This window comes from Streptomyces sp. NPDC025638, assembly GCF_055558775.1.
In genome coordinates this window covers 56,303-113,092 of the sequence record NZ_JBVHLX010000003.1, presented here as the reverse complement: position 1 = coordinate 113,092, position 56,790 = coordinate 56,303, and the positions used below count along the sequence as shown (strand labels likewise).

General features: G+C 70.9%; 52 protein-coding genes, 3 pseudogenes and 1 riboswitch (2 of these 56 only partly in view). Of the genes and pseudogenes, 38 read left to right on the top strand and 17 right to left on the bottom strand.

What is annotated here, in order from left to right:
• From ACZ4EG_RS08510 to ACZ4EG_RS08475, 8 genes are all read left to right on the top strand, one after another.
• Positions 1-182, top strand: partial view of an STM4012 family radical SAM protein gene (locus ACZ4EG_RS08510; protein ID WP_453546595.1) — the final stretch only. The gene continues 1,162 nt to the left of window position 1, outside the view; 182 of the gene's 1,344 nt are visible here — the last part of the coding sequence; the start codon falls outside the window, past its left edge; its stop codon occupies positions 180-182.
• Positions 183-192: 10 nt separating this feature from the next.
• Complete coding sequence (locus ACZ4EG_RS08505; protein ID WP_467790059.1) at positions 193-1,080, top strand: STM4011 family radical SAM protein; 888 nt, start codon at positions 193-195, stop codon at positions 1,078-1,080.
• Between the two features lie 65 nt (positions 1,081-1,145).
• Positions 1,146-1,296, top strand: a riboswitch (cobalamin riboswitch).
• Between the two features lie 35 nt (positions 1,297-1,331).
• Positions 1,332-1,553 carry a CbtB domain-containing protein gene (locus ACZ4EG_RS08500; protein WP_031170427.1) on the top strand — a complete coding sequence of 74 codons (222 nt, stop codon included), beginning with the start codon at positions 1,332-1,334 and terminating at the stop codon, positions 1,551-1,553.
• Between the two features lie 21 nt (positions 1,554-1,574).
• Positions 1,575-2,327, top strand: a complete 753-nt coding sequence (locus tag ACZ4EG_RS08495; protein WP_467790058.1) for a CbtA family protein — start codon at positions 1,575-1,577, stop codon at positions 2,325-2,327.
• A 197-nt stretch (positions 2,328-2,524) separates the two neighbouring features.
• Entirely contained in the window at positions 2,525-2,764 is a 240-nt protein-coding gene (locus ACZ4EG_RS08490) for a hypothetical protein (protein ID WP_467790057.1), read from the top strand.
• Positions 2,765-2,934: 170 nt separating this feature from the next.
• Positions 2,935-4,998 (top strand): galactose-binding domain-containing protein, encoded by a 2,064-nt coding sequence (locus ACZ4EG_RS08485; protein ID WP_467790056.1) that lies wholly within the window; start codon positions 2,935-2,937, stop codon positions 4,996-4,998.
• A gap of 315 nt (positions 4,999-5,313) precedes the next feature.
• The gene (locus tag ACZ4EG_RS08480) at positions 5,314-7,128 is read left to right on the top strand and encodes an ABC transporter ATP-binding protein (RefSeq protein ID WP_453546606.1); all 1,815 of its coding nucleotides are present in this window, start codon (positions 5,314-5,316) and stop codon (positions 7,126-7,128) included.
• Between the two features lie 86 nt (positions 7,129-7,214).
• The gene (locus ACZ4EG_RS08475) at positions 7,215-7,688 is read left to right on the top strand and encodes a carboxymuconolactone decarboxylase family protein (RefSeq protein ID WP_453546608.1); all 474 of its coding nucleotides are present in this window, start codon (positions 7,215-7,217) and stop codon (positions 7,686-7,688) included.
• Between the two features lie 84 nt (positions 7,689-7,772).
• Here ACZ4EG_RS08475 and ACZ4EG_RS08470 read toward each other — a convergent pair whose 3' ends face one another.
• Positions 7,773-8,393 carry a TetR/AcrR family transcriptional regulator gene (locus ACZ4EG_RS08470; RefSeq protein WP_467790055.1) on the bottom strand — a complete coding sequence of 207 codons (621 nt, stop codon included), beginning with the start codon at positions 8,391-8,393 and terminating at the stop codon, positions 7,773-7,775.
• 304 nt (positions 8,394-8,697) lie between these two features.
• On the opposite strand from ACZ4EG_RS08470, the gene ACZ4EG_RS08465 reads away from it, so the two are divergent.
• The 4 genes from ACZ4EG_RS08465 to ACZ4EG_RS08450 all read left to right on the top strand — a co-directional run bounded on the left by ACZ4EG_RS08465 (position 8,698) and on the right by ACZ4EG_RS08450 (position 12,660).
• Positions 8,698-10,779 carry an MMPL family transporter gene (locus ACZ4EG_RS08465; protein WP_467790054.1) on the top strand — a complete coding sequence of 694 codons (2,082 nt, stop codon included), beginning with the start codon at positions 8,698-8,700 and terminating at the stop codon, positions 10,777-10,779.
• A gap of 72 nt (positions 10,780-10,851) precedes the next feature.
• On the top strand, positions 10,852-11,583 hold the full coding sequence (locus ACZ4EG_RS08460) for an LmeA family phospholipid-binding protein (protein WP_467790053.1): 732 nt from the start codon (positions 10,852-10,854) through the stop codon (positions 11,581-11,583).
• A 143-nt stretch (positions 11,584-11,726) separates the two neighbouring features.
• Complete coding sequence (locus ACZ4EG_RS08455; protein WP_467790052.1) at positions 11,727-12,215, top strand: ATP-binding protein; 489 nt, start codon at positions 11,727-11,729, stop codon at positions 12,213-12,215.
• Position 12,216: 1 nt separating this feature from the next.
• A complete protein-coding gene (locus ACZ4EG_RS08450; protein WP_467790051.1) occupies positions 12,217-12,660 on the top strand; it encodes a Fur family transcriptional regulator in 444 nt (147 codons plus the stop codon).
• Positions 12,661-12,697: 37 nt separating this feature from the next.
• Here the strand turns inward: ACZ4EG_RS08450 and ACZ4EG_RS08445 are convergent, their stop codons facing one another.
• Genes ACZ4EG_RS08445 through ACZ4EG_RS08435 form a run of 3 tightly spaced genes read right to left on the bottom strand, consistent with a single transcriptional unit; the run spans position 12,698 to position 16,724 of the window.
• Positions 12,698-14,575: a GMC family oxidoreductase gene (locus ACZ4EG_RS08445; protein WP_467790050.1), complete on the bottom strand. Its 1,878-nt coding sequence runs from the start codon at positions 14,573-14,575 to the stop codon at positions 12,698-12,700.
• Complete coding sequence (locus ACZ4EG_RS08440) at positions 14,572-16,041, bottom strand: hypothetical protein (protein WP_467790049.1); 1,470 nt, start codon at positions 16,039-16,041, stop codon at positions 14,572-14,574. The genes ACZ4EG_RS08445 and ACZ4EG_RS08440 overlap by 4 nt, the downstream gene beginning before the upstream one ends.
• Positions 16,038-16,724, bottom strand: coding sequence for a FadR/GntR family transcriptional regulator (locus tag ACZ4EG_RS08435; protein ID WP_467790048.1), 687 nt, complete (start codon positions 16,722-16,724; stop codon positions 16,038-16,040). Before ACZ4EG_RS08435 ends, ACZ4EG_RS08440 begins: the two co-directional genes overlap by 4 nt.
• 249 nt (positions 16,725-16,973) lie before the next feature.
• On the opposite strand from ACZ4EG_RS08435, the gene ACZ4EG_RS08430 reads away from it, so the two are divergent.
• From ACZ4EG_RS08430 to ACZ4EG_RS08400, 7 genes are all read left to right on the top strand, one after another.
• Complete coding sequence (locus ACZ4EG_RS08430) at positions 16,974-18,155, top strand: ROK family transcriptional regulator (protein ID WP_467790047.1); 1,182 nt, start codon at positions 16,974-16,976, stop codon at positions 18,153-18,155.
• 124 nt (positions 18,156-18,279) lie between these two features.
• A complete protein-coding gene (locus tag ACZ4EG_RS08425) occupies positions 18,280-19,797 on the top strand; it encodes a sugar ABC transporter ATP-binding protein (RefSeq protein ID WP_467790046.1) in 1,518 nt (505 codons plus the stop codon).
• Positions 19,794-20,813: an ABC transporter permease gene (locus ACZ4EG_RS08420; RefSeq protein ID WP_467790045.1), complete on the top strand. Its 1,020-nt coding sequence runs from the start codon at positions 19,794-19,796 to the stop codon at positions 20,811-20,813. Before ACZ4EG_RS08425 ends, ACZ4EG_RS08420 begins: the two co-directional genes overlap by 4 nt.
• Before the next feature lie 17 nt (positions 20,814-20,830).
• Entirely contained in the window at positions 20,831-21,895 is a 1,065-nt protein-coding gene (locus tag ACZ4EG_RS08415) for a substrate-binding domain-containing protein (protein ID WP_467790044.1), read from the top strand.
• Positions 21,896-22,533: 638 nt separating this feature from the next.
• The gene (locus ACZ4EG_RS08410) at positions 22,534-23,682 is read left to right on the top strand and encodes a Gfo/Idh/MocA family protein (RefSeq protein ID WP_467790413.1); all 1,149 of its coding nucleotides are present in this window, start codon (positions 22,534-22,536) and stop codon (positions 23,680-23,682) included.
• 11 nt (positions 23,683-23,693) lie between these two features.
• The gene (locus ACZ4EG_RS08405; protein WP_467790043.1) at positions 23,694-24,692 is read left to right on the top strand and encodes a sugar phosphate isomerase/epimerase family protein; all 999 of its coding nucleotides are present in this window, start codon (positions 23,694-23,696) and stop codon (positions 24,690-24,692) included.
• Positions 24,693-24,774: 82 nt separating this feature from the next.
• Positions 24,775-25,464, top strand: a complete 690-nt coding sequence (locus tag ACZ4EG_RS08400; protein WP_467790042.1) for an EboA domain-containing protein — start codon at positions 24,775-24,777, stop codon at positions 25,462-25,464.
• A 26-nt stretch (positions 25,465-25,490) separates the two neighbouring features.
• On the opposite strand, the gene ACZ4EG_RS08395 is transcribed toward ACZ4EG_RS08400, so the two are convergent.
• Together ACZ4EG_RS08395 and ACZ4EG_RS08390 are read right to left on the bottom strand one after the other, a co-directional pair.
• Entirely contained in the window at positions 25,491-26,423 is a 933-nt protein-coding gene (locus tag ACZ4EG_RS08395; RefSeq protein WP_467790041.1) for an SGNH/GDSL hydrolase family protein, read from the bottom strand.
• Positions 26,424-26,714: 291 nt separating this feature from the next.
• Positions 26,715-27,182 (bottom strand): winged helix-turn-helix transcriptional regulator, encoded by a 468-nt coding sequence (locus ACZ4EG_RS08390; RefSeq protein WP_453546641.1) that lies wholly within the window; start codon positions 27,180-27,182, stop codon positions 26,715-26,717.
• Between the two features lie 93 nt (positions 27,183-27,275).
• Between ACZ4EG_RS08390 and ACZ4EG_RS08385 the strand changes: the two genes are divergently transcribed.
• The gene (locus tag ACZ4EG_RS08385; RefSeq protein ID WP_467790040.1) at positions 27,276-27,785 is read left to right on the top strand and encodes a PaaI family thioesterase; all 510 of its coding nucleotides are present in this window, start codon (positions 27,276-27,278) and stop codon (positions 27,783-27,785) included.
• 22 nt (positions 27,786-27,807) lie between these two features.
• Here the strand turns inward: ACZ4EG_RS08385 and ACZ4EG_RS08380 are convergent, their stop codons facing one another.
• The 5 genes from ACZ4EG_RS08380 to ACZ4EG_RS08360 all read right to left on the bottom strand — a co-directional run bounded on the left by ACZ4EG_RS08380 (position 27,808) and on the right by ACZ4EG_RS08360 (position 31,927).
• A complete protein-coding gene (locus tag ACZ4EG_RS08380) occupies positions 27,808-28,107 on the bottom strand; it encodes a hypothetical protein (protein WP_363297807.1) in 300 nt (99 codons plus the stop codon).
• Positions 28,104-28,718, bottom strand: coding sequence for a nucleotide-binding protein (locus ACZ4EG_RS08375; protein WP_467790412.1), 615 nt, complete (start codon positions 28,716-28,718; stop codon positions 28,104-28,106). The genes ACZ4EG_RS08380 and ACZ4EG_RS08375 overlap by 4 nt, the downstream gene beginning before the upstream one ends.
• Before the next feature lie 159 nt (positions 28,719-28,877).
• Positions 28,878-29,144 (bottom strand): SHOCT domain-containing protein, encoded by a 267-nt coding sequence (locus tag ACZ4EG_RS08370; RefSeq protein WP_467790039.1) that lies wholly within the window; start codon positions 29,142-29,144, stop codon positions 28,878-28,880.
• A 126-nt stretch (positions 29,145-29,270) separates the two neighbouring features.
• The gene (locus ACZ4EG_RS08365; protein WP_467790038.1) at positions 29,271-30,551 is read right to left on the bottom strand and encodes an MFS transporter; all 1,281 of its coding nucleotides are present in this window, start codon (positions 30,549-30,551) and stop codon (positions 29,271-29,273) included.
• Positions 30,548-31,927, bottom strand: a complete 1,380-nt coding sequence (locus ACZ4EG_RS08360) for an MBL fold metallo-hydrolase (RefSeq protein WP_467790037.1) — start codon at positions 31,925-31,927, stop codon at positions 30,548-30,550. The genes ACZ4EG_RS08365 and ACZ4EG_RS08360 overlap by 4 nt, the downstream gene beginning before the upstream one ends.
• An 88-nt stretch (positions 31,928-32,015) precedes the next feature.
• Here ACZ4EG_RS08360 and ACZ4EG_RS08355 point away from each other — a divergent pair, with 88 nt between their 5' ends.
• The 7 genes from ACZ4EG_RS08355 to ACZ4EG_RS08325 all read left to right on the top strand — a co-directional run bounded on the left by ACZ4EG_RS08355 (position 32,016) and on the right by ACZ4EG_RS08325 (position 39,384).
• Positions 32,016-32,693, top strand: a complete 678-nt coding sequence (locus ACZ4EG_RS08355) for an ArsR/SmtB family transcription factor (protein WP_467790036.1) — start codon at positions 32,016-32,018, stop codon at positions 32,691-32,693.
• A complete protein-coding gene (locus ACZ4EG_RS08350; protein WP_467790035.1) occupies positions 32,690-33,946 on the top strand; it encodes an MFS transporter in 1,257 nt (418 codons plus the stop codon). Before ACZ4EG_RS08355 ends, ACZ4EG_RS08350 begins: the two co-directional genes overlap by 4 nt.
• Positions 33,943-34,254, top strand: coding sequence for a sulfurtransferase TusA family protein (locus ACZ4EG_RS08345; RefSeq protein WP_467790034.1), 312 nt, complete (start codon positions 33,943-33,945; stop codon positions 34,252-34,254). Before ACZ4EG_RS08350 ends, ACZ4EG_RS08345 begins: the two co-directional genes overlap by 4 nt.
• Positions 34,255-34,348: 94 nt before the next feature.
• Positions 34,349-35,524: a PP2C family protein-serine/threonine phosphatase gene (locus tag ACZ4EG_RS08340; RefSeq protein WP_467790411.1), complete on the top strand. Its 1,176-nt coding sequence runs from the start codon at positions 34,349-34,351 to the stop codon at positions 35,522-35,524.
• 78 nt (positions 35,525-35,602) lie between these two features.
• Positions 35,603-38,059, top strand: a complete 2,457-nt coding sequence (locus ACZ4EG_RS08335; RefSeq protein ID WP_467790033.1) for a tetratricopeptide repeat protein — start codon at positions 35,603-35,605, stop codon at positions 38,057-38,059.
• On the top strand, positions 38,052-39,149 hold the full coding sequence (amcB, locus tag ACZ4EG_RS08330; protein ID WP_467790032.1) for a cyclophane-forming radical SAM peptide maturase AmcB: 1,098 nt from the start codon (positions 38,052-38,054) through the stop codon (positions 39,147-39,149). The genes ACZ4EG_RS08335 and amcB overlap by 8 nt, the downstream gene beginning before the upstream one ends.
• Positions 39,133-39,384: a hypothetical protein gene (locus tag ACZ4EG_RS08325; RefSeq protein WP_453546665.1), complete on the top strand. Its 252-nt coding sequence runs from the start codon at positions 39,133-39,135 to the stop codon at positions 39,382-39,384. The genes amcB and ACZ4EG_RS08325 overlap by 17 nt, the downstream gene beginning before the upstream one ends.
• A 35-nt stretch (positions 39,385-39,419) precedes the next feature.
• Here ACZ4EG_RS08325 and gap read toward each other — a convergent pair whose 3' ends face one another.
• On the bottom strand, positions 39,420-40,418 hold the full coding sequence (gene gap / locus ACZ4EG_RS08320; protein ID WP_453546667.1) for a type I glyceraldehyde-3-phosphate dehydrogenase: 999 nt from the start codon (positions 40,416-40,418) through the stop codon (positions 39,420-39,422).
• A gap of 137 nt (positions 40,419-40,555) precedes the next feature.
• Positions 40,556-41,512, bottom strand: a complete 957-nt coding sequence (locus ACZ4EG_RS08315) for a GlxA family transcriptional regulator (RefSeq protein WP_453546669.1) — start codon at positions 41,510-41,512, stop codon at positions 40,556-40,558.
• An 84-nt stretch (positions 41,513-41,596) separates the two neighbouring features.
• Here ACZ4EG_RS08315 and ACZ4EG_RS08310 point away from each other — a divergent pair, with 84 nt between their 5' ends.
• Positions 41,597-42,454: a DMT family transporter gene (locus ACZ4EG_RS08310; protein WP_467790031.1), complete on the top strand. Its 858-nt coding sequence runs from the start codon at positions 41,597-41,599 to the stop codon at positions 42,452-42,454.
• Between the two features lie 78 nt (positions 42,455-42,532).
• Here the strand turns inward: ACZ4EG_RS08310 and ACZ4EG_RS08305 are convergent, their stop codons facing one another.
• The 3 genes from ACZ4EG_RS08305 to ACZ4EG_RS08295 form a co-directional block, all read right to left on the bottom strand.
• Positions 42,533-43,426 (bottom strand): phosphorothioated DNA-binding restriction endonuclease, encoded by an 894-nt coding sequence (locus ACZ4EG_RS08305; RefSeq protein ID WP_467790030.1) that lies wholly within the window; start codon positions 43,424-43,426, stop codon positions 42,533-42,535.
• Positions 43,427-43,502: 76 nt separating this feature from the next.
• On the bottom strand, positions 43,503-43,757 hold the full coding sequence (locus tag ACZ4EG_RS08300) for a hypothetical protein (protein ID WP_467790029.1): 255 nt from the start codon (positions 43,755-43,757) through the stop codon (positions 43,503-43,505).
• Between the two features lie 99 nt (positions 43,758-43,856).
• Entirely contained in the window at positions 43,857-45,194 is a 1,338-nt protein-coding gene (locus tag ACZ4EG_RS08295; protein WP_467790028.1) for a lanthionine synthetase LanC family protein, read from the bottom strand.
• Positions 45,195-45,381: 187 nt separating this feature from the next.
• Between ACZ4EG_RS08295 and ACZ4EG_RS08290 the strand changes: the two genes are divergently transcribed.
• From ACZ4EG_RS08290 to ACZ4EG_RS08255, 8 genes and pseudogenes are all read left to right on the top strand, one after another.
• Positions 45,382-46,074, top strand: coding sequence for a DJ-1/PfpI family protein (locus ACZ4EG_RS08290; RefSeq protein WP_467790027.1), 693 nt, complete (start codon positions 45,382-45,384; stop codon positions 46,072-46,074).
• 41 nt (positions 46,075-46,115) lie between these two features.
• Positions 46,116-46,439, top strand: a complete 324-nt coding sequence (locus tag ACZ4EG_RS08285; protein ID WP_453546853.1) for a hypothetical protein — start codon at positions 46,116-46,118, stop codon at positions 46,437-46,439.
• Between the two features lie 104 nt (positions 46,440-46,543).
• Entirely contained in the window at positions 46,544-47,746 is a 1,203-nt protein-coding gene (locus tag ACZ4EG_RS08280) for an MFS transporter (protein ID WP_467790410.1), read from the top strand.
• A 68-nt stretch (positions 47,747-47,814) separates the two neighbouring features.
• Positions 47,815-48,783 (top strand): cyclase family protein, encoded by a 969-nt coding sequence (locus tag ACZ4EG_RS08275; protein WP_467790409.1) that lies wholly within the window; start codon positions 47,815-47,817, stop codon positions 48,781-48,783.
• 190 nt (positions 48,784-48,973) lie between these two features.
• Entirely contained in the window at positions 48,974-51,826 is a 2,853-nt protein-coding gene (locus ACZ4EG_RS08270; protein WP_467790026.1) for a SpoIIE family protein phosphatase, read from the top strand.
• Positions 51,827-51,956: 130 nt separating this feature from the next.
• Entirely contained in the window at positions 51,957-53,522 is a 1,566-nt protein-coding gene (locus ACZ4EG_RS08265; protein ID WP_467790025.1) for a sugar ABC transporter ATP-binding protein, read from the top strand.
• Positions 53,519-54,403: pseudogene (locus tag ACZ4EG_RS08260) on the top strand (ABC transporter permease); the annotation flags it as partial. The gene ACZ4EG_RS08265 and the pseudogene ACZ4EG_RS08260, both read left to right, overlap by 4 nt.
• An 8-nt stretch (positions 54,404-54,411) precedes the next feature.
• A pseudogene (locus ACZ4EG_RS08255) lies at positions 54,412-54,840 on the top strand (type 1 periplasmic-binding domain-containing protein); the annotation flags it as partial.
• A gap of 142 nt (positions 54,841-54,982) precedes the next feature.
• Here ACZ4EG_RS08255 and ACZ4EG_RS08250 read toward each other — a convergent pair.
• Positions 54,983-55,159: pseudogene (locus tag ACZ4EG_RS08250) on the bottom strand (thioesterase, FlK family); the annotation flags it as partial.
• 149 nt (positions 55,160-55,308) lie between these two features.
• On the opposite strand from ACZ4EG_RS08250, the gene ACZ4EG_RS08245 reads away from it, so the two are divergent.
• Both ACZ4EG_RS08245 and ACZ4EG_RS08240 read left to right on the top strand, forming a co-directional pair.
• Positions 55,309-55,941, top strand: a complete 633-nt coding sequence (locus ACZ4EG_RS08245; RefSeq protein ID WP_467790024.1) for a DUF1345 domain-containing protein — start codon at positions 55,309-55,311, stop codon at positions 55,939-55,941.
• 119 nt (positions 55,942-56,060) lie between these two features.
• Positions 56,061-56,790 carry the 5' portion of a Dyp-type peroxidase gene (locus ACZ4EG_RS08240; protein ID WP_467790023.1) on the top strand. Its footprint extends 227 nt past the window's final position, so 730 of the gene's 957 nt are visible here — the first part of the coding sequence; the start codon lies at positions 56,061-56,063; the stop codon falls past the right edge of the window.

The following is a 56,790-nucleotide window of genomic DNA, read 5'->3' as shown; positions in this document are numbered from 1 at the left end:
GCACCACCCCCGCCGACCACTTCGGCCCCGAACTCGCCCGCTTCGCCGACCGGGGCTGGCTGACCGACGACCGCGCCGCCCTCAGGCTCACCCCCGAGGGGCTCGCCCACTCCGACGCGATCGGCCCCGACCTGTTCTCCCCGGCGGTCCGGGCCGCCATGGCCGCCTACGAGAGGAAGTGACCGGCCCGCCATGGACCTCACCCTCCTCTACCGTGGCCCCCTCGCCTCCTGCGACTACGACTGCCCCTACTGCCCCTTCGCCAAGCGGCGCGACACCGGCGCCCAACTGCGCGCGGACCGCGCCTCCTTGGAGCGCTTCGCCGCCTGGGCCCGGCAGCAGACCGGCGACCGCCTGTCCATCCTGTTCACTCCGTGGGGAGAGGGCCTGGTCCGCTCCTGGTACCGGCGCACCCTCGCCGACCTGTCCCACCTGCCGCACATCCGGCGCGTGGCGATCCAGACCAACCTCAGCTGCCGTACCGACTGGCTCGCCGAGGCCGACCGCGACACGCTGGCCCTGTGGTGCACCTACCACCCCGGACAGACGCCGTACGACCGCTTCCTCACCAAATGCCGCGAACTGACCGAGCGCGGCATCCGCTTCAGCGTCGGCATCGTCGGCCTGCCCGACCATCTCGACACGGCCCGGCGCCTGCGCGCCGACCTGCCCGAGCACGTCTACCTGTGGGTCAACGCCGCCGAGGGGCACACCTACACCGACGCGGAGGCCGACCGGTGGACGGCCCTGGACCCGCTCTTCCCGTACAGCCGGCACCCGCACACCAGCGCGGGACTGCCCTGCCGCACCGGCGACTCCGTGATCTCCGTCGACGGCGAAGGCACCGTCCGCCGCTGCCACTTCGTGCCCACCCCGCTCGGCAACCTCTACGACGGCTCCTACCGCACCGCCCTGCGCCCCCGCGCCTGCCCACTCGCCGTCTGCGACTGCCACATCGGCTATGTGCACCTGGAGACACTGCCGCTGTACGACGTCTTCGCGGGCGGCGTCCTGGAGCGCGTCCCGGCCACGCTCCCCGCGACCCCGATCCTCCACCTGTCAAACCTGACGGGGAGTTGATCCACGCCCGCACCGTCGGACCGCCCGCCGGGAGAGGAAGATCACGCCTGGTGGGTGCGGTCTTGGCCATGCTCCCGACACGCGGTACCGTCGGTTCGATATCGACGACGGCGAGACGGAAGCCGGTGGGAATCCGGCACGGTCGCGCCACTGTATGCGAAGGGCCCCTGGGGCGTTTCGTGAGTCAGACCCGTGGCCGTCGTCCAGTGCACCACCGAGATGGGACGCGAACTCCCAGAGGAGGCCCTGCCATGGCGCAGACCGTCGCCCAGCCGACAGCCACCACCCCCGTCGTTCCCGCCACGCTGCCGCTGAAGGCGATAGCACCCTGGGCGGTCTTCTTCGGCATCCTGATGCTGGTCCTGCTGTACTTCGTCGGCGCCGAGCAGGGCGCCACCTCCGTGTTCAACGGCACGGACGTCCACGAGTGGGTGCACGACGCCCGCCATCTGCTCGGCTTCCCCTGCCACTGACGCGAGGGGCGCCGCACAACCATGAACTCCACAACCGTAAGAAACCTCCTCGTGCGGGGCATGCTCGCCGGCCTGGCCGCCGGCGTGCTCGCCCTCGTCGTCGCCTACTTCCTCGGTGAGCCGAGTGTCGACAACGCGATCAGCTTCGAGGAGGCGCACTCGCACGAGCACGAGATGGAGGTCGTCTCCCGCTCCCTGCAGTCCACCGCCGGACTCGCCACCGGCGTCCTGGTCTACGGGGTCGCCTTCGGCGGCATCGCGGCGCTCGCGTTCTGCTTCGCGCTCGGCCGTGTCGGCCGGTTCAGCCCCCGGGCGACCGCGCTGTTGCTGTCCGGCTGCGCACTGCTCGCCGTGTACGTCGTGCCGTTCCTCAAGTACCCCGCCAATCCGCCCTCCGTGGGCGACCCCGACACCATCAGCAAGCGCACCACCCTGTACTTCCTGATGACGGCGCTCAGCGTCCTCCTCGCGATCGCCGCCACCATCCTGGGCAAGCGGTTCGCGCCCTCGCTGGGCACCTGGTACGCGACGGTCGCCGCGATGGCGGCCTTCACCGTCGCCATCGGGCTCGCGTTCGCGTTCCTGCCCGTCATCAACGAGGTACCGAAGGACTTCCCGGCGACCCTGCTGTGGCGGTTCCGGCTCTCCGCGCTGGCCATTCAGACGGTGCTGTGGGTCGGATTCGGCCTCGTCTTCGGCGAGTTGGCCGAGCGGATGCTCAATCCCAAGCCCGCGACAGCCGCGACCCCGCGGACGGTTCCAGCCGCGCACTGATCCCTTCAGGACACAAGAGGGCCCTTCGGCACCATCCGGGGGCCCTCTCGCGACGTCGTGCGGCACGGAGCTGGTAGAAGCGGATCCCGCCTGCCTGCGCCGGCTCAGCGGTCCGGCTGAGGGCGGACGGTCAGGATTACGACGGGGACTTTTCCGTCGCCCCCGGCTGGAAGGCGGGCGGCTTCGCGGCTTGGGGTGTGACCGGGCCCCGTGAGGTCGTCTGCCCCTGCGGCAGTCCCAGGGAGCTGCTGCTGACCATCGCCTCCGCCGAGTGGGGAGGCGTCCGCAGCAGTTGGACCCCGCTCGAAGACCGCCCGCGGGTGGGTACGTACGGCCTGAACGTACCCACCCGGGTGAGCGTCGGCAGAGGTGGCCACCTCGACGTCTTCGTCTGCTCGGCCGATCCCACCCATGGCCACGAGCCCAGCCTCCAGTAGGGAGTTGGGGGCCGCCGTTCGGCAGGTCGACCGTTCACGGCTATTGACTCCGCGTGCAACAGTGGCGATCCTCGTCGGCATATCTTGCGCGGGTCATGTCAAGTTGGGTGGGTCTGCTGGCCACGGCCCGGCTCGTCGGCCGCGCTTCCCCCGACCGAGGGACGTGGTGTGTGACCGTGACCGGACGCCCGTACCGCAGACGCAAAGACGTCACCGTGGTCTCGCTGCTCCTCCTCGTACTGGCCGCAGTCCTTGGCCCCACCCCGAGTTCGGCGGCGGGCAACGACTGGTGGGTTCCGACCGCACGACCCACGCCGGACTCCCAGATCAATGTCACCGGCGAGCCGTTCACCGGCACCGACGCCACGGGCGACGTGCGCGGGTTCGTCGACGCCCACGACCACCTGTTCGCCAACGAGGCCTTCGGCGGGCGGCTCATCTGCGGCAAGACGTTCTCCGAGGCCGGGATCGCCGACGCGCTCAAGGACTGTCCCGAGCACTACCCCGACGGCTCCCTCGCGATCTTCGACTTCATCACCAAGGGCGGTGACGGCAGACACGACCCGGTCGGCTGGCCCACGTTCAAGGACTGGCCGGCGCACGACTCGCTGACGCACCAGCAGAACTACTACGCCTGGGTGGAACGGGCCTGGCGCGGCGGCCAGCGGGTGCTCGTCAACGACCTCGTCACCAACGGTGTCATCTGCTCGGTCTACTTCTTCAAGGACCGCAGCTGCGACGAGATGACGTCGATCCGACTGCAGGCGAGGATGACGTACGACCTGCAGGCCTACATCGACAAGATGTACGGCGGCCCGGGCAAGGGCTGGTTCAGGATCGTCACCGACAGCGCGCAGGCCCGCGACGTCATCAAGCAGGGCAAGCTGGCGGTCATCCTGGGAGTGGAGACCTCCGAACCCTTCGGCTGCAAGCAGATCCTGGACATCGCGCAGTGCAGCAAGGCGGACGTCGACTCCGGCCTGGACGAGCTGTACTCGCTGGGCGTGCGCAGCATGTTCCTGTGCCACAAGTTCGACAACGCGCTGTGCGGTGTCCGCTTCGACTCCGGCAGCCTCGGAACGGCTATCAACGTCGGGCAGTTCCTGTCCACCGGCACCTTCTGGAAGACCGAGAAGTGCACCGGCCCCCAGCACGACAACCCCATCGGCTCGGCCGCGGCGCCCGGGGCCGAGGCGAAACTCCCGGCGGGCGTGAGTGTCCCCTCGTACGCCTCGGACGCGCAGTGCAACGTCCGCGGGCTCACCGACCTCGGTGAGTACGCCGTACGCGGCATGATGAAACGCAAGATGATGCTGGAGATCGACCACATGAGCGTCAAGGCCGTCGGCCGCGCGCTCGACATCTTCGAGTCGGAGGCGTACCCCGGCGTCATCTCCTCGCACAGCTGGATGGACCTGAACTGGACCGAACGGGTCTACGGCCTCGGCGGATTCATCGCCCAGTACATGCACGGCTCGGAGGGCTTCGTGGCCGAGGCGAACCGTACGAAGGCGTTGCGGGACAAGTACGACGTCGGCTACGGCTACGGCACCGACATGAACGGCGTCGGCGGCTGGCCGGGGCCCCGCGGCGCGGATGCCACCGACAAGGTCGTGTACCCCTTCCGCAGTGTCGACGGCGGATCCGTCATCGACCGGCAGACCACCGGCCGGCGCACCTGGGACCTGAACACGGACGGAGCCGCGCACTACGGACTCGTCCCGGACTGGATCGAGGACATCCGGCTCGTCGGCGGCCAGGACGTGGTGAAGGACCTCTTCCGCGGTGCCCAGTCCTACCTCGACACCTGGGGAGCCACCGAGCGGCACCAGGCCGGGGTCAATCTGGCCAAGGGGGCCGAGGCCACGGCCAGTTCGACGGAGTGGAACCCGTTCACGAGCTATGCGCCGAGCCGGGCCGTGGACGGGTCCCGGGACACCCGCTGGGCCAGCGACTGGAGCGACGACCAGTGGCTGCGTATCGACCTGGGCTCCACCAACCGGGTCGGACGCGTCACGCTCGACTGGGAGCGCGCGTACGGGAAGTCGTACCGTATCGAGCTCTCCACCGACGGCGCGCACTGGCAGACCGCCTGGTCCACCACCTCCGGCGACGGCGGCCTGGACACCGCGCTGTTCACTGGCACACCCGCCCGCTACGTCCGCGTCCAGGGCGTGGAACGCGGGACCGGCTGGGGCTACTCGCTCCACGAGGTCGGCGTCTACAGTTCCTGACCGCGGCGTGCCCGGTCTGCCTGCCCGCAGTGGGCAGGCAGACCGGGCACGCCTGTGACGGACCATGTCCGATCTGCGTGGAAAACGCTTGGACTGTGCGGGCCCCGTTGCGGGACACTGCGATTCCTGGCCCGCCCCGTACTGATACTTCGGCGTTTCCACGAATTTGCGTGGGGGCGCCCTCGTCGTGCCCACAAGTCGAAGGACGACCGACCGAGGGCACTTCAGGAACGACCGCTCCGCACGGCTGCCGAGGCAAGGCAGCTCACGGAAGCAGCACGTGGCAGGCCGCCCTACGACACCTACAGGGTTGGGATGGGATCGCCCGAATCACGTGAGGCTCCGCCGCGCAAGGGCTCGGTGCTGCTCGCACTGCGTTACTACGGAAGGGAGTTGGCCCGGCTCCGGCGATGGACGGTGCCCGCCATGCTGCTGCCCGCGCTGGGCAACATCGGCATCAACTACCTGGCGCCACTGGTCGTTGCCAAGCTCGTCGGACGCATCGCCGACGACAGCGACATCGCGATGGGCTCGACACTGACCTACGTCCTCGTCTTCGCCGGAGTGCTGCTGCTCTCGGAGACGCTGTGGCGTATCGGCCTGCACTGCCTCAACCGCTGTGACGCGCTGGGCATCGAGCACATGTACGTCATCGGTATGGACGAGCTGTTCGCCAAGGACGCCGCGTTCTTCCATGACAACTTCGCCGGCTCGCTGACCAAGCGGGTCCTGAGTTTTGCCTCCCGCTTCGAGGAGTTCGTCGACACACTGACGTTCCAGATCGTGGGCAGCCTCGTGCCACTGCTGTTCGGATCGGTGGTGCTGTGGCGTTACGAGCCGATGCTGGTCGTCGGCCTTCTGGTGATGATCGCGCTGACGGGGGCGTGCGTCGTACCCCTGATCCGGCGCCGCCAGGCGCTCGTCGACCAGCGCGAGGCGGCGATCGCCCGGGTGTCTGGCCATGTCGCCGACAGCCTGATGAACATGGACACGGTCCGGGCCTTCGCCGCGGAAGAACGCGAGGCCGCCGAACACCGCTCCCGTGTCGCCGAGTCGAGGCGGCTCACACTGCGGTCATGGGACTACGGCAACCTGCGCATCGACACGCTGGTCGCACCGATGTCCGTGCTGACCAATGCGCTGGGTCTGCTGCTCGCGATCGCGTTCGGCGGAGGCAGCCACGGCGTGGAGGCGGTCGTCGTCGCCTTCACGTACTACACCAACGCGACACGCATCATGTTCGAGTTCAACCAGATCTACCGCCGACTGGAGAGCTCGATGACGGAGGCCGCGCAGTTCACCGAACTGCTGCTGGTGCCGCCGACCGTGCTCGACTCGGCGACGCCGGAGCCGCTGCTGCGCGAGGCCGCCGACGTCCGCTTCGAGAAGGTGACCTTCGCCCATGGCGGCGCGCAGCCCCTCTTCGACGGGCTCGACCTGGACGTGCCGAGCGGGGCGAAGATCGGACTCGTCGGCCGGTCGGGTGGGGGCAAGACCACGCTCACCCGGCTGTTGCTGCGGATGACCGACATCGACGGCGGCCGCATCCTGATCGGCGGTCAGGACATCGGCAGACTGCGCCAGGCCGACCTGCGCAGCCTGATCGCGTATGTACCGCAGGACCCGGCGATGTTCCACCGGACCCTGCGGGACAACATCGCGTTCGCTCGGCCGGACGCCACCGACGCCGAGATCCGGCGCGCGGCGGAGGCGGCGCACGTCACGGAGTTCGCCGATGCGCTGCCCGACGGCTTCGAGACCATGGTGGGGGAGCGCGGCGTCAAACTGTCCGGCGGGCAGCGCCAACGGGTCGCCCTGGCCAGGGCGATTCTGCGGGACGCGCCGATCCTGCTGCTCGACGAGGCGACCAGCGCCCTGGACTCCGAGAGCGAGATCCTGATCCAGGAGGCGCTGTGGCGGCTCATGGACGGGCGGACGGCGCTCGTGGTGGCACACCGCCTGAGCACGGTCGCCACCATGGACCGGCTGATCGTCCTGGACCGCGGACGGATCGTCGAGCAGGGCACACACCAGGAACTGCTCGCGACGGACGGCACCTACGCGAAGCTGTGGCAGCACCAGTCGGGGGGCTTCCTCGACGACAGTCCGGCACGGGCCGGCCTGCACTGAACACACGTCACGGACGCTCGTGTCACATCGTGCCGAGGAGGTCCGTCAAGGAGGTGTACCCACCGGCAACGGCATAGGAGATCACGATGGACGCTCGCCTGAATGTGTTCGGCAACCCGGTCGCGGCAAAGTTCCTGAGGCACATCAATGCGGCCGGAAAGGTGGTCGGCGACTCGACACTGCCGGCCGCGACCCAGGAACTGGTGAAGATCCGCGCCAGCCAGATCAACGGCTGCGGCTTCTGCACCGACATGCACACCAAGGACGCCGCCCACGCCGGGGAGACCTCGACGCGCCTCAACCTGATCGCCGCCTGGCGCGAGGCGAAGGTGTTCACCGAGGCGGAGCGTGCTGCCCTGGAGCTTACGGAGCAGGGCACCCGCATCGCGGACGCGGCCGGTGGCGTCACGGCCGAGGCCTGGGCCGACGCCGCCAAGCACTACGACGAGGACCAGCTCGCCGCCCTGGTGTCCCTCATCGCCGTCATCAACACCTACAACCGTGTGAACGTCATCGTCCAGCAGCCGGCCGGCGACTACCAGCCCGGCCAGTTCGGATAACTCGGACAAGGCCAGTTCGGATAACTCGGATATCGAGTTGTACCCGCCCCGGGCCGCTCCCACCGGCCCGGGGCGCCCTTTGACCTACGGGGCGGGGGTGCCCAGCTCGCGCAGGATGTCGAAGGCGCGCAGCAGTGGTGCCGGGCCCGAGTCCTCGATGCCCGACGCGCGGCGCGCACGGCGGGTCCGTAGTACCGCGCGCACCGCCGACAGGGCCCCGCACGCGATCACGGCTGCCCTGAGGTCGGCGTCGGGCGTGTCCGGCGGCAGGCGGCGCAGCACCAGAGTGGTCAGGCGCTCTTCGAAGTCCGAGAAGGCCTGTACGAGCCGTGTCGTGACGACGTTCTCGATGTCCTCCAGCGGGTGGCTGAGGGCGGTCAGCGTGGACGCGGCGAACGGCTTCGCGGCCGCCAGCAGGGCGTTGCACACCGCGTCCAGTGGATCCTCGCCGGCCGGCCGCTCGGCCAACGCGTTCTCGACGTAGGCGAACAGTTCGACGCCGTCCGGCAGCAGCAGCGCTTCCTTGCTGTCGAAGTAGCGGAAGAACGTCCGCACGGAGACGTTCGCGTACGCGGCGATGTCCGCGACGGTGGTGCCTTCGAAGCCGCGCTCCCTGAACAGGCGCGCACCGCCTTCGAGCAGCAGGCGCCGCGTCTCCTCCTTCTTGCGTTCGCGCAGTCCCGCGGGGGCGTTCTCACTCGGCATGTCAGGAAGCCTCCGACATGGTGTCCCGGCTGTCAATTGACACTCGTGTCATGAACGGTCCGGTGGAGTGCGCACGGGGTCGACGACGTAGAAGTGTCCACGATGCCAATTGTCATGCATGCCACTTTGTCTCTAGAGTTCGTGTCACTCGTGACACTTTCATTGGGAGACCACTGTGGCCCGACCCCAGCAACCGTCCCTGGATGCGGCTGAACCGGACGCCGACCGGCACCGGCAGAGCACCGCGGTTCCCGCTGCCCGATCCGGGCTCGGTCGTCTCGGGGCTCTCTGTGCCCGGCGCCCGGTGACGGTGATCGCCCTCTGGCTGCTCGTCCTGGCCGCCGCCCTCGCCGGACGCCATATCGCCTCGCCCACCTTCAGTGACCAGGTCAGCCTGCCCGGCACCGCCTCCCACACCGGTGCCGACCTGCTCGCCACCTCGATGCCCGGAGCCGGCCGGCCCAACGGCAAAGTGGTCTTCCACACCGACTCCGGCACCGTGGCCGGGCAGCGGTCCGCACTGGACCGGACGCTGGCAGACCTGCGCGACCTCCCGCACGTCACCTCGGTCTCCGCACCGGTGACCAGCAGCGACGGACGCACCGCCTACACCACGGTCTCCTTCGACCAGCAGCTCAAGGACCTCGGCCACGCCTACACCGCCCAACTGGACACCGCCACCGAGCCGGCCCGTGCGGCGGGGCTCGGTGTCGCGTACGGCGGTGACCTCGAACAGGTCGTCCGAACCCCCGCCAACGACAAGCTGAGCGAGATCGTCGGCATAGTCACTGCTCTTGCGATCCTGCTGCTCGCCTTCGGCAGCGTCCTCGCCGCGCTGTTGCCACTGGCGACCGCGCTGATCAGCGTCGGTGTGGGTCTGGGCATCGTCGGCATCGTCGCCGCCACCCTGTCCTTCGCGACGTCCGCCACCACACTGGCCACCATGATCGGACTGGGCGTGGGCATCGACTACGCCCTGTTCCTGACCACCCGCTTCCGACAGGACCTCATCGACGGCCACGGCCCGGTCGAGGCCGCCGCCCGCACCGCACGCACCAGCGGACGAGCCGTCCTCGTGGCGGCCGTGACCGTCGTCGTCGCGATGCTCAGCCTCTACGCGTGCGGGCTGAGCTTCATCGGCAAACTCGGCCTGGCGGCCACCATCGCCGTGCTCGTCACCGCTGCCGCCGCCCTCACCCTGGTGCCGGCGGCACTGGGCCTGGTCGGCCGGCACATCGACCGGGTGCGCCTGCGTCGCCGCCCGGTCGCCGAGAGCGCGGGCGAACGCGACGGCTGGCACCGCTACGCGGAACTGGTCGCCCGGCGGCCCTGGACGTTCCTGGCCGTCGGCCTCGCCGTGCTCACCGTTTGCGCGGCACCGCTGGTGTCGATGCGCCTCGGACACGTCGACGCCGGCGCGGACCGGCCGGGCAGCAGCACCCGTACCGCGTACGACTGGATCGCGCACGCGCCCGGTCGGGGCTTCGGGCCGGGTGCGAACGGCCAGGTCGTCACCGTCGTCGACCTTCGCCACGCGGGTACGTCGGCCGACCGCGTCGCCGACGACGTCACACGGGCCCTGAAGGACACGCAGGGAGTGGCGTCGTTCACCTCCGTCCAGCCGAGCGGCGACGGCAGGCTCCTCGTCACCACCCTCACCCCGACCACGGGTCCCCAGGACGCCGCCACCGGCCACCTGCTCGACACCCTGTCCGGACAGACACTGCCGAAAGCCCTCGACGGTACCGGCGCCCACGCCTATCTGACCGGCACCGTGGCGGGCCAGGCCGACTTCCGCGGCACTGTCGGCGAACGGCTGCCGATCGTCATCGGCATCGTCCTGGTCCTCGCCTTCCTGCTGCTCATGGCGGTCTTCCGCAGCGTGGTCATCCCGCTCAAGGCCGTCGTCCTGAACCTGTTCACGACCGCCGCGTCCTACGGCGTCCTGGTCGCCGTCTTCCAGTGGGGCTGGGGCGACCGTCTGCTGGGCCTGTCCGAGCCGGTGCCCATCGAGTCGTACGTGCCGATGATGATGTTCGCCATCGTCTTCGGGCTCTCCATGGACTACGAGATCTTCCTGCTCTCCCGGATCGCCGAGACCTGGCAGCGCACGCAGGACAACCGGCTCGCGGTCGGCGAGGGGCTGTCCGCTACGGCGCGTGTGATCTCCAGCGCGGCCTTCATCATGACGGCGGTGTTCCTGTCCTTCACCGCCTCGCCGACCGTGGTTGTGAAGATGCTCGCCCTGGGGCTGGCGATCAGCGTCATCCTCGATGCGACCGTGGTCCGCCTGATCCTGGTGCCGTCCGCCATGTTCCTGATGGGGCGGGCCAATTGGTGGATGCCCCGCCGCCTCGACCGCGTCCTCCCACGCCTGCAAGCCTGACCTTGCGGCTGTCGCCGCGGCACTGCCCGCCCGACGTCCCGACCCTCCCCGACCGATCCGGAGTACGTGACCTTGAACCGTCGTAGGAAGACCATCACCGCTCTCGCGGGCGCCGCGGCCGTGGCCGTAGCCGTCTGCGCCACAAATCTGGTCGTCGAGCACCGGGCCGAACAACGGGTCGCCGAGGTGGCATCGTGCCGTCTGAAGGCCCGAGGGCCGGTGCACGCCGACCTCACCACCCCGCTCGCCGGGCTTCGCGCCCTCGGCGGTGACGTCGGTGACGTCGACGTGCGCGCCGAAGGGGTGCGGCGCCGGAACGTCGTGATGGACGTCGCCGTCTCTCTGAAGGACGTCACGACGGACGGCGCCAGCGACGGCGGCACCGCCAACGCCACCATCGGCTACGACCAACTCGGCCGCCAGATGGGCTCGTTGGGCGACGGACTGACACCGGGCGGCCGGGACGGCGACCTCACGCTCAGTGGAAGCGTCGGCAGCCTGGGCCTGCCCGTCACCGTCGTGGCGAAGCTGTCGACACGGACGAACGCGGTCACCATCACCCCCACGACCGTGACGGTCCTCGGGCGCAGCGTCCCGGTCGACGATCTGACCGCCCTGCCGGCCGCCGCCCGCCTGAAGGACGAGCTGAAGCCACGCACCGTCGCCGTCACCGGACTGCCCCGGGGCGTCGCCCTGACATCGGCGCACGCCGGGGAAGACGGCCTGGTCCTGGACTTCTCGATAGCACGCCAGGCCGCTCCGCACACGGGCAACCGCTCCGGGAGCGGCTGCGCGGCGGCGTGACCCACCCGGCTGCGGGTCGGCCAGGTCGGCCGGGAGATCGTTTGAATGAGTCAGGATTAATGATGTTATCCGAACACTTGACCGACTCCAGAAAAGAGATACGTTCTAAGTAGTGCTATGTCCGTTTCTCGAAGGCGCCCCTCATGTACCGCGCAGTTTCCCCCGACCCCCTGGCGGCGGGGGTGGAATCGTTCGTGGCCGGACCCTGGGCGCTGCCCTGGTCCTCGACGGCTTGCCCCCGGGCGCGGTCGGCCATACGTGAGGTGCTCCCTCGATGGGGCCTCGCCGGACTCGTCCCCACCACCGAGCTGCTGGTCAGCGAGCTGGTGTGCAATGCGCTGCGGCATGCCGTCGGCCCGCTGAGCCTCACGCTAGAGCGCGTGTCAGCGGTGCGCTGCGTGGTCACCGACGGTTCTTCGACGCTTCCCCGCCCGACCGACGCCGACGTCGAGGACGAGAGCGGCCGCGGACTGGCGCTCGTGGACACGCTGGCCGCATGCTGGGGCTGCGAGCCGGGGCCGGTGGGCAAGAGCGTGTGGTTCGAGCTCTCCGCGGACGCGGACCCACCTCGGGTGGGCGGAGGAGACGCCCTGGACTGCCCGCAGGCGGCTGGGGCTGTAAGGGCGGGCTGACATGACGGCCGCGGCGGAGGCGGAGGAGCCGATGGCGCTGGCCGCGGCACGACTGCGGTCGGCAGGGATGCGGGTGACCGCTCCGCGGATGGCGATGCTCATGGCCGTTGACGAGTCGTCCGGCCACCTCGACGCCGAGACCCTGCGCGAGCGCGCCCAGCGGGTCACGGGCCGGTTGTCCCTGCAAGCCACCTACAACGTGCTGCGCGCCCTCACGGACGCCGGTCTGGTCCGCTGCACTCAGATCGCCGGTCACCCCGCGCGTTACGAGACCGAACGCCACGACAATCACCACCACTTCGTGTGCCGCCACTGCGGCCACATCCGCGACGTGGAGTGCGCCAAAGGCGCGGCCCCTTGCATGGTCCCGCAACTGCCGGAGGAGTACGACACACAAGAGGCCGCGGTGACGTTCTGGGGCCTGTGCCCCGGCTGCCGGGACTAGACACCAGCATCGCCGTCCACACCCCTCGGTGAGCTTCTCAGGCGTCTCGTCGCTGGGATGTGGACCGCCCCCGCTCCAGATACGCCCCGGTGATCGCCAGGGCCGCCGCCATGATGCTCAGTTGTGGATTCACCTCGGGGCAGCCGGGGAGTACGGCCGCGTCCGTGATCAACACCCCTTGGATGCCGCGCAGTTGTCCGCTCGCGTTCGCCGGGAAGCGCTGTGGGTCCGCTCCCGCTGCCACCGTGCCTGTGGGGTGGTAGGCCGAGAGGTGGAGCCGGCGGGCGCTTGTGTTGGTGAGGACGGTGTCCAGTTCTGGGAGGGTGCGTACCCGGGGCGTCGTGGGGATGCCGGTGAGTACCTCCTCGGCGCCCGCGGCGAACAGGAGCTCGCCCATGGCCCGTACCGCTCGCAGCAGACGGCCGGCGTCGCGGTCGTCGAGGTCGTAGCGGAGCAGGGTGCGGTCGTGGCCGAGGACACGGCCCGACGGCCGGTCGGCGATCATCGCGCCCAGGGTGGCGAGCCGGTCGGCGCTCTCCAGTTCGCGGCGCAGTTCGGCGCCCAGTCCGGGCAGCACGAACGAGCCCATGCCGGGCGGGGTGGCGGTGGCCTCGATGAGGACCCCCGCGCCGTGATGCTCCTCCACGCCGACGCTCTGCAGCACGCCCTCCCAGGCGGTGACCGGTTCGGCGAAGCGCCCGGCGACGCTCGTGGCCGGGTGCACGCTCAGGTTGCGGCCGAGCCGGGGGTGTCCGCCGAGACCTGAACGGCGCAGGAGCGGCGGTGACTGCAGCGCGCCCGCGGCGACGACGACCAACGGGGCGAGGATCTCGAAGGCGTCATCGTCGCGGCGTACGCGCACGCCTGCCGCACGCGGCCCCCCGGGCCGGTCCCGGTCGACGAGGATGCGCTCCACCCGCGCACCGGTCACGATGCGGGCACCGGCGGCGCAGGCGTCGGGCAGCACGGACAGCTGCACGCTCTGCTTGGCACCGGTCGGACAGCCCACGACACACTGGCAAGACCCCTTGCACCCGGGCGCGTTGCGACGCAGGGGCGCGGCACGCCAGCCGAGCGTATGTGCCCCGGTGAGTGCGATGCGGCCGTTGTTGCCGAGGACGTCCACAGGTTGAGTGGCCACGCGCAGAGAACGCTCGACCTCGTCGAGGCGGCCGCCGAAGTCATCGGCGAGAGCGAAGCCGAAGTCCTTGCTCCAGCGGGCGAGGACATGGTCCGGAGTGCGGTAGCAGGTACCGGAGTTGACGACAGTCGTACCACCGACCGCTCGGCCGACCGGCAGTAGTAGCGGAGGGCGGCCTACAGCGATGGTCGCGCCGCCGTCCCGGTAGAGCTCCGTGAACCGCTCCAGAGGCGTGCGCTGTCCGAACCACTCGGTGGAGTAGTGCTCGCCCTCTTCCAGGACGACGACATCGAGCCCGGCCCGGGCCAGGGTCCGCGCGGCCATGGCTCCGCCCGCGCCCGAACCGATCACGACGGCGTCGGCGGTGGAGCGCGTGGGCCATGCGTGTGCGGACGTGCAGTCGAGCGGGGGGTCCCGGCGGGTGAGGCCAGGGGTGGTGGGGCCGGAGGTGGTGAGGCCGTCGTGGAGCATCCGCTCCGTGCCGGCCGCCAGGAGGACGGGCACCTTGAGCACATCGAGGAGCGGGCGGAGCGAGGGCCGTGCGTCGAGTCCCCGGAGTACGGACTCGCGCTCGTGAGGCGTGAGCCCAGCCAGTCCGCGCCCGGTCCGTGCCAGCGCGTAGACGTCCAGGCCGCGCACAGCCGCCCGCAGACCGGCCCGGGCAGGAAGCGGCATCGAGGCGAGGACCGTCTCCAGCCTCGCGGGGACGCGTGCGGTCCAGTCCGTAGTGCCCTCGTCGGCGATCAGGGCGGCCACCAGGCCGTCGAGGCTCATCGGGTGCCCACCTCCGCGTGGGCCGTGCCGTCGAGCGTCCACTCGGCCTCGGTGCGCCAGCCGCCGAGCCACCACCGCTCCAACAGGATCTGTGCGTCGGCGCACTCGCTGTTGCGGCAGACCGCGTGGGTGCCGTCCGGGTCGGTGTACTCCAGCGCGAGCGTACGGTCCTCGGGCTGGGTGACGTCGACGCGGATCCGGCGCAGGCCGGCGCGGCCGGTGGTGGTCCAGGTGGGCAGGCCGATGGCGGTACGGAACCGTCCCAGACCCGCCCAGCCGAGCGCGGGGCGCTCCGGGCGGCGCGGCCAGGTGCGGTCGCCTCGGCGCAGGCGGAGGAAGACCAGGGGCGGCAGCCGGCGCAGGCCGGGGCGCATGGAGACGGCGGCCACGATCTCCAGGACGTCCCCGCCACCGAGGTCCGCGTGCAACCAGGCCCAGCGGCGGGCATTGCCGTGACCGTAGATCCGAGCGGAGGCGCCCGGGGCCGAGGAGAGCTTCAGTGTCGTGTCGTCATGGGTGAACGTCCCGTCGTACGAGGCCCGGGCGGCGGGGAGGATCTGCGCGGCGGGGAGTAGTTGCCGGCGCCAGGACCATCGAGGGAAGGTGAACAGCGGTGCGTCCATGGGGTGTTCGGCGAGGTCCCAGCGCAGGGTGCCGTCCTCCGTCGAGCCGGTCAGACGTCCGGGCGCCGCCGCAACCCCGTCCGTGCTGAATCCCGCATCGTCGGCCGTCCACGGGGCGGGACCGAAGCGGGCGTGCCGCACGGGCCCGTCCTTGGGGAACACCGCGGCCCAGCCGTGCGCGTACGGCTCGGACCCGTCGGCTGGCGCGGTGAGTTCGTGGTGGAGCCACAGCCCGCTGCCGGTCGTCGGGTCGGTGACGGTGGTGTACCAGACCTCGGTACGGCCCGGCTCGCCCTTCCAGCGGGGCGCGAGGAACGCGCCGGGATCCTCCCGTCGTGGGAAGCGGAAACTCGCGAGGAACGGAACGAGCTGCGTGGCCAGGGGAAATCGGAGCGTCCCGGTGCCGACCCGCGCGCCGTCCTCGTACAGCGTGTACGGCAGTACGGTCATCGAGGCCACGGGCCTGCGCGGCGTCACGGACTTCCAGCCGTCGAGTGTCAGTCGGCGGCCTTCGGCGGTGAACGCGATGCGGTAGCGGATACGGCGCCGAGCCAGCGGTGATATCTCCAACTCACCCTCGGCGCCCGCGTCGTCGGCCCAGCCGGCGATCCGTACGCGGCCGGTGGCGCGGGCCTCGGTCGTCCCCGTCAGCCGCATGACACGACCCGCCGAGACCTTCAGGTCCAGGCGGACGCGGCGGGTGCGGTCCTCGGCGTCGAGTCGCAGCATGCCGAGCATCGTCTCGGTGAAGACGGTGCCGCGCGCGGGGGTGTTGCCACTCGTGTCCGTGTCCGTAACCGTGGCCGTGTCCGTATCCGTGTCCGAGGGGACGTCCGTGCTCATGCGAGGCCTTCCAACATGATGCGCTCGGTCGCGGTCAGGTACTCCTCGGCCGCCCGCCGTGCGCCCGCGTCGTCACCGGCGTCGATCGCGTCGACCACCGGCTCCAGACGCGCGTGGGCGACCGCGGCGTCCGTGAACGGGCCGATGAGTGCGGCGCGTACCGGCAGATAGGCATTGAAGAGGGTGTTCGTCAGCAGGACGTAGACCCGGTTGCCGGTGGCGCGGGCCAGGGCCCGGTGCACCTCGATGTCCGCGAGCTGTACGGCGTCGGCGTCCTTCGCCTCCCGGACCGTCGCCAACAGCGCGCGCAATTCTGCGCGTTGCCGGACGGTCGCGCGGGCGGCGGCGCGCTCGGCGATCAACGCGCCGATGCTGCGCCGTACTTCGAAGATCTCCCCGATCCAGTCGGAGCTGTGCCGCACGAGCATCGGCAGCAGATCCGCTCCGCCGAGGCGCAGATAGTCCCGCACGCGGGTGCCGACGCCGTGCCGGGTCTCCAGCAGTCCTGCCTGCACGAGGCGGCCGAAGGCGTGCTTGAGGGTGGTGCGGGTGACGCCGTAGCCGTCCGCGAGCGTCCGTTCCGGTGGCAGATAGCTTCCGGCCGGATGCTGCCCGTCGAGGATCTCCTCGCGCAGCCGGTTCTCCAGGACGTCGACGATGGTTTCGCGGGGCAGTGCCTCCACGCCGTCCTCCCAAGTGGCTCAGTGGATGAGCCACTGAACCAATCCGGGGCGGTGAAGTCAATGGCGTTACCGCGGTGTTGACGTATCCGCAATGACGGTCGTGGTCGTCGGCAAGCTTTGTCCTGCGAGTGGAAGAAGTCGACAGGAATCCATGCACAAGTTGTTCCCAGGTTCGGCAGCCACTGCTACGTTCCCTTCGGAAGCCCGATACTGGTGGCCGAATCCTGGCGGGAGGGGCTTGTGAGACGCATGACGGCACGACCGGCGAACGCGCACCAGTCCCGTCTGCTGAGGCTGCTGCGTGACGGCGGACCCAACTCCCGTGCTCAGCTGGGCGACCGGGTCGAGCTGTCCCGGTCCAAGCTGGCCGTGGAGGTGGACCGACTGCTGGAGACGGGCCTGGTGGTGGCGGACGGGCTGGCCGCCTCGCGTGGCGGTCGCCGCTCCCACAATGTCCGGCTCAACCCCGACCTCAGGTTCCTCGGTGTCGACATCGGTGCGACATCGGTCGACGTCGCCGTCACCAATGCCGAACTGGAGATCCTCGGCCATCTGAACCAGTCGATGGACGTCCGCGAGGGGCCCGTCGCGGTCTTCGAGCAAGTGCTTGACATGGCAGGGAAGTTGAGGGCCACCGGAATCGCCGGGGGCTTCGACGGCGCCGGCATCGGTGTCCCCGGCCCCGTCCGCTTCCCCGAGGGCGTGCCGGTCGCCCCGCCGATCATGCCGGGCTGGGACGGCTTTCCCGTGCGGGAGGCGCTCAGCCAGGAACTCGGCTGTCCGGTCATGGTCGACAACGACGTGAATCTCATGGCGATGGGGGAGCAGCACGCCGGGGTCGCCCGCACCGTGGCCGACTTCCTCTGCGTCAAGATCGGTACCGGCATCGGCTGCGGCATCGTCGTCGGCGGCCATGTCCACCGCGGTACGACCGGCAGCGCGGGCGACATCGGCCACATCCAGGCCGTGCCCGACGGCCGCCCGTGCGCCTGTGGCAACCGGGGCTGCCTGGAAGCCCACTTCAGCGGCGCCGCCCTGGCCCGTGACGCGGTGGAGGCGGCCCGACAGGGCCTGTCCGCCGAACTCGCGGCCCGGCTGGAGACGAACGCCACCCTCACCGCCCTCGACGTCGCGGCCGCGGCCGCCGCGGGTGACGCCACCGCGCTCGACCTGATCCGTGACGGCGGCACCCGCGTCGGCCAGGTCATCGCCGGACTCGTCTCCTTCTTCAACCCCGGTCTGGTGGTGATCGGCGGTGGGGTGACCGGCCTCGGCCACAACCTGCTCGCCGCGATCCGCACCCAGGTCTACCGTCAGTCACTGCCCCTGGCGACCGGCAACCTGCCCATCGTCCTGGGGGAGTTGGGCCCCACCGCCGGTGTGATCGGCGGGGCCCGGCTGATCAGCGACCACCTCTTCTCACCCGCGTAGCGAACACCGTCCACTCGTCCGCGCCCACCTCATCGCGCCCACTGACTCGTGTAGATCGCACCAGCCGGGGTGCAGGCCCACCACGCCCTGAGACCGGCCCGCGTGTTCGCCGAGGGGAACCCACATGGCACCAGAACCACCCCTGCTCAGCATGTCCCGAATCACCAAGTCGTTCCCCGGCGTCCGCGCCCTGGACGGCGTCGACCTCGACGTCCAGGCCGGTGAAGTGCACTGTCTGCTAGGCCAGAACGGCGCCGGGAAGTCCACCCTGATCAAGGTCCTGGCCGGCGCCCACCAGCCGGACGGCGGCACCATCCGCTGGCGCGGTGAGTCCGTCACGCTGCGCTCGCCGATCGCCGCGATGCGCCTCGGCATCGCCACCATCTACCAGGAACTCGACCTGGTCGAGCACCTGACCGTGGCGGAGAACGTCCATCTCGGTCATGAGCCGACGGCGGCCGGGTTCGTGGTGCGGGGGAAGGCGGCCAGGGCCTCGACGCGTCGGCTGCTCACGCGACTTGGGCACCCGGAGATGGATCCGGGCCGCCTGGTGGGGGAGTTGTCGGCGGCCCAGCAGCAGATCGTTTCCATGGCCCGGGCCCTGTCCCACGACGTGCGCCTCATCGTGATGGACGAGCCGTCCGCCGCGCTCGACCCCGACGAGGTCGACAACCTCTTCCGCATCGTCGGCGACCTGACCGGCGACGGCGTCGCCGTCGTCTACATCTCGCACCGCCTGGAGGAGATCCGCCGCATCGGCGACCGGGTGACCGTGCTCAAGGACGGGCGGGCAGTCGCGGGGGGACTGCCCGCCAGGACGACCCCGACCCGTGACGTCGTCGCGCTGATGACCGGCCGCAACGTCGAGTACGTCTTCCCCGAGCGGCCCCCCGCGGCGTCCGTCGCGGCTCCGGCCCTCCAGGTGCGGGGGCTGGCCCGCGACGGCGAGTTCGCTCCGCTCGACCTCGATGTGCGGCCCGGCGAGATCGTCGGCTTCGCCGGACTGGTCGGCTCCGGACGCTCCGAGATCCTGGAGACGATCTACGGGGCACGCAGGCCCACGGCGGGCCAAGTGCTCGTGGACGAGAGGCCGTTGAAGCCCGGCAGCGTCCGCGCCGCGGTGCGCGCCGGACTCGGTCTCGCCCCCGAGGAGCGCAAGGCGCAAGCCCTGCTGATGCTGGAGTCCGTCACCCGGAACGTCTCGGTCTCCACCCTCTCCCGCTTCTCGCGGGCCGGCTGGGTCGACCGGGGCGCGGAGCGGGGCGCCGCGCGGGCCGCGACCCGGGAGCTGTCGCTGCGGCCCGACAACCCGGACGTTCCCGTACGCACCCTCTCCGGCGGCAACCAGCAAAAGGCCGTCCTCGCCCGCTGGTTGCTGCGCGGCTGCCGTGTGCTGCTGCTCGACGAACCCACCCGTGGCGTCGACGTCGGCGCCCGCGCCGAACTCTATGCGGTGGTCCGCCGCCTCGCCGACGAAGGTCTCGCCGTTCTCCTCGTCTCCAGCGAGGTGCCCGAGGTCCTCGGCCTCGCCGACCGCGTCCTGGTGCTCCGCGAGGGCCGGGTCGTACACACGGCGCCCGCCCAGGCGCTCGACGAACACCGTGTCCTCGACCTCGTCATGGAAGGAAGCCCGGCGTCATGACGCAGCCCGTCTCCCCGCCCCGGGACGCCGCCGACAAGATCCCGTCCACCGGCCAACTCCCCTCCTGGCGCGGGCTGCTGGCCCGCGCCGACCTCCGTACGCTCTCGCTGCTCGGCGTGCTCGCGGTACTCGTCGTCATCGGCGGCGTCACCAAGCCCGACGAGTTCCTCGACACCCGCAACCTCCAACTCGTGCTCACCCAGGCATCGGTGATCGGCGTCGTCACCGTCGGCATGACCTTCGTCATCACGTCCGGCGGCATCGACCTGTCCGTCGGCGCCATCGTCGCGCTCGCCTCCGTGTGGGCGACCACGGTCGCCACGCAGGAGTACGGCTTCGCGGGGATCCTCTTCACCGCGGTGGCCGTCGGACTCGGCTGCGGCCTGGTCAACGGTCTGCTCATCGCCTACGGCGGGATGGTCCCCTTCATCGCCACCCTCGCCATGCTCGCCTCGGCGCGCGGACTCGCCCTGCAGATCACCGACGGCCGCACCCAGATAGTCACCGTCGACGGCGTCCTCAAGCTCGGTGAACGCGACTCCTACGTGCTGGGCGTCCCGCCCCTCGTCCTGGTATTCGCGATCGTGACGATCGTCGGCTGGCTGCTGCTCAACCGCACCACCTTCGGCCGCCGCACCGTCGCCGTCGGCGGAAACGCCGAGGCCGCCCGGCTCGCCGGCATCGACGTCCGGCGCCAGCGCCTGTACCTCTACCTCCTGTCCGGGCTGTGCTGCGGCATCGCCGCCTTCCTGCTGATCGTCCTGTCCGGCTCGGGCCAGAACACCAACGGCAATCTCTACGAACTCGACGCCATCGCGGCCGCGATCATCGGCGGCACCCTGCTCAGCGGGGGGCGCGGCACCATCACCGGCTCCGTGCTCGGTGTCCTGATCTTCACCACGATCACCAACCTCTTCGCCCTGAACAACCTCCAGAGCGACGTCCAGCAGATCGCCAAGGGCGCGATCATCGTCGCCGCCGTCCTGGTCCAGCGCCGCACCGCGAGCACGACCTGAGGAAAGGGTTCACTGCCATGCCAGAGCACACGAGCCGCGTCACCGACCGCCTCACCAGTCGCAGAGGTCTTCTCTTCGGGACCGCCGCGGTGTCCGCCGGCACCTTCCTGACGGCTTGCACCAGCAACGAGACCAAGAACGAGAACGCCGCCGCAGACAGCCGGCCGGCCGCCGACGACAAGCCCGGCAAGCACGTCACCATCGGCTTCGCCGGACCGCAGGCCGACCACGGCTGGCTCAACGCCATCAACGACAACGCCAAGAGCCGGGCGAAGAAGTATTCCGACGTCTCCCTGGAGATCACCGAGGGCTCCAACGACACCGCCCAGCAGATCGGACAGATCGAGACCCTCATCAACAAGAAGGTCGACGTCCTGGTCGTGCTGCCGGCCGACGGCAAGGCCCTCACCCAGGTCGGGCTGAAGGCGATGCGCGCCGGTATCCCGGTGGTCAACCTCGACCGGATCTTCAACTCGGCGCAGGCCTACCGCTGCTGGATCGGCGGCGACAACTACGGCATGGGCCTCAACGCCGGTCACTACATAGGCGAGAAGCTCAAGGGCAAGTCGAACGCCCGCGTGATCGAACTGGCGGGCCTGGACAACCTGGAGCTGACCAAGCAGCGCACCCAGGGCTTCGACGCCGCCCTGAAGAACTATCCCAACATCCGCAAGGTGGCCCGCCAGGCGGCCGAGTTCACGGTCGAGTCCGGACAGGCCAAGATGGCCCAACTCCTGCAAGCTCAGCCGAAGTTCGACGCGCTGTGGAACCACGACGACGATCAGGGCGTGGGTGCGCTGCGCGCCATCGAGCAGGCCGGGCGGGACAACTTCGTGATGGTCGGCGGCGCGGGGGCGCTGTCCGCTTTCCAGGCCATCAAGCAGGACAACGGCGTACTGAAGGCCACCGTCCTCTACCCGCCGACCATGGCCGCCTCCGCCATCGACCTCGCCCGCGCCCTCGGCCAGGGCAAGGGTGTCGGCGGCCTCGCCGAGTTCGAGATCCCCGCGTCGATCACGCTCTACTCGGCCGTCGTCGACAAGGACAACGTCGACCAGTACATGACCACCGGCTTCCGATGACGCGCCCCGCCCGCACCCCCCAGCTCCACGACGAAGAGGAGGACGAGCGCATGGAACAACCACACCGGTCACCGAAACCGGAACCGGAGACGGACACCGCGCCGTCGGCGACCGGCCAGCCAACGGGGTCCGGGACCGGGCCCTCGGCTCGGGCCGGGGGGCCGGTGACGGCCGGAGGGGCGAGGGGGATGGCCGAGGTTCCCTCCGTGGCCGGTGGCGTGGTGGCTGGGGACGGGACGGAGCCCACGAGGGAGCCGGTAATGCCGGTTGTTGCTGGAGTGGCGGGAGCCCCAGAGGAGTCGGAGGTCAAAGCGGCGGCGACTCGGCAGCCGACAGACGTCGGGGCCGGGCCTTCGGCTCGGGCCGGAGGGAGTGGGGCGATGCCCGGGGCGCCGTCCGTGGCGGGTGGGGTTGTGGCTGCGGGCGCGACTGAGCCGCGCAAGGCCTCGGCAACGCCGGTTGCCAGTGCCGCCGCTGCGGCAAAACCGGAGGCGGCCGAGCCGCCCAGAGCCCCGGCAACGTCGGCTGCTGCGGGCTCCGTTGTCGGAGGAGTGGGCGCGGCAAGCCAGACCCCGGCGGTCGTCGGCGGTACCCGGTCGGCCGGTGCAGGCGTCGTCGCGCCCCCGTTGCGCGTCGGCATGGTCGGTTACGCCTTCATGGGCGCCGCCCATGCGCAGGGGTGGCGCACCGCCGGTCGTGTCTTCGATCTGCCCCGGCAGCCGGTTCTCGCGGTGATCTGCGGTCGCGACGGTGCGGCAGCGCGGGCGGCTGCCGACCGGCAGGGATGGGCGGCGGTCGAGACCGACTGGCGTGCGCTGGTCGCCCGGGACGACGTCGATCTCGTCGACATCTGCACCCCCGGCGACAGCCACGCCGAGATCGCGATCGCCGCGCTGGCCGCGGGCAAGCACGTCCTGTGCGAAAAGCCCCTCGCGAACACCGTCGAGGAGGCCGAGACCATGAACAGGGCGGCCGAAGAGGCGTACAGGCGCGGGCAAGTGGCGATGGTGGGCTTCAACTACCGCCGTGTGCCCGCGACCGCGCTCGCCAGGCGGATGGTCGCCGACGGCCGGCTCGGCGCCCTGCGTCATGTGCGGGTGTCGTACCTCCAGGACTGGCTGGTGGACCCGGACTTCCCGCTGACCTGGCGGCTGCGCAGGGAACTGGCCGGCTCCGGCTCGCTCGGCGACCTCGGTGCGCACATCGTCGACCTCGCCCAGTACCTGGCCGGGGACCGGCTGGCCGGAGTTTCCGCCCTGACGCACACCTTCGTGCACGAGCGCCCACTGCCCGGCGGGCCCACCAGCGGCCTGAGCGCGGTGTCGGCGCGGGCCACCGGCACGGTCACCGTGGACGACGCCGCCCTCTTCACGGGCCGCTTCGCCTCCGGTGCCGTCGCCTCCTTCGAGGCCACCCGCTGTGCCACCGGCCGCAAGAACGCCCTGCGCATCGAACTCAACGGTGAACACGGCTCGTTGGCCTTCGACCTGGAGAGGCTCAACGAACTCTGGTTCCACGACGCCACCGCACCCGGTACCGAAGCCGGATTCCGCCGCATCCTCGTCACCGAGCCCGACCACCCCTACCTGGACGCCTGGTGGCCCCCGGGCCACGGCCTCGGCTACGAACACACCTTCGTCCATCAGGTCCGCGACCTCGTCCACGCCATTGCCGACGGCCGCGGCCCCGAGCCCTCCTTCGCGGACGGGCTGCAGGTGCAGCGCGTCCTCGCGGCGGTCGAGGAGAGCGCCGAGAAGAACTCCGTCTACACCCCGATCTCGAACTGAGGAGCCCCGCCATGCCGCGCCCGTTCACCCTCTTCACCGGTCAGTGGGCCGACCTGCCTCTGGAAGAGGTCTGCCGACTCGCCCGCGACTTCGGCTACGACGGTCTCGAACTCGCCTGTTGGGGCGACCACTTCGAGGTCGACAAGGCTCTCACCGACCCCGGGTATGTGAAGTCGCGCCACCAACTCCTGGACCAGTACGGCCTGAAGTGCTGGGCTATCTCCAACCACCTCGTCGGGCAGGCCGTCTGCGACGCCATCATCGACGAGCGCCACCAGGCGATCCTGCCGGACGAGGTGTGGGTCGACGGTGACCCGGAGGGGGTGCGGCAGCGCGCGGCGAACCGCATCAAGGACACCGCCCGCGCCGCGGCAGCCTTCGGCGTCGACACCGTCATCGGCTTCACCGGCTCCGCGATCTGGCACCTGGTCGCGATGTTCCCGCCCGCCCCCGAGGCGATGATCGAGCGAGGCTACGAGGACTTCGCCGAGCGCTGGAACCCCGTCCTCGACGTCTTCGACGCGGAGGGCGTACGGTTCGCGCACGAGGTCCACCCCAGCGAGATCGCGTACGACTACTGGACCACACACCGCGCCCTGGAGGCCGTCGACCACCGCCCGGCTTTCGGGCTGAACTTCGACCCCTCCCACTTCGTGTGGCAGGACCTCGACCCGGTCGGCTTCCTGTGGGACTTCCGGGACCGCGTCTACCACGTGGACTGCAAGGAGGCCCGCAAGCGCCTCGACGGCCGCAACGGCCGCCTGGGCTCCCATCTGCCCTGGGGCGACCCGCGCCGGGGCTGGGACTTCGTCTCCGCCGGACACGGCGACGTGCCCTGGGAGGACGTCTTCCGGATGCTGCGGTCCATCGACTACCGCGGTCCGATCTCCGTGGAGTGGGAGGACGCCGGCATGGACCGGCTCCAGGGCGCCCCCGAGGCCCTCTCCCGCCTCAAGGCCTACGACTTCGAGCCGCCGTCGGCCTTCTTCGACGCGGCCTTCTCCAACTGACCTTCGTCTCACCGGCCCCTGACCGGAGGCATTCGGGCACGGGAACGACCGCACGCCGTGCACTGCCAGAAGGGAGCCCCCGATGAACCGATCGCCCGGTGGTGCACGGGAAGGACCGGACGTCTCCCTCAGCGACCTCCGTGACGACCTCGACACCCACCTCGATCCGGCCGCCCGCGCCTGGTTCCACCACGCCCTGGACGAGGCCGCCGCCCACCCTGGCACGCACGGCCCCATCTCCGTATGGGAACTGCGCCTGGCGGAAGCGGGCCGGCGCTGCGGCAGCCGGTACGCCGACGCCGTCCGCGTCCTGATCCTCCACACGGCCCGCGCCGACACGGCCGCCCTCACCCGCGTCTACCGGCAGGGCACCGCCGACGAACGCCGCGCCGTCCTGCTCGCCCTGCCCCACCTCGTGCCCGGACCCGACGCCGTTGCGATCGTCGAGGACGCCCTGCGCACCGACGACACCCGGCTCCTCGTCGCCGCCCTCGGCCCCTACGCGGCCCGCCACCTCGACGCCCACGGCTGGCGGCAGGCCGTACTGAAGTGCCTGTTCACCGGGGTCCCCGTCGACACCGTGGCCGGCCTCGACGAGCGGGCCCGCGGGGATGCCGAACTCGCCCGGATGCTCGCCGACTTCGCCGCCGAGCGCACCGCCGCCGACCGCCCCGTGCCCCGCGATCTGCACCGTGTCCTGGCCCTGGCCGCCACCCGGGCCGCCCTCGACGACCTGCCCGGCATCGGGCAACTCCTGGACGACGAGGGCTAGAAGCTCCACCACCTGGACCACCACGGTCAGGGGCCGACCGCTCGGAGCACGGCGGCTGCCATGCCGCGCTCGCCGCGTTCGTTGGGGTGGACGGCGGCTGCCGGGCTGCTCGGTCTGAGGGGTTCGATCCAGCGAGTGGCCGCCGTGGAACAGGCGTCGTGGCCGATGGACGGGGTGAACGTGTCGACGTAGGTCGCCCCGGCGGCTTCGGCGCGTTCCCGGAGCATGGCGTTGAGCTGCCGTTCCGTCTCGCGAAGGAAGGCCACGTCGCCGGGCGCGAGGGGCATGTCCGAGCCGCAGCCGGTGCCCTTGGCGGGCAGGATCGCCGGGTAGCCGACGAGGTAGACGCGGGCCTTGGGCGCCCGGTGCTTGACGTCGTTCAGGGCGCGGGCCAGTTGGTCACCCGCGGTGCGGATCTTCCGGGTGACTTCGGCGCCGTCGCCGGGGGCGTATCGCTCCTTGCAGCGTGCCTGGCCGTTGATGTTCGTGACTTTGGCCGCCGCTTTGTAGTGCGCCCCGGTGGTGACGCACTTGGCCACCATGATGCTGAAGCCGATGTCGTTTCCGCCGATCCCTAGGGTGACCAGGGCGGTCGCGGCCGTCAGCGCGGAGAACTGCGCGGGGTTGGTGCCGTCGTTCGTGGACTGGGGCGTGGTGAGGTTGCCGATCGTGGCGGCGCTACAGCTGGCGTCGTGGAAGTCGGCCGCCCTGATGCCGAGTTGCTTCGCCACGAGTGCGGGGTAGTTGCGGGAGGAGCGTTCGCAGCCGGCGGGCTTTCCCGTCTGGTCGGGAATCCGGGGGCCGGAGGTGAAGGAGTCACCGAGCGCGACGTACGACCCTTTGGACGGACGCCCGCCGTCGCCGCCCCCGTTGGTCGGGCTCCGTCCGATGCCGACGGCCGTGACCAGTACGCCGCATGCCAGGGCCCCGGCCAGGCCGGTTCGTGCCAACGGTCCCATGGTGGTGTCCTGTCTTCGTCGACCGGCCCCACGAATGGCTCGTACGGCTCGTATGCGAGGGGCGGGGGGGGGGGTGCCTCATGCGCGTCGTACGAGTCCGGTGTCGTGGGCGACGATCACGGCCTGGACCTGGTCACGAGCAGTGCCATCCGGGTCACCTGCCCCGGACGCGTGGCGTACTCCAGAATATCGCGTCGGCGTCTGCGCCGAGACTTGAGCCGTGCCCGTCCGGGCCCGTGCGGACGGCGGCGCCCCTGCGGGCGTACTCCTCGCGTATGCGGGTGTACGTCGTCAGGCCAGGCGCCGGGCGCCGGGTCCCGGGCGTGCGGTGACGTCCTTCGGGGTCAGGGCGGCATGGTCGTCGGTGCACTCGACGACCACCCGCACCGGTGCCCCGCATTCGGTGTGCCGCAGGTCCAGCACGGGGCCCTGGGGATCGGGGGCGTATGTCTCGCCCCATTGGCGCAGGGCGACGAGGACCGGCCAGAGGTCCCACCCCTTGCGGGTCAGCCGGTACTCGTTGCGGGAGCGGCTGCCCGGCTCCTGGTAGGGAACGGCGCTGAGGATGCCGGCCGCGGTCAGCTTCCTGAGCCGGTCGCTCAGGACCGCTTCCGACAGACCGATGTGGCGCCGGAAGTCGTCGAACCGTCGTACGCCGTTGGCGGCGTCGCGCACGATCAGCAGTGTCCACTTCTCCCCGACCACGTCGAGCGTCCGCTGGACGGTGCAGTTCTCGGTACTGACCTCAAGCCACTCCATCCAGCCATGGTAGAGGTCTGACTTCGGCATTGACAGTCAGGTGACCGGACAGCTAGCTTCGATCGACGAAGTCAGCTGGGAGGCGCCGAAGACATGGGACGTATACGGACGTACGAGTGGGAAGACCCCGCGGTCACGGCGACCGCCGTCGGGCGCACGTCCGGCCTGGACTTCCTGCGTGAGATGCAGACGGGCCGTCTTCCCGGGCCGCCCATCCTGGCCACCGTGGACTTCACGCTGGACGAGGTGGACGAGGGCCGGGTGGTCTTCTCCCTGTTGCCGGGCGAGGAGCACTACAACCCGATCGGCAGCGTGCACGGCGGCGTTTACGCCACCCTCCTCGACTCGGCGGCGGGCTGCGCCGTCCACTCGACGCTTCCGCCGGGCATGGGCTACACCTCGCTCGACCTGACGGTGAAGTTCCTGAGGCGGATCACGGTGGACACGGGCCGGGTGCGGGCCATCGGCACGGTGGTGAACCGGAGCCGTCGGACGGCGCTCGCCGAGGCAAGGCTGGTCGACGCAGAGGACCGCCTGCTGGCCCACGCCACCAGCAGCTGCATGCTGCTCCCGGTGCCTTCCGCGGAGGCCGACGCCGGGTGATCGTGGGCCTTTGAGCCCGAGCTCAGCGGGATCGCCAGAGCCGGGCGATCCCGGCGACCAGCGACGACGCCTCCACGGTCGCCGTCGTACCGGCTGCCACGCACCAACTCGTCACGGGCCGCAGCACGGACTCGCCGGCGTGCGCGAGCGCGGACACCGGTGTCCCCACCCAACGGCTCAGATCGCCCGGCAATTTGGGGTCGAGTTCGATGGTCACCCTGACGTAACGGGTGTGCAGGTGGGTGACTTTGGCGGGTCGGGATGCGGCTGGGTAGGGTCCGCGCTGCAGCGCGGCTCGGTAGGTGTCCTTGCGCTGATTCACACCTTGTCCTGACGCTTGATGAGCTCGTCCGCGAGTTCCATGTAGGCCGAGCCCTTGACCTGGATCGGGCTGCCGAACGACTGGGCGTACAGGTCGAGCCGCGGAATGTGGGTGGACAACACGTCGAAGCCACGCTCGGTGAGTGCCTCGCGGGCGTCGGCGTCGGGACCGGTACGGGTGGCGTCCGGACGGTTGGTGCGGTTCAGCAGGACGGCGGCGCGGGCCGGCTGGGCGCGCAAGGACTGCATGTCGCCCATCTCGCCGCCGATGGGTGCCATGCGATCCAGCTCGATGGGGGCCGGGGTCACCGGCACGATCCACTCACTCGCGTACCTCATGATGCTCCGGGTGATGTGGGCGTGGTCCTCCATCTGCGGGGCGTCGAACACCACGGCCCGCCGGTTGCCGAGGAAGTCGTTCACGCGCCGGTGCACATCACCCACCGGAAGGGCGATCACCGGAAACGGAAACCCGCCCGCCAGTTCGCTCCAGCGCAGCGCGGACGAGGCGGGGTCACTGTCCACCAGCAGTGGTGGCATGCCAGACTCGTGCAGCGCGTGGGCCAGCCAGACCGCGCTGGTCGTCTTTCCCACACCCGGTTTCAGGTTCACAAAGGCATAGCTGAACAACACAAGGGTGGACGCTAACGGCCACGGGCGGCGGGCCGCTGTCGGCGCGAGGCACAGCGACGCCCCGTTCACTCTGGGGCGCCGGTGACTCGGTCGAATGGACTACCGGTCAGCGGCGGCCGACGGCCACGCGGCCCCCGGTCACTCGGGCCGCGGCCGGTGAGCCGCCAGTTGCTTGCGCATCTCGGCGTAGGTTTCGGAGTCGATCTCGCCGGCGGCGAAGCGGTGGTCGAGGACCTCTTCCGGTGTCTCCCGCGGTGCCGGCCCTCGGTCCGTGTCGTCCCGGCGGGACATGGGGTGCTGGGTGAGGCGGGCAACCGCCCACACCACCAGACCGATCAGTGCGATCCACAGCAGCGGCATGAAGGCCATCCAGGCCCAGCCACTACCGCCGTCCCAGTACATCACTGCAGGTCACCTCCTTCGGGAGGCTTCTTCTGATCTCTACTGTCCGGCCACCCCGGGGACACTGCCAAGGGCCGTTCGGCCCCGCCCCCGGACCTCTCGGCACCTCTGCGCCCGCCGGGGGCCGGATCAGTGCATCGCGGGCTTGTGTTCGCTGATCCAGCGGGCGGCGAGCAGCCCGGAGCCGGCGGTGAGGACAGCGGCGGCGATGACGGTCGCGTTGAGCCCGAAGGCGTCCGCGAGGAGGCCGGCCACCAGGGCGCCGACGGCATAGCCGATGTCGCGCCAGAAGCGGTAGGTCCCGAGTGCGTTGGCGCGCCAGGCGGGGTGGGCATGGTCGGAGACCGCGGCGATCAGGGCCGGGTAGACCATGGCGGTGCCAAGACCGAGGACGGCGGCGGACAGGACACCGGCCAGCAGCGGGCGGTCGAGCAGTGCCAGGGCGAGGACGAATCCGCCGGCCTGGACGAGCATGCCCGTGACGATGAGGGGCTTGCGGCCGATGCGGTCGGCGAGGTGGCCGGTGGGGATCTGGCCGATGCCCCACAGGATGGGGTAGAGGCCCTTGATCAGACCGATGGCGGCGAAGCCGAGGCCGTGTTCGGTGAAGAGCAGGGGGAAGACGCCCCAGGTCAGACCGTCGTTCAGATTGTTGACCAGGCCGGCCTGGCTGGCGCCGCGCAGGGAGCGGTTGCGCCAGGAGGTGCGGGCGAAGACGGCGGCCAGTGTGGTGTCCTCACCCGTCGGCAGGGGCTTGGCGTGCTGGGCGAGTTCGAGAGCGACGTGCGCGGCGGTGTCACGGACGATCACGGACAGACCGAGCCCGGCGGCGACGAAGACGACGCCGATGAGTTCGGGGGCGGGGCGCAGGCCATAGGCGGTGGCGAGGTAGCCGGTGAGCAGTGCGGTGACCCCGACGGCGGTGTAGCCGGCGGCCTCGTTGACGCCGGTGGCCAGTCCGCGCCGTGCGGGGCCGACGAGGTCGATCTTCATGTTGACGGTCATCGACCAGGTCAGACCCTGGTTGACACCGAGCAGGACATTCGCGGCGACGATCCAGCCCCAGGACGGTGCCCAGGCAAGCGCGAACGGCACGGGCACCCCGATCAGCCAGCCGGTGACCAGGAGCTGTTTGCGGCGGAAGCGGGCGGTCAGCGCCCCGGCGGCGAGGTTGGTCAGCGCCTTGGTGACACCGAAGGCGATGATGAAGGAGAAGACGGCCAGGTCGCTGGTCAGCTGGAAGACATCGGCGCCGATCAGCGGGACCGTGGTGCGTTCCAGGCCGACCAGGCCGCCGACACAGACGTTGACGACGACGAGCAGGGTGAACTGCGGCCAGTTCTCCCGCAGGCCCAGCCGTATCGGCGGGTCGGGAGTGGTAGTGGTGGCCGGGTGGTGGGGCGTACTCACGACTGAACGCCCTCCGTGCCCTCGGTGAGCCGCTGACCATGGGCGGCGGCGTAGTCGGCGGGCCCGCCGTCGAGGACCGCCACATCGGAGTGGCCCGCGCGTTCCAGCAGACTGGCTGCGGTCATGGCCCGCTCGCCGTGGCCGCAGGCCACGACCGCGCCCTCGGGGGCGTCGACGGCGCGGGTGCCGAGGCTCGCGAGCTCGATGTGCACGGCGCCCGGGACATGCCCGGCCGAGAACTCGGAGCTCTGACGGACATCGACATAGGGCCGGTCCGCGGTGCGGTCGGCCGTGATGAACGCGGTGGTGGCCTGCGGGTTGCCGGCCGCGAGCCAGGCCCGCATGCCTCCGGCCAGGCGTCCGGACAGCCGCTCGTAGCCGATCTTGTACGCCTGCCAGACGATCTCGGCGGGCTCCTGGTCCTCGGCGGTGACGAACGCGATCGGGGCGGCCTCGGACAGCAGCCAGCCCAGCCAGGTGGCGAACTGGTCGCGCAGCGGGATCGAGAGCGCACCGGGGATGTGTCCGGCGGCGAAGTCCGCGGCCGGGCGGACGTCGACCACCTGACCGCCCTGGGCGAGCAGGCCGGCCACCTGCCCGGCGGTCAGGTCGGGCAGCGCCGGAGTGCCGGTCAGGATGCCCGGGCCCTTGCGGTTGGCCTCGGCGAGCCGGTCGAAGTACGCCGGATAGCTGCCCAGGCCGCCCAGCAGCCGTCGTACGAAGGTGTCCTCGTCCGGGGCGGTCAGGAGCGGGTTGCTCTGCTTCTGCGCGCCGATGGTGGAGGTGCGCTCGCTGCCCGGCGGCGCCGAGCAGAAGGAGCCGGCTCCGTGGGTGGGCCACACCCGGGTCTCGTCGGGCAGTGCGGCCAGCCGCCGCAGTGAGCGGTACTGGGCGCGGGCCAGTTCCTCGGTGCGGTCGGCTCCGAGGAGGTCGGTGCGGGCGGCGGAGTTCACGATCATCGAGCCGCCGGTGAACACCCCCAGCTCGTGGTCGCCGTCCAGCAGCAGGAACGACAGGTGCTCGTCGGTGTGGCCGGGCGTGGCCAGGGCGCGCAGGGTCAGCCCGCCGAGGTCCGTCTCGTCGCCGTCGGCCAGCGGCGTGTGGGGGAAGACCCGCCGGCCGGCGGCCGACGCCAGCACGCGCGCGCCGTCGTCGTGCGCCAGCTGGACGGCGCCGGAGAGGAAGTCCGCGTGCAGATGTGTGTCGGCCGTGAACGCGACGGTCAGGCCGCGCCGGTCCGCGGCCTTCCGCAGGGTGCGCAGGTCACGGGCGGCGTCCACGGCCAGGGCGCGCCCGTCGCCGAGGTCGACGAGGTAGGCGCTGTTGCCGAGTCCGGCGTCGACCAGGGCTATCAGGTGGTCGTCGGCAAACCCCATCAGGTCCTCCAAGGTTCGGATGCGAGGCGGCGTGTGGTCACAGCACCCTCCTTCATCTACACTATTCCATGGATTTATGGAGGATGACATGGCGGGAAGCAACTCGACCGGCACGAAGGCGCAGCTGTACGACGCGTTCGCAGCCAGCGGCAAGGCGCTGGCCAGCGGAAAGCGCCTGGAACTGCTTGACCTGCTCGCCCAGGGCGAGCGTACGGTCGACGCACTCGCCAAGGCGGCGGGACTGAACCTGACGACGGCCTCGGCACATCTGCAGACGCTCAAGCAGGCCGGGTTCGTCGTCACCCGCCGCGAGGGCGTCCGCATCCACTACCGGCTCGCGGGCGACGACGTCGCCCAACTGTTCGCGCTGCTGCGCAAGGTCGCCGAACGCCACCAGGCCACCGTGTCCGGCGCCCGGGACGCCTACCTCGGCGAGGACGGCGCGGCGGAGGTCACCCACGAAGAGCTGCGCGCCCGCGCGGCCGCCGGAGACGTACTGGTGCTGGACGTGCGGCCGAAGGAGGAGTACCGGGCGGGGCACATCCCCGGCGCACACTCCATTCCGGTCGACGAACTGGCCGACCGGATCAACGAGTTGCCCGAGGACACCGACATCGTCGTGTACTGCCGGGGCGAGTACTGCGTACTCGCCTACGACGCGGTACGGCTGCTGACCGACCGCGGCCGGCGGGCGATCCGCCTGAACGACGGCATGCTGGAGTGGCGTCTGGCCGAACTGCCCGTCGAGGCGACGGACTTGGCATGACGAGTACGCAATCGGCCGGCCCCTCCTCCATATCGGACGTCGTTCCGGCCCAGCGGCGCATCCTGCGCGTGCTGGTCGCCACTCAGGTCCTCAGCGGTGCCGGGCTCGCCGCCGGTGTCACCGTCGGTGCCCTGCTCGCGCAGGACATGCTCGGGACCACCAGCCTCGCCGGGCTGCCCAGTGCCCTGTTCACCGCCGGTTCCGCGCTCGCCGCCGTCGCCGTCGGCCGTATCTCCCAGGCCCGCGGCCGCCGCCCCGGCCTGGCCACCGGATACCTCACCGGAGCCATCGGCAGCGGCGGCGTCATCACCGCCGCCGTCCTCGACAATTCCGTTCTGCTGTTCCTCGCGCTGTTCGTCTACGGCGCCGGCACCGCCACCAACCTCCAGGCCCGCTACGCCGGAGCGGACCTCGCCGACCCCGCCCACCGCGCCCGCGCCGTCTCCTCCGTCCTGGTCGCGACCACGCTCGGGGGCGTCGTCGGCCCCAACCTCGCCTCACCCACCGGCGACCTTGCACACGTCCTCGGCATACCCCGCCTGGCCGGACCCTTCCTTCTCGCCGGCGCCGCCTATGCGCTGGCAGCCCTCGTCCTGGCCGTGTGGCTGCGCCCCGACCCGCTCCTGCTCGCCCGCACCCTCGACCAGCAACGGGCCACGGCGACCGACGACACACAACGAGCCGCGTCGACGGCCGAACGGCGCCGCCCCGGAGTCGTACTGGGCGCACTGATCATGGTCCTGAGCCAGGTGGTGATGGTCGCGATCATGACGATGACGCCCGTCCATATGCGCGACCACGGACACGGCACCGCCGCCTCCGGACTCGTCATCGCCATCCACGTCGGTGCGATGTACCTCCCCTCACCGCTCACCGGCCGGCTCGTCGACCGCTACGGCCGCATCCCGGTCGCCGCCGGATCCGGCATCACGCTCCTCGCCGCCGGCATCCTTGCCGCCGCCGCGCCCGGCGACTCCGTCGCGCTGCTGGCCCTCGCGCTGGCCCTGCTCGGACTCGGCTGGAACCTCGGCCTGATCTCCGGCACCGCGATCATCACCGACGCCGTGCCGCTCGCCGCCCGCGCCAGGACGCAGGGCCTGGTCGATGTCTCGATCGCCATCGCCGGCACCACCGGCGGCCTCGCCTCCGGCATCATCGTCGACGCCGCGAGCTACCCCGTCCTCGCACTCACCGGCGGCATCCTCGCACTGGCCGTCCTGCCCGCCATCGCGGCCTCCGCGAGCAGCCGATGACCCTCCACCCCGTCCCCGCCCCCGCACCCGCACCCGCACCCGACCTCACCGTCGACGGCACCGGCCTGCTCTGCGTCACCCTGCTGCTCAAGCTCCGCGCCGCCATCGACGACGTACGGCCCGGCACCGTCGTACACGTCATCGCCACCGACCCGGCCGCTCCCCTCGACCTGCCCGCCTGGTGCCATATGACCGGCCACGACCACCTCGGCCCCGTTCCGGGCGACCGCCCGGTGTACGCCCTCCGGCCGGCCGCCGACGCACGCCTCACCCGCCCCGACGCCCCCTGGCACACAGCCGACCACTGACCTGTGCCGAGCCGCGCGATGCCGGCCGACAGCACCCCGCGGGCGGCCCTGCCCGGGACGGTGCAATCTGGAAGATGTGGATGTGCGGCAAGGCATGGCCGGCCTGCGGCAGCCGTGGCAGTCGAGCCATGCGCTGCTGGTGATCCCGACCGCGCTCATCCTGGTGATCACGATGGTGGACCAGCTGGTCCCGGCCGACATCCATCTCGGCCCGCTCCTGGTCATCGCCCCCGCGATCACCGTTTCCTTCGCGGGGCCCTGGGTGACCGGGCTGATCGGGTTCCTGGCCGTGACGGCGCAGGCGTACATCGGCTGGCACTTCGGCGTGCTGTTCTCACGCAACGTCCTGGTGCAGATCCTTGCCCTGGCGGTGCTGTCGGCGCTGACGGTGTTCTACTGCGTCGTACGTGAGCGACGACTGCGCCAGCTGGCACAGGTGCGCGCGGTCGCCGAGGCCGCGCAGCACGTCCTGCTGTGGCCGCTGCCCGAGCGGATCGGTCCGCTGACGATCGCCTGCCTGTACCTGGCCGCCGAGGACGAGGCCCAGATCGGCGGTGATCTGTACGCCGCGACCTCGACCGACATCGGCGTGCGGGTCGTGATCGGTGACGTACGGGGCAAAGGCCTGTCCGCCATCGGCGAGGCCGCCCTCATCATCGGGGCCTTCCGTGAGGCCGCCCACGAGCACACCTCCCTGCCCGAGCTGGCCGCCGCGCTGGAGCGGAGCGTGGCCCGGAATCTGCCCGACCTCGTGCCCGAGGAGGAGACGGGGGAGCGGTTCGCCACCGTGCTGCTGGTGGAGATGCCGAACGAGGGCCGTCTCACGCGGATCCTCAGCTGCGGTCACCCTCCGCCCCTGCTGCTGAGTCCCGCCGGGACCGTCACCGTTCCGGTGCACCCGGCGCCCCCGCTGGGCATCGGCGCGCCGACACCCACCGAGTACACCCTCGACGTGTTCTCCTTCGAGCCCGAGGACACCCTCCTGCTCTACACCGACGGTGTCATCGAGGCCCGCGATCCCGGCGGCGTCTTCTACCCGCTCGCGGAACGGGCCGCGCAGTGGGCCGGCAGCGCTCCCGAAGAGCTCCTGCACCACGTCCGCCGCGACCTCCTCGCCCACGTCGGCGGACGCCTGGAGGACGACGCCGCGATCATCGCGCTCTGCCGCACGCCCGAAGCCCACCGCCACCGACGGGGCACCCACATGGGCAGGTCCGCTCACGGCACCGGAAACGCCGTGCCCCTTCAGACGCACACCCTGCCGGACTGAGGCGTCAACCGGCAACACGCGTTGGTCACTTGGAGACATCGGGTACACCCGCAAGGCGATGGACTCCATGATGGAGCCATGCGGGACGATGTGGATCCGGTCGTGGGCGACCGAGCCGATCCGGGGAGCCGACGCGCCGGCGGCGTGACCGTCGGAGCGGACCTGGTCGACTTCCGCGGCGGCCGCTTCCACGGAGACGTCGTCGCGAAGAAGGTGGAGCACCACCACCACCACACGGCACCGGTCACCGACGCTCTGCAGTCGCTCCCCGCGGCCGCCCGGGGATTCGTCGGGCGCCACGACGAATTGCACGCGCTGCTCCAGAGCCTGGACCCCGCGGCTTCGAGCCACGGCACCGTGGTCATCTCCGCAGTCGCCGGACTCGGTGGCGTCGGCAAGACGGCACTTGCCGTACGGGCCGCGCACATCGCGAAGGACCGGGGACTGTTCCCGGCGGGAGTTGTCTTCCTCGACCTCCATGGATACGACGAGACTCCCGTCACGCCGGGAGAGGCGCTGGAGCAACTGCTCACGGCCTTCGGCGTCCCGGGCGAGCACATGCCCGCAAGCGCCGACGCACGTGCCGGTCTGTACCGTTCCGTCCTGACGGAGATCGCAGAGGACCGGGGCGCCCTGCTGATCGTCGCGGACAACGCCTCGCGCCCGTCGCAGGTACGGCCCCTGCTGCCCGGGCATCCGCGGCACCGGGTCCTGGTCACCTCCCGCGACACCCTCTCCCAGCTCGGCGCCCAACTGCTCCATCTCGGCGTGCTGCCCGCACAGGTCGCGGTGGAGGCCCTGAACACGGCTCTGCGGACGGCAGATCCCCATGACTCCCGTGTCGACCGGGAGGAGAACGAGGCACAGCGGTTGAGCGCCTTGTGCGGACACCTGCCCCTCGCGCTGCACATCGCCGCCGCCCTCCTCGTCAACGACCCGGGCAAACCGGTGGCCGAACTCGCGGACGAACTCGCCGACGCGGCGACCCGCATCGACCAGCTCGATGACGGAGAACGGGCCATCAGGGCGGCCTTCGACATGTCGTACCGGCGACTGGACGACGGATCCGCGCGCCTGTTCCGGCTGCTCGCCCTGGCCCCGGGCCCCGAGGTCGGCATGGAAGCCCTCACGGCACTCGGCGGCCGCACACCCGCACCGCGTGCCCTCGACACCCTGGTCAGAGCCCACTTGATCGAACCCGGCCTCAGCCGCGGCCGCTGGCGCATGCACGACCTCGTACGTGTCTACGGAATGGCGAAGACACAGGAGAACGCCGAGTTCAAAGACGAGGGGCAGGCAGCACGTGCGCGGCTGCTCGGCCAGTACCACGAGCGAGTCCTCGACAGCCACGCCTACCTCAAACCGATGTCCGGGCACACTCGGGACGGAGGCTTCCGCGACCGGGAACAGGCACTGCGGTGGCTCGACACGGAACGCATCGGACTCGTCGCCGCCGCCCAGTGGGCCGCCGATCCCGCACATGCCGAGCCCGGAGTGCGCTTCGCTCTGAGCCTGTGCCACTACCTGGGCTGGCGAAATCACTTCGCCGACGCCGCAGTTGTGTACCGGCACGTGCTGGACGGCGCACGCCTGCTGCAAGATCCGTACTACGAGGGAATGGCCCACGACAACCTCGGCATCGCCCTGCGTCACCTGCGGCTCCTCGATGAGGCCATAGCGGCGCACCGGCGCGCCCTGGAGCTGTTCGCGGACCTGGACTCCCCTCTCGGACAGGGCAGAGCCTGGTACAACCTGGGCAGCGCGCTGCAAGAAGCCCACCACCATGACCAGGCGCTGGAGGCGTTCGAGGAAGCCGACGGGCTCTTGAACGAGTCGGGAGCGCAGTACACCGCGGCCCTGGCCCAGAACGGGCGGGCCACCGTCCACCTCAAGACCGGGCATTTCAACAAGGCACTTGACTGTCTGAACCCTGCCCGCGATCTGTTCCGGTCCATCGGGGACCTGTACCTCGAAGCCGTCACCACCAACAACCTCGGGCGTGCCCGGAGGGGACTCGGGCATCTGGACGAGTCACGTCTGGACCATGCCCGCGCCATGGAACTCTTCCAGGCCGTGGGCCACGACCAACGCGCGGCCATCGCCCGGAACGACCACGCACTCACCCTCCGCGCCATGGGCCGGCTGCAACAGGCTCTCGTGGAGCATGCCGAGGCACTGCGGGCCGTGCGTGAACAGCGAGCGCAGTACCGTGAGGCGATCATCCTCAACGACCTCGGGGTGACCCTCCGCCGGGCGGGGCGCCACAAGGAAGCCGCCGAGTGCCATCGGAGCGCCTTGACGCTGCACCGCGATGTCTTCTCGGATCCCCATGGGCAAGCCCAGTCACTCGACCTGTATGCCGTCGCGGCACTGGCCCTGGGCCGGTCCGACGACGCGCTGCGTGCCTGGGGGGATGCGGTCCGTCTGTACCGGGAGGCCGACGCGGAGGACGCGGCGCAGGCTGCCCTACGACGCATCGAGGGCGCCGGCCGGGATGCGCGCGGCCCCCGGAGCCAGGAAGCCGCACATGGTTGAGCTGGCCCGGTCGGCAACCGTCGTGTACCTCCAACCCGTGACACTGTGCAATCTCGACTGCTCGTACTGCTACCTTCCCCAACGCGCGGTGCACAGACGCATGTCCGTGGATGTGGCCGATACCGTGGCGCGAGCGGTGGAGTCCTGGTCCGACCTCCACCCCGTGCGTGTGGTGTGGCACGGGGGAGAGCCACTCGCACTCGGTCTCCGGGGATTCGCGGAACTGCTCCGTCGCTTCACCGAGCGCCGGCACCGCGGCGGACATGCCGTTCAGACCAACGCCACGCTCATCGACGAGGCCTGGTGCGAGCTGTTCCTCCGGCACCGGATCAAGGTGACGGTCAGCCTGGACGGCCCACGACGCCTGAACCGTGCCCGCCTCACGCGCGGCGGAGGGGAGAGCTTCGACGCCGCTCTTCGCGGCATCGCCCTGCTGCGCGGACATCGGATCCCGTTCGGGGCCATCGCGGTGGTCGAGGAGCCGGATCCGCAGCTCGCCATCGAGCTGTACGACTGGTTCGCGCAGTTGGGGTGCCAGGTGCTCGGCATCAACATCGTGGAACGCAAGGGCACACGCTTCACGGCCTCGGTCGACGACGACCGTGTCACCGCCTTCTGGGCCGCCCTGGCAGCCCGGTGGAGAGACGACGACCGGCGGCTGCGGATAAGGGAGTTCGACCACGCCGCCCGCTATGTGGCCGCGGTGCGCACGGATGAGCTGGCACGACGAACCGCGGCAGCCTACGACCCCATGCCGATGGTCGGTTGGGACGGCGATGTGACGGTACTGGGTCCGGACCTGACAGGGTGTGACTCCCCACGCCTCGGGGCGCTGAGCGTGGGCAACGTCCGCGAGACCGATCTCGCGGAACTGGTACGGCGAGCCTCGCAGGTGACATGGGTGGCAGAGGCGCTGCGCGGCTTCGCCGAATGCCGCCGTGCCTGCGATCACTTCGCCTACTGCCTCGGCGGCCAGCCGTCGAACAAATACTTCGAGACCGGCCGATTCGACGTCACGGAAACCGTGTACTGCCGCAACAGCAAGAAGCGACTCATGGAGGGGCTGATCCACAGTGACCGACAAGCCTGAGGCCGACGAGGATCTTCCCACCCGCGCCGACGTCCTGGTCTCCGCCGACATCGCCGATTGGGGCGATGGAACGGACTATTCCTCCTACCGTCGGCGCCCGCGTCGGCGACCGGCCGATGCCCATGAGGCTGCGAAAGCTCCAGAGGCGGTTCCTGAAGCCGACGCGGACAACACGGCCGAACGAGAAGGAAACGATGACGAGGAGGCGGCTACCGAGACGCCTCCCGGCACCTGACCAGTTCGACACGCACCGTATGCGCGCCTCAGGGGTCAGCGAGCGGCGAGCAGTTCCAGCGTGTCGATCACGCGGTTCGAGAAACCCCACTCGTTGTCGTACCAGGCGACCACCTTGACATGGCGGCCGTCGACGCGGGTGAGGGCCGAGTCGAAGATCGAAGAGGCCGGGTTGCCCGTGATGTCGGAGGATACGAGGGCGTCGTCCGAGTACTCCAGGACGCCGGCGAGCGGCCCCTCCGCCGCGGCGCGGTACGCCGCCAGCACGTCGTCGCGCGTCACGTCGCGGGCCACGGTCGTGTTGAGCTCGACGATCGAGCCCACCGGAACCGGTACACGGATCGAGTCGCCCGACAGCTTGCCGTCGAGGTTCGGCAGCACGAGGCCGATCGCCTTGGCGGCGCCCGTCGTGGTCGGCACGATGTTCACGGCGGCGGCGCGGGCGCGACGGGCGTCGCGGTGCGGACCGTCCTGCAGGTTCTGCTCCTGCGTGTAGGCGTGCACCGTCGTCATGAAGCCGTGCTCGATGCCCGCGAGTTGGTCGAGCACCGCGGCCAGCGGCGCGAGCGCGTTGGTCGTGCACGAGGCGTTGGAGACGATCGTGTGCAGGTCCGGGTCGTACGCGTCGGTGTTGACCCCATAAGCGAGCGTGACATCGGCGCCGTCCGACGGCGCACTGACGAGCACCTTCTTCGCACCCGCGTCGAGGTGGGCGCGGGCGGCCTTGGCCGACGTGAAGCGACCGGTCGCCTCCAGCACGATGTCCACACCGAGTTCGGCCCACGGCAGCTGCGCCGGTTCGCGCTCGGCGAGCACCGTGATGCGACGGCCGTCCACGACGAGGACGTTGCCGTCCACGGACACCGGGCGACCGAGCCGGCCGGCCGTCGTGTCGTAGGCGAGCAGCCGCGCGAGGGTGGCGGGCTCCGTGAGGTCGTTGACGGCGACGACCTCCAGGCCGCTGTCGCGCTCCAGCAGCGCGCGCAGCACATTGCGTCCGATGCGGCCGAATCCATTGATGGCGATGCGAGTCATAAGTGGCGTCCCTTCGGTTCGACACCAGCGTCGTGTGCCCCAATTGCCGGTGACAGCGGCGCGATCGCCATGGTTCAAAAGGATCGCGCCACGCGGCGCCACGCGGCGGTGTGCTGCGCGGCGCGCCACGTGCTGCGCTACTCGCCGCGGGTGAAGGTGCGCCGGTACTCGCTCGGGGTGGTGCCGAGGATGCGCTGGAAGTGCAGCCGCAGATTCGCACCAGTGCCCAGTCCGACATCGGTGGCGATCTGCTCGACGCCGCGCTCCGAGCGCTCCAGCAGCTCACGGGCCATGTCGATGCGGGCGCGCATGACCCACTGCATCGGCGTGTATCCGGTGTCCTCGGCGAAGCGGCGCGAGAAGGTACGAGGCGAGACGGCCGCGTGCCGGGCGAGCACCGTGAGGGTGAGGGGCTCGTCCAGCCGGTGCAGCGCCCACTCGCGGGTGGCGGCGAACCGCTCGCCCAGCGGCTCCGGCACGCTGCGCGGCACATACTGCGCCTGACCGCCGCTGCGGTAGGGGGCCGCGACCAGCCGCCGGGCCGCGTGGTTCGACGCGGCCACCCCGCGGTCACCGCGCAGAATGTGCAGGCACAGGTCGATGCCCGAGGCGGCCCCGGCCGACGTCAGCACACTGCCCTCGTCGACGAACAGCACGTTCTCGTCCACCCGGACCAGCGGATGCTTCGCCGCGAGTGCCCGCGCGTAGTGCCAGTGCGTGGTGGCCCGCTTGCCGTCGAGCAGACCCGTGGCGGCCAGCGCGAAGGCACCCGTCGAGATGGCGGCGAGCCGCGCGCCCCGGTCGTGGGCGGTGATCAGTGCGTCGACCACGGCCTGCGGCGGATCGTCCCGGTCCGGAAACCGGTAGCCGGGAATGAAGACGATGTCCGCCCACGCGAGTGCGTCGAGGCCGTGGGCTACGTGGTACGACAGGCCGTCACCGCCGGTCACGAGGCCGGGCGCGGCGCCGCACACCCGCACCTCGTACGGCATGCTCGCACGGGTCGTGAACACCTGCGCGGGAATGCCGACATCGAGCGGCTTCGCCCCTTCGAGCACGAGGACGGCGACGCGACGAAGCCGGGAGACTGGCACGGGAACAGGGTATGCGGGGCGACACACGCGATGCGTGCCGGTCGGTGGCGGGAGGATGCGTGGCGGGCGGGGCATGGTGGGTGTGTGATCGTGCTCGCTGTCGTCTGCGCTGTGATGGGGGCCGCCAGCAATGCGGTGGGAACGGCGTTCCAGCGGAAGGCCGCCTCATCGGTGTCCCGGGGCGGCGGCTTTCGTCTGCTGGCCGCTCTCGTACGGCGCCCTGCCTGGGTGATCGGCATCGCCGGCGTCATGGGCGCCGCCCTGTTCCAGGCCCTGGCCCTGGTGAACGGGCCCATGGCCCTGGTCCAGCCGCTCTTCATCCTGGAGCTGCCGTTCGCCCTGCTGGTGGCCGCCCCGCTGATGCACCGCGGGCTGCCCGCGAAAGGCTGGTGGGCGGTCGGGGCAGTGGTCACCGGACTGGCCGTGGTCCTGGCCGCGGCAGCGCCGGCGGGTACCGGGAACCAGGCGGCCATGGTGCGCTGGGTGCCGGTCCTGGCGCTGCTGCTGGGAGCGATGGCGGCGGCCGTCGTCCTGGCCCGACCGGCACGCTCGCCGCTCTTTCGCGCGGCCACCCTCGCCACGGCCGCCGCGATCGGCAACGCCCTGACCGCCGCACTCATGAAGTCGGCCACGGGGCGGCTTGCCGACGCCGGTGTTCCCGCGTTCCTCGCCACCTGGCAGACGTACGGCTTCGCCCTCGTCGGCATCTGTGCGGTCCTGCTCCTGGAGAACTCCCTGCAAGCCGGTTCACTGGCCGCCTCACAGCCCGCGCTGACCATCGGAGACGCGACGACGAGCCTCGTCCTGGGCGTGATCCTGTTCAGTGAGCACATCCGAACGGGCTGGTGGATCCTGCCGGAGGCGGCGGGCGCCCTGCTGATCGTGTGGGGCGTCGGCCGGCTCACCCGCGTGGTACCTCACCTCATCGAGCTCGCTCACTAGGGGGTGTACGGCGGACACGGCCGCAGGACGTCGGCACCGGAGACGGGCGTCTGCCGTCGGGGCGAGCAGGAGCCGTGGTCAGACGGCGGTGGCCGGGCGTGGGATGCCGTGGAAGACCTGGCGGGTGTGCCAGTCGCGGTGGGCCGCCGCGACGGGCCGGACGCCGGATTGAGGACCGATGAGTGGTCGGCCCGCGAGGGCTATGACGTGGTCGCGGGCGGCGGCGCTGTGGCCGACGAAGCGCTGCGAGACCAGGATGCGATGACCGTCGCCGACGCCGAGGACACCCTTGTCGAAGAGCTTGTGGTGCAGCGAGCACAGACACAGACCGTTGTCGACGTCGTCCGGACCGCCGAACGCCCACCATCGCACGTGCGCGGCCTCCAGCCCGACCGGCACCGCGCCGATCCTGCCGTCGTAACCGCAGAAGGCGCATCGGTACTCGTACGCGGTCAGCACCAGCTCCCGCATCCGCCGGTCCCGCTGCCGCCTCGCCATGGAGAGCTGTTCGGCCTCCGCCGGCTCCAGCCGCAGTCCGACGGCTTCACACAGCTCGGTGTGGAGCGAGGACGGGAAGTGCAGGTCGAGCAGCAAACGAGCCATCCTGCCGAGCAGCGGCGGTTCGCGTCGCAACGCCGCTCTCAGCTCCGGCGCGAGCCGTCCGGTGGCACCCGTCTCCCGGAGATCCCGCACCCCGGTTCCGGGACTGCCCGGCCCGCGGTCGGTACGCACTTCCCAGACGCCGTCACTGACCAGGTGGTGGAAGGGGTAGGCAGGCGTTGTCTTGTTGGGCGGCCCGTACTCGGTCAACAGCCGCTGCAGATCCTCCTCCACGGCGCTGTACCGCAGCCCGCTGTCGGAGTCCTCCTGAAACCGGCCGAGGGCGTACAGGAGCAGCAGCGGCTTGTGGGGAGCGCGCGTGCCGCTCCTGGTCCACTGCCTCAACTTCGCGGTGCGCTCGAGCCAGTCCATGGCTGATGATCGTAGTGAGTCGTACCGGCCACCACTGAGCCGGTGACGGGCAGGGCGCCAGGGGCCGGTCAGTGCCTCAGCCGTCATCGGGCTGCCGGCCCGGTACCACCCACCGCACCCACCCACCGCGTTCCCGGGTTTGGCGCAGCCCGTCCGCATAGGTGACGACGGCGGGAGCCAGGTGGGCGTCGCCGATGTCCTCACCGCGCCGGGTGGAGCGTACGACCGCCGCTCGCTCGGTACGGCTCCGCTCCTCTGCGCCGGGCCAGACCCTGCCTGTGCGACGGGCCATCATGGGGCCGTAGAACACGGCCAGTACGAGGAACACCACGGGGGCGATCGGCCAGGCGCCGACTCGATGAGTGCGAGTGCACCGGCGGGTCGGAGCGGAGTCCTGCCCCCGTCGGCACAGGACGAGCCGCCGCTCCTCTCACAAGGCCGTACTGCGTAGCTGTGGCGGCACTGCCCACCACTGGTCCGGGCGGTCCACCACCACTGCGTCCGGGCCGGTTTCGAGGAACCGGGCGAGGCGGAGAAGGTACGCCGCGATGCCCGCAGCGCCCTGCATCCACGTCGTGCCCGGCGCCAGGAGCGGTGGGTCCTTGCGGTGTTCCAGGAAGCGCCAGCGCGCGCCCGCCTCGTCCCTGATCGCCCGCTCCACCAACGCGTCGCCCATCGTGCGCGCCGCCTGAAGGAGGGTTTCGGCTCGTGGCGTGTCCGCGCAGTCCTGTGCCGCGTCCAGCAGTACGTCCCCTACGCCCGCCGTTCCGCAGCAGCGGCCGTCGTTGTCCCAGAAGCCCGGCCGCAGGCGTTCCGGGACTCCCGAGTCGAGGATCGAGGTCAGGCAGCGCTGCCGGAGTTCGCCGACGTCGAGGCCCGCCACCTCGGTCACGCCCGCGTGCGACAGCGCCGAGAACAGATGGGAGGTGCCCGCCGGACCGTGGCACCAGGTGTACGTCACCGGCTCCACCTCCCGTTTCGACGGCGGGATCGTGTGCGGGACGATGAAGCCGCCGTCCTCCAACGAGCCTACGGACAGCACGTGTTGGGCTCCCCGCACCGCGGCCTCGACGAAGTCCTCCCGATGCAGTGCCGCACCGGCCACGGCCAGCGCGGCGGCCACTCCGGAGGTGCCGTGCGAGTAGTTCGGTGCCCGCGACACCGTGCCCGGCGTCATCCCCCAGTCCAGGCCCGCTTGTGTCCGGTCCGCCGTGCGCAGCAGGGCCTCGCCGCCTGTTGTCGCGATGGCCTCCGCGAACTCACCGCCCGCCCAGACGGCGGTCATCACCACACCGGCGGTCCCCATGATGATGTCGTTGAGGGGCGCGTCGGAACCCGGTTCGAATTCGAGGGTGGTCTTCCAGCCTTCGGGGGTGGCCAGGCCGGCCAGGCGCCGCAGCGCGATCGACTCCCTGCCCGGGGCGAGCAGCCTCAGCGCCATGGTGTCGCCTGCCAGGCCGTCGTACAGCGATGGTTCCGTTCTGCCCCGGGCCTCCTGCGACAGCCTGGTCACGATCCCCGTCGCCAGTGTCCCCTCGCTGTCGCTCCATGCCCGGTACTGCTCGATCTCCGCCAACACCGGGGCGAGACCGGCAATCCCCGCGTACAGCGAGTCCCGATCCTTCGGTGGTGCCGGGTCCTGGCCTTCCTCCGGCGCCGAATCGGGCACCGTCTCCGGCAGCCAGGGGCCCTTGTCATCGAGGACCTGCTTCAGCACCCATGACCAGGCGGCCTCTCCCAGCTCCCGGTACGCGTCGCTCGTCACCACCCGGACACGCTACAGCGGCCCGCTCCCGAAGGGCACCTGCACAAGGGCTGGCGAGATCCCGTTGAAGGGTGTCACGAACGCCTCTGGGGGCGAGCAGTACCCAGGCCTAGCGTGGCGAGCGCAGCCGGCCGGCGTCGGCTCGACCACGACCTCGGAGACAACTCGCCCCGACTTGAAAGACATACACATGCACGTTCAGATCGTTCTGTTCGACGGGTTCGACCCGCTCGACGTGATCGCCCCCTACGAAGTCCTCCACGCCGGCGGGAGCGCCTCCGGCGGCGCGGTGACGGTGGAACTGGTCTCCGCCGAGGGCCCCCGGGAGGTGGTCAGCGGTACCGGAGGTCTGGCGCTGCGCGCCGCCTCCGCCCTGGATCCGGACCGCCCCGGTCTGGTCCTGGTCCCCGGCGCCTCGGGCCGCGTCGGCGAGCCGGGTGAGACGCCCGACCAGGACGCCGGCGCGGAGGCGCGGTGGCGGCAGGACGAGTTCATCCCCGTGCTGCTGGGCCGCACGCTGACCACCGAACTGCCCCGACTGCTCAAGGCGGCCATCGACAATCCGCGGATCACCATGACGGCGGTCTGCGGCGGCTCCCTGGTGCTGGCGATGGCCGGTCTGATCGAGGGACGCAACGCCACGACCCACCACATGGGCCTGGACATGCTGGATGCCACCGGCGTCCACGCCGTACGCGCCCGGGTGGTCGACGACGGTGACCTGGTCACCGGAGCCGGCGTCACCTCGGGCCTGGACCTGGGCCTGTATCTGCTGGAGCGCGAGGTCGGTCCGCGGATCGCCCACGCAGTCGAGGAGCTGTTCGCCCATGACCGACGCGGCACCGTCTGGCGCGCCCACGGCCCCGTCCCCACCGCCTTCTGATGTCCGCCACCCGCACCGAGACCGTGAGGAACCACCACCGCATGACCGTCGAAGGCACCTGGGACCTGACCATCGCCACCCCCATCGGGCGGATCAAGCCCGTCATCGAACTGCGCCGTGAAGCCGGGCGGCTGACCGGGATCGCTCACGGGGCCGGCGAGCAGATCCCCCTCGTGGACGTCGGCGTCGAAGGCCGGACGCTCACCTGGAAACAGTCCGTCACCCGGCCGATGCGCCTGAACCTGACCTTCACCGTGACCGTCGTCGGTGACACCCTCACGGGGACCTCGAAGGCCGGCCGCCTCCCCGCCTCCAAGGTCACCGGCCACCGCCGGACCGCGTCCGAGGCACCGGACCCCCGTTGACGGGGCCGGTCCGGTCGTGCGGCGGCGCCTGTGGCCATCACATTCGTTCTGGCCGCCGCCACGATGGCCGCCGTGTCCCATACAGATGTCTATGGTGAGGTGTGATCGCCAGTGACACCGTCCGCCGTCGGCAGGGCCACCGGCCCGGGTACAAGGCCGCGGCGGGTGTCTTCGCCGTCGGCATGATGGGGACCACCCTGCCGACGCCGCTGTACGGGTTGTACCGGCAGCAGATCGGGTTCTCCGAGCTCACCGTCACCGTGGTGTTCGCCGTCTACGCGGTGGGTGTCATCACCGCTCTGCTGATCGCCGGTGGCTTCTCCGACGTGCTGGGGCGGCGTCCGGTGCTGCTGGGCGCGCTCGCCCTGGCCGCGCTCAGCGCGCTGTGCTTCCTGTTCGAGGGCGGACTGCCGCTGCTGTACGTGGGCCGGGTGCTGTCGGGCTTCTCGGCGGGGCTGCTCAGCGGAACGGGCACCGCGACCGTCCTCGATCTGGCACCGGCCGGGCGGCGTGCACGTGCCGCACTGGCGGCGACCGCGGCCAATATGGGGGGCCTGGGACTCGGACCTCTGGTCTCCGGCTTCCTGGCCCAGTACGCGCCCTGGCCGCTCAAGCTGCCCTTCGTCGTGCATCTGGTGCTCGTGGCGGTCGCCGTCGCGGTCACCTGCCGCCTGCCCGAGACCGTGCACCACGCCGGGCCCCGGCCCCCGGTGCGGCCGCAGGGCATGACCGTCCCACCCGAGGTGCGCGGAGTGTTCGCGCCCTGCGCCCTGGCGGCGTTCGCGGGCTTTTCCCTGCTCGGCCTGTTCACGGCGGTGGCCCCGGCCTTCCTCGCCCAGACGCTCGGCGAACACAACCTGGCGGTGGTCGGTGTCGTCGTCTTCTGTGTGTTCGGCGCCTCGACCTGTGGCCAGGTGCTCATGGGTCGCGTCGGGGCGCGCAGGGCTCTGCCGTGGGGGTGCCTGGTGCTCGTCACGGGCCTCCTCGTCATCGCGGTCTCGTTGCTCGTGACGTCCTTCCCGGTGTTGCTGCTGGGCGCGGTGACGGGCGGCGTGGGGCAGGGCATGGCGTTCCGCGCGGGACTGACGGCGGTGAGTTCTGCGGCGCCCGAGGCACAGCGGGGCGCCACCATCTCGGCGTTCTTCGTCGTCGCGTATGTGGGGATCTCCCTGCCGGTCGTCGGGGTGGGTGCCCTGACGCAGGCGCTGGGGGTGCGCAATGCCGGTCTGGTGTTCACGGGGTGCGCGGTCCTGCTGGTCGCGGCAGTGGGCCTCCGGGTGAGGCGCCACCCACCCCGAGACCTGTGAGGCGGGTGTGTGCGACGCTGGAGTTCTGATCATCACAGCGACTCCGTGACCGGGAGTGGTGGGTGCAGATGAGCTCCGGCTTCGCCGACGGTCCGCGGCCCGCGCCGGCTGCTCCCGGCAACGGGCCCGCCGTCTCCCGGCAGGAGTTCGACGCACTGTTCGAGGCGGTCCGTACGTGGGGGCGCTGGGCCACGGCCGACCGTGGTGCCTGGAACCGGGTCACCGCGGACCACGTGCGCCGGGCCGCGGCCCGCGTGCGGTCCGGGACGGTCGTGCCTCTGGGGCTGCCCTGGAACACCCGGACCGGCCCCGACAACCGCCGTCCCGCCGAGCACCGTATGACCGATCTCGGTGATGTGGAGCCGCCCGAACCCTCCACCCACAAGGACTTCATCGGCGCGGACTACCACGGCAAGGCGGTCACCCATCTGGACGCCCTGTGCCACATCGCCTACCGGGGGCGGCTCCACGACGGCCGGACGGCGAACGAGGTCGTCGACGCCGCCGGTGCCCGCTTCGGCGCGGTGTCCGCGCTGGGGCCTCTCGTCACCACGGGTGTGCTGATCGACCTCCCCGCAGTCGCCGGGCTCCGCTGGCTGGAACCGGGACAGGCGGTCCATGCGCGGGACATCCTCGCGGCGGAGAAGGTGCTGGGCGTGACGATCGGCGAGGGCGACGCGCTGCTGCTGCGCTCCGGTCATGTCCGCCGCCGGAAGGAACTCGGCGCCTGGGATCCCGGCACGGCGAGCGCCGGCCTTCATGTGGACGCCGTACCGCTGCTGGCCGAGCGTGGTGTCGCGCTGCTCGGCGCGGACGGTGACAGCGATGTGCGGCCCTCGCCCGTGGACGGCGTCCACTCCCCGGTGCACGCCCTGGCCGTGGCGGCGATGGGGGTGCCGCTGCTGGACAACCTCGACCTGGAGGCGCTGTCCGCCGCGACGGCCGAGGCGCGGCGGTACGAGTTCCTGTTCGTCCTGTCACCGCTGAACGTGCCGGGCGGGACGGGCTCGCCCGTCAATCCGGTCGCGGTTCTGTGACCGGTCGCGGTGCGGTGATCAGCGGTCTCGTCGGTCTCGTCGGTCACGGCATGCGTCGACGGACCGTCCCGACCGGTCACCGAGTGTGAGCGATCTTGCCTATCGTGACTGACGCCCCTTATCGCCGTATTCTCGTCAATACCGGGTTTTTCAGGGCGATCCGATAGCGCGTGCGTGAGCGAGGCAGAGCGTGGTGCGGTCCGGCGGGAAACCGACGCCCACGGGACGTGCGCCAGGCGGCACAGGGCCCGTACGTACCCGTGAACGGTTCCTGCAGGGTGAGACGGTCGAGGAAGGCGTACGGACGCCGATCCTGGGCTCCTGGCAGCGCTGCCGGACCCTGGGCCTCTCGCCGGACCAGGCCGGCCTCCCCTTCCGCGAGGATCTCGACACGGACGGCAGACTCGTCCACGCGGCCGTCCCGGTGCTCGACCGGCTGCAGTCCAGATTCACCGGCAGCGCGATGAACATCTCCATCGCCGATGCGCACGGAGCCGTCCTCCTGCGCCGCTTCGGCGATGCCTCGCTGGCCCGTACTTTCCCCGCGATCCAGCGCGTCCCGGGATTCGTGTTCGCCGAGCAGTACGCCGGGACCAATGGCATCGGGCTCGCGCTGGCGGAACGTCAACTCGTCCGGGTCTGCGGGGCCGAGCACTTCGCCGAGCGTGCTCAGGGCAGCGCCTGCCGTGCGCTGCCCGTCCGCGATCCGCTCAGCGGACGCATCGAAGGCGTCCTGTGCTTCGGCTATCCGCGGGACGCCGAGCATCCGGCCCTCGCCACCGTGATCCGCGAGGCGGCCGAGGCCATCGAACGGCGGCTGCTGGGCCAGAGTTCCGTGCGCGAGCGTGCGCTCCTGCGGGCGTACCTGGACGCGAGGACCGATGCCGCCGCGGATCCTCACCACCGCATAGGCGTGGACGAACTGGCCCCCGAGCTGCACCCCCGTGACCGGGCAGCCCTCCTGGAGAGGGCCGCCGAGCTGATCTCCTGCGCCCAGCGGGCAGCGGCGCACATACGCCTGTCCGACGGCCGGCAGATCACGCTGGTGAGCCGGCCGACGACAAGCGCCTCGGGGGTGGAGGGCGTCGCCATCGAAGCCGTTCTCACCGGCCCCGAACCCCGGCCACCCGTCACCATCCCGCATCAGTCGGACGAGGTCGTCGACGGCTCGGGGCACGCACCCCTCCCCGCCGGCCCGCCGCCCGGACAGGCTCCCGCGGTCCCGGTCCCGGTCCCGGTCCCGGTACCGGACCGCGACCGCGTCTTCGCCGCCCCGATGCGCACGTTCGTCGGCAGCGGCTCGATGACGGACCTTCAGCCCGGCTCCCGGCCGCCGACGAGGGGGCTCGTCCTGGTGGGGGAGCCGTACGTGGGGGAGTACGCCCTCGCCGCACGGCGCCGACTGGAACTGCTGTCCGAGGCCAGCGCCCGCATCGGCACGACCCTGGACGTGCGCCGGACGGCCGAGGAACTCGCCGAGACGGCGATCCCGCGACTGGCCGACTTCGTCACCATCGACCTGCCCGAGGCCGTACTGCGCGGCGAGGCGTCCGCCGACCCGGAGAGCGATCTGCGGCGCACGGTGGTCCGCGGCATCCGCAACGACCTGCCCTTCAGCCCGGTCGGCACGCGGATGGACTTCGGCCCGACCACGCCGCAGCTGCGGTGCCTGACCAGCCGGCAGGCGGTACTGGAACCGGACCTGAAAGTCGCCGCGGGCTGGCTGGCCCAGGACCCCGAGCTGGGCGAGCGGCTGCTGGCCTTTGTGCACTCCCTCATCACCGTTCCCCTCGTGGCCCGCGGTGTCGTCCTGGGAGTCGCCGGTTTCTACCGCTCGCAGGACCCGGACCCCTTCGGCGACGACGACCGGTCACTGGCCCAGGAACTCGCCGCGCGCGCCGCCCTGTCCATGGACAACGCCCGGCGTTACACGCATGAGCGCGCGATGGTCCTGGCGCTGCAGCGCAGCCTGCTCCCGCACTGTCTGCCCGATCAGGACGCCGTCGACGTCGCCCACCGCTACATGCCCGCGGAATCCGATGTGGGCGGGGACTGGTACGACGTCATCCCCCTCTCCGGCAACCGTGTCGGCCTCTTCGTCGGGGACGTCATCGGCCACGGCATGCTCTCCGCCGCCACCATGGGCCGCCTGCGCACTGCCGCGCGGAGCTTCGCCGAACTCGACTTCCCCCCGGACGAAGTCCTCGCCCATCTCGACAACGTCGTGGGCCGCCTCGACCGGGAGGACCCCGAGACCGAGGACTTCGGCATCATCGGAGCGACCTGTCTGTACGCGGTCTACGACCCGACGTCACAGCAGTGCGCCATGGCCCGCGCCGGTCACCCCCCGCCCGCGCTCGTCCACCCCGACGGCACCGTGTCGTTTCCCGACCTGCCCGCCGGTCCCCCTCTCGGCCTCGGCGGCCTGCCCTTCGAGACCGCCGAGTTCCACCTGCCGGAGGACAGCCGACTGGTCCTGTACACCGACGGACTGATCGAGGACCGCGACCGCGATGTCGACGAAGTGCTCCGCAGTCTGTGCGGCGCCCTGGCGCACCCCGAGCACTCGCCCGAGGAGACCTGTCAGGCCGTTCTGGATCTTGTGGCGCCCGACCACCCCTACGACGACATCGCCCTGCTCGTCGCCCGCACCCACGCCGTGGCCGTCGACCGCATCGCCACCTGGGACCTGGCCTCGGACCCGGCTCTCGTCGGGGAAGTCCGGGCAGGCGCCGTACGGCAGTTGGCCGACTGGGGACTCGACGAGACCACCTTCGCCGCCGAACTGATCCTCAGTGAGCTGGTGACGAACGCCGTCCGCCACGGTGCGGGGCCCATCCGGGTACGGCTGCTGCACGGCCGCAACCTGATCTGCGAGGTCTCCGACACCAGCAACACCGCCCCGCATCTGCGCCGGGCCGCCACCACCGACGAGGGCGGTCGCGGCCTGTTCCTCGTCGCGCAGCTGTCCCAGAGCTGGGGGACGCGCTACACCTCGCAGGGCAAGGTCATCTGGGCCGAATGCGCGCTGGCCGCGGCCTGACGGTCCGTCCATCCGCCGGGATCGCGAGGCGATGCGGAATGTTCGGAATTCTTGGATTTGCTCCGCTAATAGCCCTTATGCATCAGAGACGTGTGTTTTCGAAGACGAATATGCAATCCGAGACGAACCCATGGACGACCCCATCAGGCCGATCTCCGGAGTCGGAGCCGAACCCCTGGTCCGCGTCCGCGGGCTCGGCAAGCGCTTCGGCGGAACCCTCGCGCTGGCCGGGATCGACCTCGACGTTCCCGTCGGCAGTGTGCTCGCGCTCCGCGGCCCCAACGGCGCGGGAAAATCCACACTCATCAAGGTGCTCGCGGGTGTCCATCACGCCGACACCGGACGGATCACCGTCGCCGGGCACCCGATCGGCACCCGGGAGGCGTCCCGCGACATGTCCTTCATCCACCAGGATCTCGGCCTGGTGGAGTGGATGACGGTCGCCGAGAACATCGCACTGACCGCCGGTTATCCACGCCGCGCCGGACTGATCTCCTGGCGGCGCACCACAGAGCGCTGCACCGACGCCCTGCGGCTCGTCGCGGGACATCTCGACCCCGACGCCCCCATCGCCCAACTGGCCCCCGCCGAACGCTCGTTGGTTGCCATCGCGCGAGCCCTCGCGGCCCGGGCGAAGCTCATCGTCCTCGACGAGCCGACCGCCCGTCTCCCCGCGGTGGACTGCGCCCGGCTCTTCGGCGTCCTGCACGCCCTGCGCGACCGGGGACACGGCATCCTCTACGTCACCCACCGGCTCGACGAGGTGTACGAGGTGGCCGACACCTTCGCGGCCTTGCGCGACGGGCGCCTCGTCAGCCACGGCTCCCTCGCGGGCCACAGCCCCGCCCGCCTGGTGCGCGACATCGTCGGCGAGGAACCGTCCGGCTTCCGCCCGGCCAGGACCCGTACCGACGCTCCTCCGGCCGGGGCGGGGAGGCCCGCCGTACCCACCGTCCTGGCCCTCGACCGCGTACGCACCCCCGGCGCGGGACCGGTCAGCCTGGAACTCGCCGCCGGGGAAGTCCTGGGACTCGTCGGCCTGACGGGCGCGGGACACGCGGACCTGGGCCGAGCCCTCGCCGGTGCCCGCCCCCTGCTCGACGGCCGGGTGCTGCTCGGCGACCGCCCGTACCACCCGCGCAACGTCGGGGATGCCGTCGCCCTCGGCGTCGGACTCGTCTCCGCCGACCGGCAACGCGAGGGCTGCGCCGCCGAACTGACGGTGCGGGAGAACCTGCTGGCCAACCCACGCGTCGGCGGCCTGCCCGCGCTGCGCTGGATCAGCCCCCGCCGGGAACGCGCCGTCGCCACCGTCCTGATCGACCGCTACTCGGTGCGCCCCCACGACACCGAGGCCCCCATCGCCACCCTGTCGGGCGGCAATCAGCAGAAGGTCATGATCGGCCGGTGGCTGCGTTCGGGACTGCGCCTGCTCATCCTCGAGGAGCCCACCGCAAGCGTGGACATCGGTGCCAAGACCGCGGTGTACCGCCTGCTCGACCAGGCGCTGGACGCCGGCCTCGGAGCCCTGCTCATCTCCACCGACTTCGAGGAAGTCACCCATGTGTGCGACCGCGCCGTGGTCTTCGTCCGCGGGTCCGTGACGGCCGAGCTGAGTGGCGCGGGCCTGACGGTCTCCGGGCTCATCCGGGCGGCCTCCGCCCTGCCCGCCCGCGGAACCGCGACCGGCCCGTGACCGCCGCCCCCTCCCCGCCCCGACCGCGACGGCACCGCCCGGGCGGCCACCTCGTCTCCGCCTACGGCCTGCTCGCGCTCACGGGCCTGCTCTTCCTGGCCTTCTCCCTCGCCCTGCCCCACACCTTTCCCACCCGGGAAACCGTCGACTCGATCCTGTCCACCCAGTCGATCCCCGCCATCCTCGCGCTCGCCGCCATGGTCCCCATCGTGACCCGGGCGTTCGACCTCTCCATCGGCTACGTCCTCGGACTCGCGCACGTCATGGTCCTGCAGCTCATCGTCAACGCACACTGGCCCTGGCCCCTCGCCTGCCTCGCCGTGCTCGTCGGAGCGGGCGTCGTGGGTGTCCTCAACGGCGTCATCGTCGAGTTCGGGCGGATCGACTCCTTCATCGCCACCCTCGGAACCGGCAGCATGCTGTACGCCGTGACCGGATGGGTCACCGGCGGCGGACGTATCGTCCCCGGCGTCCAAGGACTCCCGGCCGCCTTCACCGACCTCTACGACTCCACGTTCCTCGGCCTGCCCGTCCCCGCCTTCTATGCGCTGGCCCTCGCAGCCGTCCTCTGGCTGGTGCTGGAGCGGCTGCCGCTCGGCCGCAGCCTGTACGTCATCGGATCGAATCCGCGGACCGCCGACCTCGTCGGCATCCCGACCCGCACCTACACCGTCTACGCCTTCACCGCCTCGGGGCTGATCACCGGCTTCGCCGGCATCCTGCTCGCGGCCCAGCTGCGGGTCGGCAACCCGAGTGTCGGCCTCGACTATCTGCTGCCCGCCTTCGCCGGCGCCCTCCTCGGCTCCACCGCGGTGAGACCCGGGCGCCCCAATGCCCTGGGCACGCTCGTCGCCGTCGCCGTCCTGGCCGTCGGCCTTTCCTCGCGTAGGAGAACATCCCGATCGCGGACGCGAGCAGCCGCACACCCCGGGAGGTCTCCTCGCTCCTGTCCCGCTTCCAGAGCAAGTGGACCCACTCCGTCGCCATCAACGACCTGTACTTCGCCGACGCCGCCCCCGCCTTCCGCGCCGCCGGCAAGAAGGGCTCCGGCCCGCCCTTCAACATCGGCGCGGGCGACGGCGACCCGTCCGCCTTCCAGCGCATCGAAAGCGGGCAGTACCAGACCGCCACGGTCCCCGAGCCGCTGTCCCTGCAGGGCTGGCAGATCATCGACGAGTTCAACCGCGCCTACTCCGGCCGGCACGCCAGCGGTTATGTCGCCCCCGTCCACCTGGCCACGGCCGCCAACAGCGACAGCGCCACGACGTGGGACCCGTCTGGCTACCGGGAGGGCTACCGACGGATCTGGGGCCGGTGACCGCGTCCGTCGGTGTGCCGGAACGCCGGTCGCCCGAGCGCCCGAGGTACGGCGGCGCTGAGCGGCCGTTCGAGAGGAACCGCTCCCGGTCGACGACCGCCCGGTCGATCTCGCCCTCCGCTACCAACCTCCCCGAACCGTCGACGGCCCGTACCCGGAACGTGAGGCGCCGGCCCGCGGCGGCCGGAGGTTCGGCGAAGACATCCACGCACTCGCCGACCCGTGTGGCCCGCACGTGCTCGACACGCAGCGCCGTACCCACCGTTGTCCGACCTGTCCCGACGAACGGCGCGGCGGCCCGCAGCGTCGCCGCCTCCATCCACGCGGTCAGCCGCGGAGTGGCCAGTACGGGCACGTCCCCCTGCCCACGGCCACCGCGGTGTCGGCCTCGGTCACCTCATGGCGCATCGCGTCACGCCAACTCGCCATGGCGGCGGCATCCAGCCGCTGGGACTACCGTGGTGGTCCGTGAAAACCTGGTTGCCCCTGGACGCCGTACCCCGCCTCGTCGGCGCGGTGGTCTTCGGAGCCGTCGTGGGCGCGGCCGTCGGAGTGCCGATCGATCCGGTGCTGGGGGTCCTCGCGGGCATCGCCGCAACGGGGCTGATCTTCGTCCTGGCAGGCTGGCTGGTGCTGTGGCCGATGGACGCGACCGCCACCCACCGCAATGCCCGGCGTGAGGACTTCCGGCCCCTCGCCGAGGAATCCGTGATCGTTGCGGTGGCCTTGTGCGGACTGATCGCCATCGTGCTGATGCTCGTGCGCAGCCGGTCCGAGACCGGCCACGCCGCTGCCGCGACCGCGCTCGGCGGCGTCTTCATGGCATGGGCCGCGCTGCACCTGATGTACGCCACGCGTTATGCCGCCGTGTACTACGAGACGGCAGGCGGGATCGACTTCAACTCGGACCGCCCACCGGCGTACCGGGACTTCTTCTACTTCAGCTACAACCTCGGCATGACGTACCAGGTGTCCGACAACAACGTGTCGAGTTCGGCCATCCGTGCGATCGTGCTGCGGCACACCCTGATCTCGTACGTCTTCGGCACCAGCATCCTCGCCACCGCCATCAACCTCGTGGTGGGCATCGTCAGCGGCTGAGGCCGTACGCGCGCGGACTCCCCCGAGTCGCAGCAGGATGGAGAACGAGCAGCATGAAGTGAGGGACATTTCGTTCCGATGACGACAGGTTTCCTTCGCACCCGTGAGGAGGCGGGCTCGTGCTCGAGTTGCAGCCCGTGATCGTTCCGCCTGCCCAAGCCGCCCTGTTCCTCGTGGCCACCATCACGCCCGGCCGCGAGGAGACCGTCCGGGACCTGCTGGAGGATGTCTCGGGCCTGTGCCGCTCGGTCGCCTTCCGCGCGCCCGACGACGAACTCAGCTGCGTCGTCGGCATCGGATCGGGGGCCTGGGACCGGCTGTTCAGCGGGCCGCGCCCACGGGAGCTGCACCCGTTCGTGGAACTGGCCGGTGAGCGCCACCGGGCCCCGGCAACGCCGGGAGACCTGCTGTTCCATGTGCGCGGCCGTCGTACGGACCTCTGTTTCGAACTGGCCCGGCTGATCGCGGAGCGGCTGAACGGTGCCGTCACGGTGGTCGACGAAGTGCATGGCTTCAAGTACTTCGACGAGCGCGACCTGCTCGGCTTCGTCGACGGCAGCGAGAACCCCGGCGGCCGGGTCGCGGCCGATGCCGCGCTCATCGGCGACGAGGACCCCGACTTCAGGGGTGGCAGTTATGTGATCGTGCAGAAGTACCTGCATGACATGACGGCGTGGAACGCCCTGTCGACGGAGGCACAGGACAAGGTCATCGGACGGACCAAGCTGACCAACGTCGAACTCCCCGACGACATCAAGCCTGCCGACTCGCACGTGGCGCTCAACACCATCACCGACGAGGACGGCAACGAGCGCAAGATCATTCGCGAGAACATGCCGTTCGGCAGCA

What these genes read in the sequence shown, in the direction of transcription:
- ACZ4EG_RS08420 (WP_467790045.1), top strand. Translation starts at nt 19,794, where the DNA reads ATGACGCAGCCCGTCTCCCCGCCCCGGGACGCCGCCGACAAGATCCCG.
- ACZ4EG_RS08495 (WP_467790058.1), top strand. Translation starts at nt 1,575, where the DNA reads ATGAACTCCACAACCGTAAGAAACCTCCTCGTGCGGGGCATGCTCGCC.
- ACZ4EG_RS08415 (WP_467790044.1), top strand. Translation starts at nt 20,831, where the DNA reads ATGCCAGAGCACACGAGCCGCGTCACCGACCGCCTCACCAGTCGCAGA.
- amcB (WP_467790032.1), top strand. Translation starts at nt 38,052, where the DNA reads ATGGTTGAGCTGGCCCGGTCGGCAACCGTCGTGTACCTCCAACCCGTG.
- ACZ4EG_RS08430 (WP_467790047.1), top strand. Translation starts at nt 16,974, where the DNA reads ATGACGGCACGACCGGCGAACGCGCACCAGTCCCGTCTGCTGAGGCTG.
- ACZ4EG_RS08400 (WP_467790042.1), top strand. Translation starts at nt 24,775, where the DNA reads ATGAACCGATCGCCCGGTGGTGCACGGGAAGGACCGGACGTCTCCCTC.
- ACZ4EG_RS08305 (WP_467790030.1), bottom strand. Translation starts at nt 43,426, where the DNA reads ATGGACTGGCTCGAGCGCACCGCGAAGTTGAGGCAGTGGACCAGGAGC.
- ACZ4EG_RS08440 (WP_467790049.1), bottom strand. Translation starts at nt 16,041, where the DNA reads ATGAGCACGGACGTCCCCTCGGACACGGATACGGACACGGCCACGGTT.
- ACZ4EG_RS08355 (WP_467790036.1), top strand. Translation starts at nt 32,016, where the DNA reads ATGGCGGGAAGCAACTCGACCGGCACGAAGGCGCAGCTGTACGACGCG.
- ACZ4EG_RS08265 (WP_467790025.1), top strand. Translation starts at nt 51,957, where the DNA reads ATGGACGACCCCATCAGGCCGATCTCCGGAGTCGGAGCCGAACCCCTG.
- ACZ4EG_RS08445 (WP_467790050.1), bottom strand. Translation starts at nt 14,575, where the DNA reads ATGAGCCTCGACGGCCTGGTGGCCGCCCTGATCGCCGACGAGGGCACT.
- ACZ4EG_RS08505 (WP_467790059.1), top strand. Translation starts at nt 193, where the DNA reads ATGGACCTCACCCTCCTCTACCGTGGCCCCCTCGCCTCCTGCGACTAC.
- ACZ4EG_RS08450 (WP_467790051.1), top strand. Translation starts at nt 12,217, where the DNA reads ATGACGGCCGCGGCGGAGGCGGAGGAGCCGATGGCGCTGGCCGCGGCA.
- ACZ4EG_RS08475 (WP_453546608.1), top strand. Translation starts at nt 7,215, where the DNA reads ATGGACGCTCGCCTGAATGTGTTCGGCAACCCGGTCGCGGCAAAGTTC.
- ACZ4EG_RS08285 (WP_453546853.1), top strand. Translation starts at nt 46,116, where the DNA reads ATGACCGTCGAAGGCACCTGGGACCTGACCATCGCCACCCCCATCGGG.
- gap (WP_453546667.1), bottom strand. Translation starts at nt 40,418, where the DNA reads ATGACTCGCATCGCCATCAATGGATTCGGCCGCATCGGACGCAATGTG.
- ACZ4EG_RS08500 (WP_031170427.1), top strand. Translation starts at nt 1,332, where the DNA reads ATGGCGCAGACCGTCGCCCAGCCGACAGCCACCACCCCCGTCGTTCCC.
- ACZ4EG_RS08275 (WP_467790409.1), top strand. Translation starts at nt 47,815, where the DNA reads ATGAGCTCCGGCTTCGCCGACGGTCCGCGGCCCGCGCCGGCTGCTCCC.
- ACZ4EG_RS08385 (WP_467790040.1), top strand. Translation starts at nt 27,276, where the DNA reads ATGGGACGTATACGGACGTACGAGTGGGAAGACCCCGCGGTCACGGCG.
- ACZ4EG_RS08425 (WP_467790046.1), top strand. Translation starts at nt 18,280, where the DNA reads ATGGCACCAGAACCACCCCTGCTCAGCATGTCCCGAATCACCAAGTCG.
- ACZ4EG_RS08470 (WP_467790055.1), bottom strand. Translation starts at nt 8,393, where the DNA reads ATGCCGAGTGAGAACGCCCCCGCGGGACTGCGCGAACGCAAGAAGGAG.
- ACZ4EG_RS08345 (WP_467790034.1), top strand. Translation starts at nt 33,943, where the DNA reads ATGACCCTCCACCCCGTCCCCGCCCCCGCACCCGCACCCGCACCCGAC.
- ACZ4EG_RS08405 (WP_467790043.1), top strand. Translation starts at nt 23,694, where the DNA reads ATGCCGCGCCCGTTCACCCTCTTCACCGGTCAGTGGGCCGACCTGCCT.
- ACZ4EG_RS08340 (WP_467790411.1), top strand. Translation starts at nt 34,349, where the DNA reads ATGGCCGGCCTGCGGCAGCCGTGGCAGTCGAGCCATGCGCTGCTGGTG.
- ACZ4EG_RS08390 (WP_453546641.1), bottom strand. Translation starts at nt 27,182, where the DNA reads ATGGAGTGGCTTGAGGTCAGTACCGAGAACTGCACCGTCCAGCGGACG.
- ACZ4EG_RS08410 (WP_467790413.1), top strand. Translation starts at nt 22,534, where the DNA reads ATGGTCGGTTACGCCTTCATGGGCGCCGCCCATGCGCAGGGGTGGCGC.
- ACZ4EG_RS08350 (WP_467790035.1), top strand. Translation starts at nt 32,690, where the DNA reads ATGACGAGTACGCAATCGGCCGGCCCCTCCTCCATATCGGACGTCGTT.
- ACZ4EG_RS08455 (WP_467790052.1), top strand. Translation starts at nt 11,727, where the DNA reads ATGTACCGCGCAGTTTCCCCCGACCCCCTGGCGGCGGGGGTGGAATCG.
- ACZ4EG_RS08480 (WP_453546606.1), top strand. Translation starts at nt 5,314, where the DNA reads ATGGGATCGCCCGAATCACGTGAGGCTCCGCCGCGCAAGGGCTCGGTG.
- ACZ4EG_RS08360 (WP_467790037.1), bottom strand. Translation starts at nt 31,927, where the DNA reads ATGGGGTTTGCCGACGACCACCTGATAGCCCTGGTCGACGCCGGACTC.
- ACZ4EG_RS08290 (WP_467790027.1), top strand. Translation starts at nt 45,382, where the DNA reads ATGCACGTTCAGATCGTTCTGTTCGACGGGTTCGACCCGCTCGACGTG.
- ACZ4EG_RS08395 (WP_467790041.1), bottom strand. Translation starts at nt 26,423, where the DNA reads ATGGGACCGTTGGCACGAACCGGCCTGGCCGGGGCCCTGGCATGCGGC.
- ACZ4EG_RS08335 (WP_467790033.1), top strand. Translation starts at nt 35,603, where the DNA reads ATGCGGGACGATGTGGATCCGGTCGTGGGCGACCGAGCCGATCCGGGG.